The sequence below is a fragment of the Thauera phenolivorans genome (assembly GCF_001696715.1).
GTDB lineage: Bacteria > Pseudomonadota > Gammaproteobacteria > Burkholderiales > Rhodocyclaceae > Thauera > Thauera phenolivorans.
The window spans coordinates 397388-453290 of record NZ_MBFM01000003.1 but is presented as its reverse complement, the minus strand read 5'-3'; the positions used below and the strand labels follow the sequence as shown (position 1 = coordinate 453290).

Sequence of the window (55903 nt, the reverse complement as noted above, 5' to 3'; positions counted from 1 at the left end):
CTCGATCCGCCCGACGCTGATCGGCGGCGGCGGCGAGGCCTGCGCCGGCAGGTCGGCGCTGCGCTTGCCGGCCGCCTCGCGTGCGCCGCCTCCCGGGAGCTCGACCACGCCGCCGACGAAGGGATCCTGCTCGGTGGCGACCGCGGTCCGCGTGGTCGCGGGCTCGTCCCCGCCGCCCGCACCGCCCTGGATCTCGCGCAGGTTCAGCCGCCCCTCTTCATCGAGAATCAGGCGGGTGTAGAAATCGTCGAGCGCGATGCGGCCGATCGCGAGGCGGAAGGGCTCGAGCCTCGAATCGATCTTCTCGACGCGCAGCTTGCCCCAGCGCACGAATTCGGTCGAATTGTTGCGATCGATGGAGGCGAAGCGATTGACGCCGATGTCCCCGCGATAGGTGCCGAGCAGTCGGCCGTCAGGCGCGGTGCGCAGATTGACCAGGCCCCAGGCGTCCAGGCTGCCGCGCGAGATCGCGATGCGGGTCTTCTCCAGCACGTAGGGCTGCAGCGGCAGCAGGTTGATCACCCGCAGGTCGACCCTGAGGTCGGCCTTCAGCGGCGACAGCGTGAGGTCGCCGCTCGCCAGCGCGCGCCCGCTGCGGTTGATCCGCGAGTCGAGCTCGAGCTTGGTGGTGACGTCCTTCAGGGTGCTGACGTTGTCGAGGGTGAGGCCGATGCCGTCGATCGCGAGCACGACCGGCTTGGACACGCTGCGATCCTCGAGCCGCACCGCGGCGCCCTCGAGCGCGAGCCTGGCGACCGTGACCGCCCACTCCGGCTCGGCCGCCTTGCCGCGCGCCTGCTTCGACGCCGCCTTGGCGGCCGGCTTGCCGAACAGGCCCATGAGGTCGATATCGCCGTTCTTCAGCCGTACCGCGGACACATTCGCGCCCTTGAGCCCGAGTTCGGCCACCTTCACGCTGCGCGCATCGAGGTCGATCTCGGCCCGACGCAGGTCGAGCTGCGGCACGCTGAGCGCGGCATCCTTCCGGCCGCTCAGCGCGAGGGCGAAATCCTTCAGTGCGAGGGTTTCGACGATCGCGCCCGCTTCGGTCCTGCCCCCTTCGACCGCGGCCAGCCGGTAGCTCAGGTTCGCCCCGAGCTCGCCGCTGCGCAGATCGCCGCCGGGCAGTCCGAGCGCCGCGTAGGGGGCGTAGCGAGCAAGCTTGACACCTTCGAGCGCGACCGTGCCTTCGAGCTCGAAGGGCACGAGCCGCAGCCGCGCTTCGTGCACCGCCTTCTCGCCGCCGTCGGTAGCGTGCTCGAAGCGGATGTCCGCCGGCAGCTCGCCGGTGTTGGCGAGGTCGCGCATGTCGAGGTTGAGCGCCTCGATCCGGGTCGCGAAGGGTTGCGCCAGGCTACGATCCTCGAAGCTCACCACGCCGTCGCGGATGCGCGCATCGGACAGCAGGAAGTCGATCGGCGCCCGCGATTCCGCCATGGCGCCCGCCTTCTCCGCCGTAGGCCCCTTCTCCGCCTTCGCCGCCTTGGCATCGGCCTCGCCAGCCGGCGGCATCAGGCCCATGAGGTTGAGCTCGCCGTTCTTCAGCCGCACCAGATTGAGCTCGGGCGCCATCAGGCGCAGGCGGGTGAAATGCCACCGCCCCGCCATCGGCTCGACGTCGGCGAGCTCGAAGCCGAACTCGGACATCTTCAGCACCGGCTCGCCCGCCTTGTCCTGAATCTCGAGCTGATCGACCTGCACCGGCCCGCGCAGCGACAGCGTGGGCCGATCCCCGGGCTGCTGGGCGAAGCTGATCTCCACCTTTGTCGTCAGCAGACCCGACGGCAGCCTGAAGCCGGTGTCGGTCGGCAGGTAGGCCATCCAGGGCGCGAGATCGAAGGCCTTCAGCTCGACCTCGAGAATCGTGTCGCGGCTGTCGATGAAGGGCTTGGCCTTGGCGCTCAGCGCGAGCGGGTTGCCGTCGAGGGTCGCCGACAGCACGGGCTCGACGAAGACGTCGACCTCCACCGGCAGATTGGAGATGAACGGCAGGCCGAGCTCGATCGCATCGACGTCGTGGCGCAGGCCGCGCACGCGGTCGTCGACCACGACCTTGCCGCCGGTGATGCGGATGTTGCCCACCGAGAACAGCGTCTCGCCCGCCTCGTCCTCGCGCGTCCGTGCCGCCGCGAAGTGTTCGAACACGTCCGACCAGTTGTGCCGCCCCTCACCCTCGAGCACCACGTTCAGCCGCGGTCCGACGAGCGCGAGCTCGTGCAGCACGGCACCGCCGCGCACCAGCGATTCGAGTTCGAGGTTGACGCGCAGCACGTCGAAGGCGAGCGCCTCGCCGACGCCGTCGGCCTCCATCACCTTCACCCCATGCGCCTCGGCGGTGAGCGTCAGCGGATTGAAGCGCATGCGCTCGATCGAGACCTCACGGCCGAGCGTCTCGGCCAGGATCTGCGTGCCGTAGTGCCGGGCGAGCGGGGGCAGGCCGAAATGGAGCGCGCTAGCGAGTACCGCCAGCACGCCCAGGGTCCATAAGGCGGGGCGCAGCAGCCGGTGCCCGCGACCGCGACCGGCGGCTTCCCGCGCTTGCGCAGGCGCTTCGCTCATCCGGTTTGCATCCATTTCTGACATCTCGATCTTCTTGTGATTTGCCGCATTGCGGTACAGCGCGTATTCTGCCCCGCTTTTCAGCGATCAGGGGCGCGCGTGCCAGACGCCGATTCCAGCATCCGCAGTTTCGACCTCATCGTCATCGGCGCGGGTGCCGCCGGCATGATGTGTGCGGCGACGGCCGGCCAGCGCGGGCGCCGGGTGCTGTTGCTCGACCATGCGACGAAACTCGCCGAAAAGATCCGCATCTCCGGCGGTGGCCGGTGCAATTTCACCAACCGGCGCGTGGGCCCCGAGCACTACCTCGGCCGCAACCGGCATTTCGCCCGCTCGGCGCTGTCGCGCTATACGGCGCAGGATTTTATCGCTCTCGTCCAGCGTCATGGCATCCGCTTCCATGAAAGGGATTGGGGCCAGCTGTTCTGCGACGACTCCGCGCAGCAGATCATCGACATGCTGCGCGCCGAGTGCGAGGACGGCGCCGTGTCGTGGGCGATGCCGGCCGAGGTACGCGAGATCCAGCGTGGCGACGACGGCGCCGAGCGCTTCATCGTCGATACCAGCCGCGGCCGCTTCGCCGCGCACAGCCTGGTGATCGCCACCGGAGGCCTGTCGATTCCGAAGATCGGCGCGAGCCCGTTCGGCTACCGCATCGCCGAGCAGTTCGGTCTGCCCATGGTGGCGCCGCGTCCCGCCCTGGTGCCGCTCACGCTCGACCCCGACACGCTCGCCCGCCTCGCGCCGCTGGCCGGCGCCTCGATCGAGGTCGAGGCGCGCTGCAACGGCGGCAGTTTCCGCGAGGCGGTTCTGATCACCCACCGCGGCCTGTCCGGACCCGCGATCCTGCAGGTGTCGAGCTACTGGCAGGCCCAGGCCTACGAGAAGGCCGGCTGGTCGCCGGTCGCGCTCGACCTGCTGCCCGGCGTGGACGCCGAAGACTGGTTGCTCGGCCATGCCGGCGACCGCACCCTGCTCGCCAACCTGCTCGCCGAACGACTGCCGCGCCGCTTCGCCCACGCCTGGTGTGAGCTGCACGGCTGGGAGCGGCCACTGAACGAATTCCGCCATGTCCAGCTGCGCGAGATCGCGCGCACGCTGTCGGCGTGGCAGCTCACCCCCTCGGGGACCCAGGGCTATGCGAAGGCCGAGGTCACGCTCGGCGGCGTGGACACGCGCGCGCTGTCGTCGAAGACGATGGAGTCACGCCACTGCCCGGGCCTCTACTTCGTCGGCGAGGTGATGGACGTCACCGGCCACCTCGGCGGCTACAACTTCCAGTGGGCCTGGTCCTCGGGTTACGCCGCCGGGCTCGCAGCCTGAGGCCGACAGCGCCTCAGCACGGGCAGGATCGCCAGCACCTGCAGCAGCAACAGGCCGCCGAAGGCGAATCCGAGAGCACTCGGGAGCGTGTGTCCGCGCGCTTGCAGCAGGTCGAGCGCGACCCCCATGCCCCACTGCACCAGGAAGGCGCCAGCGAAGGCCATCAGGTTGACCGCCGTGCTCACCCGGCCGAAGAGCGCGCGCGGAAAGGCCTGCGCGGTGGCGAGATAGCTCTGCGAATTCACCGCGGACAGGAAGCCGAGCGCGAACCAGAGCATGGCCGGCGACCCGAACTGGAGCAGGATCGCCAGCTGCACGAACAGCAGCAGCCCGTAGCCCATACGCATCAGGTCGAGCGGTCGTAGCCCGCGACGCGCGAGACGCATGCCGAGGAAGCCGATCGACAGCTGGCCGCACAGCATCCCCAGGTTCAGGATCACCAACAGGCGGGCCGAGGCGGCGAGGTCGAAGCCATTGACGTTCATCAGCCAGGGCACCGCCCACAGGCTCTGCAGTGCCATGAAACCGCCGATGAAGAAGCTCGCCGATGCGGCGTAGCGCAAAAAAGCGGGCGAAGCGTAGATGCGTGCCACCGAGCGCAGCGCCTCGCCGAGGCTCTCCTGAGAGGCATGTCCCGCCTCGTCCGGCAGGGAGCGGAACACTGTCACCGAAATCGTCAGCGCCACCACGGCGATCAGCCAGAAGGCGCCGCGCCAGCCGACATGAGGGAGGGCGAGCTCGAGGGGAACGCTCGCGGTGAGCGCGCCGAGCGCGCCGGCGGCCATGATGAAGCCGGTCATCGAACTCTGGCGCTCGACCGGATACCACATGGCGAAGCCCTTCAGCGCCGCCATCAGGCAGGCCGACACGCCGAGCCCGATCATCGCCCGGCCGAGGCCGAGGGCGGGGAGCGAGTCGCCCACAGCGAAGACGACCGCGCCTGCCGCTGTGACGAGCAGCAGCGCGCCCTCCACCCGCCGCGGGCCGAAGCGGTCGAGCGCGATGCCGACCGGGATCTGCGCGAGGCCGAAGGCGAGGAAGTACGTGCTGGTAAGCAGGCCGAGGCTGCCCGCATCGAGCCCGAGCTCGGCACTCAGCGCGGGCGAGATCACCGCATTGACGGTGCGGAGCATGTAGGAGAGGTAGTAGCCGAGCGCGAAGGGCAGGAAGATCCTGCTCCAGCCGCCCGCGCCGAGCGCTTTGCTCATGCGTGTCCCGGGCCGAAAGTTGGCAAAACCGACATTCTGCCCGCGAAACCCGACACCGCCAAAGCCGCCGTCCGCGAGCACCCGGACCGAATTGACTCTCATCAATGCCGGGCCGACTCCGCTGCGGAGAATGGCGTGCACCCACCCCGGAGCACGACATGAGCACGATCGCCGAACTGATGACCCATGACCACCGCGAATGCGACCACCTCTTCGCCAGCGCCGAGACCCACGCCGCCAAGGGCGAATGGGAAGCGGCAGCGCAGGCGATGGACGCCTTCTCACGCGCCCTCCAGGCGCACTTCGACGCCGAGGAGCAGCAGCTCTTTCCCCGCTTCGAAGCGGTCACCGGCATGACCGGCGGCCCGACCCAGGTCATGCGCGGCGAGCACGCCGACATGCGCGAGACCCTCGCCGCGATGCAGGATGCGCTCGTGCGCCGCGACGCCGCGGACTTCGCCGGCGAGGCCGACACCCTGATGGTGATGCTGCAACAGCACAACATGAAGGAAGAGAACATCCTCTACCCGATGTGCGACGCCCGCCTCGCCGACGAGCGCACCGAACTGGCGGCCGGCCTCGCCCGTCGCCTCGGCGCGAGGGCGGAGGCATGAACACGATCGTCGTCGATACCCGCGGCCTCGAGCCGCCCGAGCCCTTCGAACGCGCGATGGAGGCGCTGGTGGATCTGAAGCCGGGCGAGAGCATGCGCCTGCTGCTCGACCGCATGCCGCATCCACTGCTGCGCATGCTCGATCGCGACGGCTACCGCCACGCGGCAGAGGTCCGGGAGGACGCGGTGGAAATCCTGATCACACGTCCATGAGCGCAAACCCGGGCCTGGCCTATCAGGACACGCCCCCCTTCTCCGCCCCCCTCCGCTTCTTCCTCACCGCCCCGCTGTTCGGCGTCGTCGCCGGCCTGGTACTGCTGTTCGCGCCCGGCGTGCTCGAGTCGCGCTGGACTCCGCCGGCACTCGCCCTGGTCCATCTGTTCGCCGCCGGCTTCATGCTGCAGGTGATGCTCGGCGCCCTGCTGCAGGTGCTGCCAGTGGTCGCCGGCGCCGCGATGCCGGCCCCGGCGCGGGTAGCGGGCGCCTCCCACCTCGTGCTCGCCGGCGGCACCCTGGCGCTCGCCTGGGGCCTCGGACGCATCGCGCCCGAGGCGATCCTGGCCGGGGCGGGCCTGCTCGCGGCCGGCCTGCTGATCTTCCTCGCCGCGGCGGTCCGGGCCCTGCTCGACGCGCCGGCCACGGCCGGCGCCAGCCGCACGCCACGCGATCTGCGCTACGCGCTCGCCGGCCTCGCGGTCACCGCCGCGCTCGGGGTGCTCCTCGCGCTCGTCCTCTCGCGCGGGCTCGCCCTGCCGGTGCCGCTGCCGATGCTGGTCGATCTCCATGCCGGCTGGGGCTGGCTCGGCTGGGGCGGACTGCTGCTGGCGGCGACGAGCTGGGTGGTGGTGCCGATGTTCCAGATCACCCCCGCCTACCCCGCGCGACTGACCCGACACTGGGCGCCGACGGTGCTCGTCGCGCTCCTGGCGTGGAGCGCCGCCACCCTCGGTGGCCACGCACTGCCCGCCACCGCCACCGGACTGGCGCTGCTCGCGCTCGCCGCCCTGTTCGCGATCGCCACCGTCCGGCTGCAGTCGCGTTCGCGCCGCAGCACACCCGATGCCTCCTTCCGCGCCTTCCGGCTGGCGATGTTCGCCGCGCTCGGGGGCCTCGTCGCGTTGCTCGGCACCATGCTGACCGACATCGAGCGTCTGCCGGTCGTAGCCGGCGTGCTCGTGATGCACGGTGCCTTCGGCGGCGCGATCAGCGCGATGCTCTACAAGATCGTGCCCTTCCTCACCTGGCTGCACCTGACCCAGGCCGGCATCAAGGCACCCAACATGAAGAAGCTGCTGCCCGACGCACCCATGCGCCGGCAGCTGCAGGCCCACGCGGCCACTCTGGCTGTCCTGCTCGCGGCCGCCGTGCTGCCCGTGCTGGCACCGCTGGCCGGGCTGCTGCTGATGGTGGAGTTCGGCTGGCTGTTCGGCAACCTGCTGCGCGCGGTGCGCGCCGGCCGACGGGCTCGCGGCTAGGCGCCTCGGAGAGCGGACCCGCACGAAAGACGGCGCAGGGAATCGCAGGCATGAAAAAAACCGCCCCCGGGCGGTTTTTTCATCATCCGGCGCCTCACGCATCCTATGCGCGGGCGACCTTCTGTTTAGTGGGGCGACATACCGGTTTCGAACCGGTGACCTTTGGAGCCACAATCCAACGCTCTACCAACTGAGCTAATGCCGCCACTATCAGGACCTCGGCAAGGCCGAAACCCTTGAAACCTGTCTTTCCTGGCCTGCCCGGCAGGAATCGAACCTGCAACCCCCGGCTTAGAAGGCCGGTGCTCTATCCGGTTGAGCTACGGGCAGAGTCCCGCGGGCAATCCGGGGTGAGCTGGTCGGGGTGGAGGGATTCGAACCCCCGACATCTTGCTCCCAAAGCAAGCGCGCTACCGGACTGCGCTACACCCCGAGAGCCGCGAACTATACAGATGCCTAACGTCGCCGTCAAATGTCTTTCGGCATTTTTCAACGATTGTCGAATCCGGCGCCGTTACCGGGCGGCGCGGCCCTGCTCGCTTGCCGCTGCATGACATTTCTGCTATTAAGTCCGCCTCGAGCAAACAACCTGTGGAAGTCGAAGTCATGCCTGAAGAAAACCTGCACAAGCAATTCGCGCCGTACGACCCCGCCGCAGGCGAGGAGTACATGAGCGAGAAGCAGACGGCTCACTTCCGCGAGATCCTCAGCTCGCTGAAAGCGGAACTGGTCGGCGACATCGAACGCACCGTGCATACGATGCAGGACGAGGCGACGGTGTTCGCCGACCCCAACGACCGTGCGAGCCAGGAATCCGACATCGCGCTCGAGCTGCGCAACCGCGACCGCGAACGTAAGCTCATCAAGAAGATAGACGAGGCCCTCCAGCGCCTCGAGGAGGGCGAATACGGCTACTGCGACAGCTGCGGTGTCGAGATCGGTCTCAAGCGCCTGGAGGCACGGCCCACGGCGACGCTGTGCATCGACTGCAAGACGCTGGAAGAGATGCGCGAGCGCCAGATGGCCAAGTGAGCTCCGAGCCGGAGTCGGGCAGTCGCCGACCCCGCGGCAAGGATCGGGATAGGGGCGGTCAGGTTACCTGACCGATCCCCTCCCACACCACCCGGCATGCGGGTCCGCACCGGGCGGTTCGAGCAGTTGAGGTCATGAGAGCCGAGGCACGCCAAGCCGGTCGAAGTAGGCGATGGGCATCGCTCGGTTCAGCGCCATGCGGCTGTTACGCCACCAGCACCGACTGTTCGCGGCCACCCTGCGGGCATCCGCTTGCGAGGCGCCCAGCGCCAACAATTCCCGATACATCGTCGTACCCCGACGCCAGTGCTTGAGCTGCACGGCACGCAGCCGGTGTCGGATCCACTCGTCGAGTTCGCGGAACACCTTGGGTGTCTGCGCAAGCTGGAAGTACGCCTTCCAGCCCGGCATGTAGGCCCGCAGTCGTTCGGCGACCTCCGGCAGGCTGCGCCCGCCCGAGCGACGCGTCATTTCCCGGATGCGTTGTTTGAAGGTCTCCAACGCCTTGTAGGCGACCGCGCATTTGATCCGGTCGCCCGCACTGCGCCACAGTTCGTAGCCCAGAAGCTTGCGACCGGTCGCCGACGCCACCGCCGTCTTGGCCTCGTTGATCTTCAGATGGAGTCGGTCGTAGAGCTTGCGCAACCCTTCCAGCACCCGTTCACCTGCGCGGCGACTGCACACATACACGTTGCAGTCGTCGGCGTAGCGCACGAAGCGGTGGCCACGTCGCTCCAGTTCCCGATCCACCTCGTCGAGCAGCACATTGGCCAACAGCGGCGAGAGCGGCCCGCCTTGCGGCGTGCCCTCGTACCGCTCGATGAGCACCCCGCCATCCAGAATCCCGGCCACGAGGTAACGACGAACCAGCCGCAGCACGGCTTTATCGTCGATTCGCCTCGCCAACCGTTCCATCAGGATGTCGTGATTGACCCGGTCGAAGAACTTCTCCAGATCCACATCGACCACTACCCGGTAGCCGTCCTGCACGTAGCGCTGTGCATCGAGCACCGCGTCGTGCGCACGGCGTCCCGGCCGGAAGCCATAGCTGTGTTCGGAGAACGTCGGATCAATGATGGGCTGCAAGACTTGCAGCAGGGCTTGCTGGATCAGCCGATCCGTCACCGTCGGAATCCCCAGTTCGCGCACCCCGCCATCGGCCTTCGGAATCTGGACGCAGCGCACCGGCACGGGCCGGTAGCTGCCATCGAGCAAGGATTCCCGAATCCGGGGCCAGTGCATTCTCAGGTACTCCGCCGTCTCGGCAATCGACAACCCATCCGCCCCAGCACTGCCGCGATTAGCTTTGACGCGTTTCCACGCCAGAACCATATTCGCGCTCGCGAGCGCCTGCGCAAGCAGGCCATCTCGCCCCGGGCTTCCAGTTGCGCGCCGCGCCGTTCGTGCTTCATCACGCACCGCTTCGAGCTCGGCTTCACCTCGCTCTCCCGCATTGCGCCCCGGCTCGCCGGGCTTCTGATGCACTGCACGTCCGAGCGACACGGCCTTCGGCCCTCCTACTCGTTCGGCCCTTCGCCCCAAACCAGCGGCTACTACGGCCTCGGCTGACTCCTCGCTCCGGTGTGGCACCGTCGCCCTTTCAGGCACAAGGCGAGATCTCCCCAGGTAAGAACGCACTCCTTCGCTGCACAACCGCCGGATCTACGCCACTTCGCCTTGATCACGAGAGCTTCGCGGTTTCTGGCCCGCTCGCCCTGCTCGGCAGCGCCTTCTATCCGATTCTTGTTCATCGGCTCGCAGCTTACGCTCCACGCTTCCTCCCCACGCTCGGTCACCCTCGCGCAGTTGCGCTTAGCTTCGTTCGCTGTGATCAACTTACGGCGGGACTTGCACCCGCAGGAGTGCGCCCATGCTGGGCGCACCAGAAAAAAGGGACGCCACGGCGTCCCTTTTTTGGTGCATCGGAAAGGCGCTTTCGCGCCTCCCCTCTCCCGTCGGCCTCAGCCGGCGTTCTCGCTGAGCAGCGCCTTCATGCTCAGGCGGATCTTGCCGCGCTCGTCCGTCTCGAGCACCTTGACGCGCACGGCCTGGCCTTCCTTGACGTAGTCCGACACGTTGTTGACCCGCTCGTTGGCGATCTGCGAGACGTGCAGCAGGCCGTCGCGACCCGGCATGATGTTCACGATCGCGCCGAAATCGAGCAGGCGGACCACGGTACCGTCATACACCTTGCCGACCTCGACCTCGGCGGTGATCGCCTCGATCCTGGCCTTCGCAGCCTGGGCACCCTCGGCGCTGACCGAGGAGATGGTCACCGCGCCGTCGTCCTGGATCTCGATCACGGTGCCGGTCTCTTCCTGCAGCGCGCGGATCACCGCACCGCCCTTGCCGATCACGTCGCGGATCTTCTCGGGGTTGATCTTGATGTTGATCATGCGCGGGGCGTAAGCCGAGACTTCGCCGCGCGACTCGCCGATCGACTGCTTCATCAGCTCGAGGATGTGCAGGCGGCCGGTCTTGGCCTGGTCGAGCGCGACCTGCATGATCTCCTTGGTGATGCCCTGGATCTTGATGTCCATCTGCAGGCCGGTGATGCCGTTCTCGGTACCCGCGACCTTGAAGTCCATGTCGCCGAGGTGATCCTCGTCGCCCAGGATGTCGGTCAGCACCGCGAAGCGGTTGCCGTCCTTGATCAGGCCCATCGCGATGCCCGCTACGTGGTCCTTGAGCGGCACGCCGGCGTCCATCATCGCCAGCGAGCCACCGCACACCGAAGCCATCGAGCTCGAGCCGTTCGACTCGGTGATCTCGGAGACGACGCGGATCGTGTAGGAGAAATCCGCGGCCTTGGGCAGCATCGCCACCAGCGAGCGCTTGGCCAGTCGGCCATGGCCGACTTCGCGGCGCTTGGTGATGCCGAAGCGGCCGGTCTCGCCGGTGCAGAACGGCGGGAAGTTGTAGTGGAGCAGGAAGCGCTCCTTGTACTCGCCGGCGATCGCGTCGATGATCTGCTCGTCACGGCCGGTGCCGAGGGTGGCGACGACCAGGGCCTGGGTCTCGCCGCGGGTGAACAGCGCCGAGCCGTGGGTGCGCGGCAGCACGCCGGTGCGGATCTCGATCGGGCGCACGGTGCGGGTGTCCCGACCGTCGATGCGCGGCTCGCCGTTTAGGATGCGGCTGCGCACCACGCCGGCTTCGAGCGTGAACAGGATGTCCTTGATCTCGTTGGCCGAGGGCGGGTTGTCGACGCCTTCGCTCAGCGTCGCGATGACGCCCTTGCGGATCTCGCCGAGACGCGCAGTGCGGGCCTGCTTGCTGGTGATGCGGAACGCTTCTTCGAGCTCCTTGCCGGCCAGTTCGGTGACGCGCGCGATCAGCGCCTCGTTCGCTGCGGGCGGCTGCCAGTCCCACTCGGGCTTGCCGGCCACCTCGACCAGCTCGTTGATCGCCTTGATCGCCACCTGCATCTGCTCGTGGCCGAACACCACCGCGCCGAGCATGACCTGCTCGGACAGTTCGCTCGCCTCGGATTCGACCATCAGCACCGCGGCCTGGGTGCCGGCGACGACCAGATTCATCGCGCTGTCCTGCAGCTGACCGGTGGTCGGGTTGAGGATGTATTCGCCGTCGGCGTAACCGACGCGGGCGGCGCCGATCGGGCCATCGAAGGGGATGCCGGAGATCGCGAGCGCGGCCGAGGCGCCGATCAGCGCGGGGATGTCGGGATCGACTTCCGGGTTCAGCGACAGCACGGTGACGATGACCTGGACTTCGTTCAGGAAGCCCTCGGGGAACAGCGGACGGATCGGGCGATCGATCAGGCGCGAGGTCAGGATTTCCTTCTCCGACGGACGGCCTTCGCGCTTGAAGAAGCCGCCAGGGATGCGGCCCGCGGCATAGAACTTCTCGACGTAGTCGACCGTGAGCGGGAAGAAGTCCTGCCCGGCACGGGCTTCCTTGGCGGCGACGACGGTGGCGAGCACCACGGTGTCGTCCATGTCCACGATCACGGCGCCGCCGGCCTGGCGGGCGACTTCGCCGGTCTTCAGGGTGACGGTGTGGGCGCCGTAGGCGAAGGATTTTTTGATGGCGTTAGGCAAGTTCGTTCCTCATTTCGGTAAGGGCAGCAAACTACAACTGCTGCGGGCCTCGGGCCCGCGGGGGCATCGTGCCGGGCGCCACTACACGGGGGACGGAAACGACAAAGCCGGCACGGCCCGCGAGGGCTCGCACCGGCTTTGCTGATTCAGGTTGCCCCGATCGGCGCTTTAAGGCTCGTCACGGGCTGCAAATTACTTGCGCAGGCCGAGACGCTCGATCAGGTTTCGATAGCTCTCGGCGTTGCGGCCCTTCAGGTAGTCGAGCAGCTTGCGGCGCTGGCTGACCATCTTGAGCAGGCCACGACGCGAGTGGTGGTCCTTGCCGTGCTCCTTGAAGTGGCCGGTAAGTCCGTTGATGCGAGTGGTGAGCAGCGCGACCTGAACTTCGGGGGAGCCGGTGTCGCCTTGGGCGCGCTGGAAATCGGCGACGACTTTCGCCTTGGTTGCGTTATCGAGAGCCATGTGTCTTTTACTCGTGAATTCTGCCAATCGGAAGCGGGGGATTATACTCACACCCCCGCCGGAAACTCAAACATTATCATGCGCCCGCGAGGGCGCTCCACCCTATCCGGTGGCGGTGGCGATCAGGCGCCGGGGCGCAAGCCCGCCATCCTCCTGCCATACGGCCAGTCCGAGGAAACCGTGCGGACCATAAACCCGCACCAGCGTTCCGCCCGCATCCGCCGCCCCGGGGCGGACCACCCGCCCCTGCAACAGCGCCGCTGCCACGCCCGCATCGAGCGTGATCGCGCCGAGATGGCGCACCAGCGCATCGGCCGGTGCCAGCAGCCGGTCGCGCCCCGTCTCGTCGGCCGATTCCAGCCGCTCCAGCGTCACCGCTTCGGCGACCTCGAAGGGTCCGATGCCGGTCCGGCGCAGCGCGCTCAGGTGAGCACCGCAGCCGAGCGCGGCACCGATGTCCATCGCGAGGCTCCGCACATAGGTACCCTTGCTGCAGCCGACGCGTATCCGGAAGCGCTCGCCGTCGAAGTCGAGCAGCTCGAGCACATGAATGGTCACGCGGCGCGAGGGCCGCTCGAGCTCGATGCCGGCGCGCGCGTATTCGTACAGCGGCTTGCCGTCGCGCTTGAGCGCCGAGTACATCGGCGGAATCTGCTCGATCTCGCCGCGAAAACGGCTCAGCACCGCCTCCAGCGCGGCCCGCTCCACCGCCACCGGTCGGGTGGCGAGGACCGTCCCTTCGGCATCGCCCGTGTCGGTGTCGACGCCGAGCCGCACCTCCGCCTCGTAGGTTTTGTCGGCGTCGAGCAGCATCTGCGAAAACTTGGTCGCCTCGCCGAAGGTCAGCGGCAGCAGGCCGGTCGCCATCGGGTCGAGGGTCCCGGTATGGCCCGCCTTGGCCGCGTTGAACAGTCGCCGCGCGGTCTGCAGCGCGGTATTCGAACTCAGGCCCTGAGGCTTGTCCAGCAGCAGCACCCCATCGACCTGCCGCCGCGGCGGCCGCCGGAACTGACCGCGCAGGCGCGCTGCCGGCGCGTCCTCAGCTACCGGACTTTTCGTCGTCATCGTCGTGATGGCGCGCCTCGTCCTCGCGCACGACATCGTCGATCAGCTTCGAAAGGCGGCTGCCCTCCTCCACCGAACGGTCGTACACGAAATGCAGCTCGGGCGTGGTGTGGATGCGCACCCTGCGGCCGAGTTCGCGGCGCAGGAAGCCGCTCGCCCGACGCAGTCCCTGCATGATCTCGGGCACGTCCGCCTCGCCCGTCATCGAGGTGAAGAACACCTTGGCGTGGGCATAATCGGGCGTGATCTCGACATCGGTCAGGGTGATGAAGCCGACGCGCGGATCCTTCACCTCGAGGCGGATGAGCTCGGCCAGTTCGCGGCGGATCTGCTCCACCACGCGCTGGCTGCGGGAATACTCCTTGGGCATGGCTTACAGGGTCCTCGCCACTTCCTTGATCTCGAAGATCTCGAGCTGGTCGCCGAGCTGGATGTCGTTGTAGTTGCGAAGCTGCAGGCCGCACTCGTAGCCGGCCTTGACTTCCTTGACGTCATCCTTGAAGCGCTTGAGCGACTCGAGCTCCCCGGTCCAGACCACCGTGTGGTTGCGCAGCAGGCGAACATGCGAGCCGCGCTTGACCTGCCCCTCGAGCACGTAGCAGCCGGCGATCGAGCCGACCCGCGAAACGGTGAACACCTGCCGGATCTCGACCAGGCCGATGACCTCCTCGCGCTTCTCCGGCGCGAGCATGCCCGACAGCGCCGCCTTCACCTCATCGACCGCATCGTAGATGATGTTGTAGTAGCGGATATCGACACCGAAGGACTCTGCGAGCTTGCGGGCGCCCGCATCGGCACGGGTGTTGAAGCCGATGATGACCGCACCCGAGGCCTGCGCGAGGTTGACGTCGGACTCGCTGATCGCGCCTACCGCACCATGGATGACGTTGACCCGGACTTCGTCGGTGGAGAGCTTCTGCAGCGACTGCGCCAGTGCTTCCTGCGAGCCCTGAACGTCGGCCTTGATGATCAGCGGCAGGGCCTTCACCTCGCCCTCGGTCATCTGCTCCATCATTGTTTCGAGCTTGGCCGCCTGCTGCTTGGCCAGCTTGACGTCGCGGAACTTGCCCTGGCGGAAGAGCGCGATCTCGCGCGCCTTCTTCTCGTCGGCCAGCGCAATCGCCTCGTCGCCGGCGGCCGGGACCTCGGACAGGCCGAGGATCTCGACCGGAATCGAGGGACCGGCCTGGTCGATCTGCTTGCCGTTCTCGTCCAGCATCGCGCGGATGCGACCGAAAGTGGCACCGGCGAGCAGCACGTCACCCTTGCGCAGGGTGCCGGACTGAACCAGCAGCGAGGCCACCGGACCGCGCCCCTTGTCGAGGCGGGCCTCGATGATCAGGCCCTTCGCCGGCGCATCCACCGGCGCCGTCAGTTCCAGCACCTCGGCCTGCAGCAGCACCGCCTCGAGCAGCTCGTCGACGCCCGTGCCCTTCTTCGCCGAAACCGGGACGAACATCACGTCGCCACCGTACTCTTCCGGGATCACGCCTTCGGCGACCAGCTCCTGCTTGACGCGGTCGGGCTGGGCTTCGGGCTTGTCGATCTTGTTGATCGCCACCACCAGCGGCACGCCGGCCGCCTTCGCGTGGTGGATCGCCTCACGCGTCTGCGGCATCACGCCGTCGTCGGCAGCGACCACCAGGATCACCAGGTCCGTGGCCTTGGCGCCGCGAGCGCGCATGGCGGTGAAGGCCTCGTGACCCGGGGTGTCGAGGAAGGTCACCATGCCGCGATCGGTCTTCACGTGATACGCGCCGATATGCTGCGTGATGCCGCCGAACTCGCCGGAGGCGACCTTGGCGCGACGGATGTAGTCGAGCAGCGAGGTCTTGCCGTGGTCGACGTGACCCATGACGGTGACCACCGGCGCGCGCGCCAGCACTTCGACGTCCTTCTGCGCCTCGGCCTCTTCGAGGAAGGCATCGGGGTCGTCGAGCTTCGCGGCGAAGGCCTTGTGGCCCATCTCCTCGACGAGGATCATCGCGGTTTCCTGATCGAGCACCTGGTTGATGGTGACCATCGTCCCCATCTTCATCAGGACCTTGATGAGCTCGCCCGCCTTCACCGCCATCTTGTGGGCGAGATCGCCCACGGTGATGGTCTCCGGCACGTGCACCTCGCGCACCACCGGCTCGATCGGCGCCTGGAAGGTCTGGCGATCGTCGTCGTGACGGCCACCCCGACGCGAGCCGCCCTTGGCGCCGCGCCAGCCGGTACCGCCACCGACGTCACCACGGGTCTTGAGCCCGCCACGGCGCTTGCTGGCGTCGGCTTCGCGCGCCGGCGCCCCACGCTTGGTGTCCTTGGCAGCCTTGTCCGCCGGCTTGGCCGGACGGTGCAGGGTGCCGCTGGCGGGCTTGGCCGCCTCGGTCTTCGCAGGTGCGGGCTTTGCGGCCTCGGCCTTCTTTTCCTCTTCGGCACGCAGGCGTGCCTCTTCTTCGGCGCGTCGCGCGTCGGCCGCGGCACGCGAGGCAGCCTGGCGCTCCTGGCGGGCACGCAGGTCGGCCGCCTGGCGCTCGAGCAGCGCGCGCTGGCGCGCTGCCTCGCGTTCGCGGGAGGCGAGTTCTTCCTCGCTCAGCAGCTCGGTGATCGACACCGGGCGCGGCGCGGCCTTGGGGATGGGCGCCGCCGCTGGCGCCTGATCGGGCTTCGTCTCGGGCTCGGGCTCGGGTGTCGTCTCGGGCTCGGGCGACGGCGCCGATTCGGGCTCAGGCTCAGGTTCGGGCACAGGTGCCGGTTCGGGCTCCGGGGCCGGCTCGGGTTCGACCACCGGCGCGGGCTCGGCGATCGCCTCGGGCGCCGATGCGACCTCGGGCGTGGCCGGCTCGAGCGCGGCCTGCGCCAGCACCTGTGCCTCGGCCGCTTCGGCCGCCTCGGCATCGATGTGGGCCTGCGCTTCCGCAGCCATCGAGCTGTCGCCCGCGGCAATGTCGGCGAGCAGATCGTCGCGCTTGACGAAGGTGCGCTTCTTGCGCACCTCGACCTGCACCGTGCGGGCGCGGCCGGTGGAGTCGGTGGCGCGGATCTCGCTCGTCTGCTTGCGCGTCAGGGTGATCTTGCCCTTCGGCTCGCTGTCGCCGTGCGCGCGGCGCAGGTATTCGAGCAGCCGCGCCTTGTCCTGTTCGGAGAGCAAGTCGTCCGCACCCGCCTTTTCCACGCCGGCACGCCTCAACTGCTCGAGCAGCGCCGCGGCCGGCATCTTCAGTTCGCCGGCAAACTGGGTCACGCTCATCTGGTCCATTGTTGACCTCCCGTCATTCTTCGAACCAGTGGGCGCGTGCGACCGAAATCAGCGCCTTGGCTCGTTCTTCGTCCATCCCGACCATCTCGACCAGCTCATCGACCGCAAGGTCGGCCAGTTCGTCCCGGGTGCGAATGCCCTTCTGCGCCAGCGCCGCGGCAAGGGACTTTTCCATGCCGTCGAGTTCGAGCAGGTCCTCGGACACGTTCTCGAGCTGCTCCTCGGTGACGATGGCCTCGGTGAGCAGCACGTTGCGCGCGCGGTTGCGCAGCTCATTCACCGTTTCCTCGTCGAAGGCCTCGATTTCCAGCATTTCGGCCAGCGGCACGTAGGCGATTTCCTCGAGCGAGGAGAAGCCCTCTTCGATCAGGATGTCCGCCACTTCTTCGTCGACGTCGAGCTTGGCCATGAACAGGCTGCGCAGCGCCTGCTGCTCATGCTCGGCGCGCTCGGCCGACTCCTGCTCGCTCATCAGGTTGATCGACCACCCGGTGAGTTCGGTGGCCAGCTTGACGTTCTGGCCGTTGCGCCCGATCGCGATCGCGAGGTTGTTCTCGTCGACGACCACGTCCATCGCGTGCGCCTCCTCGTCCACCACGATCGACACCACCTCGGCAGGCTGCAGGGCCGCGATCACGAACTGCGCGGGATCGGCCGCCCACACGATGATGTCGATCTGCTCGCCGCCGACCTCGTTGCGCACCGCGGTCACGCGCGAGCCGCGCAGACCGACGCAGGTCCCGATCGGGTCGATGCGCGGGTCGTTCGACTTGACCGCGATCTTCGCGCGCATGCCGGGGTCGCGGGCACAGGCCTTGATCTCGAGCAGACCGTCCTCGATCTCGGGGACTTCCAGCTCGAACAGCTTCATCAGGAACTCGGGTGCGGTGCGCGACAGGATCAGCTGCGGGCCGCGCGCGCCGCGATCGATCTTCAGCAGATAGGCCTTGACGCGGTCGCCCACACGCAGGTTCTCGCGCGGGATCTGATGATCGCGTGGCAGCACCGCCTCCATGCGGCCGACCTCGATGATCGCGCTGCCGCGCTCCATGCGCTTGATCGAGCCCGAGACGAGGAATTCCTTGCGCTCGAGGAAATCGTTGAGGATCTGCTCGCGCTCGGCGTCGCGGATCTTCTGCAGGATGACCTGCTTGGCGGCCTGGGCGCCGATGCGACCGAAGTCGATCGGCTCGAGCTCTTCCTCGATGTAGTCGCCGAGCTCGATCTTGGGGTCGAGCTCGCGCGCATCGATGATGCCCATCTCGGCCTCGTCGTTGCTCACTTCCTCGTCGGGCATCACCAGCCAGCGGCGACGGGAGTCGTAGTCGCCCGTCTCGCGATCGATATTGACCACCACGTCGGCATCGTCGTGGATACGCTTCTTGGTGGCGGAGGCCAGCGCGGATTCGAGCGCGGCAAACACGATGTCCTTGGCGACGTTCTTCTCACGCGCCAAAGCATCAACAAGCAGCAGGATCTCGCGGCTCATTTCAGGAAAACCTCCACTCCGGATTCTCAGAATTTGGGAACAAGACGTGCCTTTTCGATATCTTCGAAGGGGAAAGACAGCTCCCCTTTCTCGGTCGTCAGCGTCACCGCGCCGTCACGGACCCCTTGCAGCACGCCAAGGAAATTGCGCTGATTGTCCACCGGCAGGCTCAGCCGCAGCTGGATCTCGTGACCGGCGAAGCGCTCGAAGTCGGCGAGCTTCTTCAAAGGCCGGTCGAGGCCGGGCGAGGACACCTCGAGGCGGTCGTAATCGACGTTCTCGACCTCGAACACGCGCTGCAGCTGATTGCTGACGGTGGCGCAGTCGTCGACCGTGATCCCGCGTTCGATGTCGATGAACACGCGCAGCAGCCGAGCCCTCGGCGAGAGCTCGAAATCCACCAGCTCGTAGCCGAGTCCGGTCACTACCTGTTCGATCAGTTCAACGATGCCTGCGCGCATGCTCGCCACCCAAGGACACAAATAAAAAATGGGCGAAACGCCCATTCCAGATCATTCAAGATCAACTTCAAACGGATGCAGGACGATTCTCGCCGGGCGCATCTGCACCGCCCTGCCGAAACGTCTCTATCAAAGCCGCCGGAGTATAGCGCAAGAACCGACAGCCGGGCAAATCAGCAATTGCACTGATCCGGCCCGGCATCTGCGCAGACTTCGCGCCCGCGTCCGACTCAACCCGCCCTGGGCGTGGTCCGATGCAGCTTGGCCGGCTTCTTGTCGCGCGGCGTCTGCTGCCGCTGCGGCGCCGGCAGGCCGGCGAGCGCGCACACCTCGGCCTCGGGCAGCTCCATCCACATGCCACGCTTGAGGCGTGCCGGCAGCTCGACGGTGCCATACCGCACCCGCATCAGGCGGCTGACGGTGAGGCCGACCGCCTCGAACATGCGCCGCACCTCGCGGTTACGGCCTTCGGTGATGGTCACCCGGTACCAGTGGTTCGCGCCCTCACCCCCGGCGTCGAGCAGGTGATTGAAGCGCGCCACACCGTCCTCGAGCTGGATGCCGTCGACCAGCGACTTCGCCTGCGCCTCGTCGAGCTGGCCGAGCACGCGCACCGCATACTCGCGCTCGAGCTCGTAGCGCGGGTGCATCAGCCGGTTGGCGAGCCCGCCGTCGTTGGTGAACAGGAGCAGACCGGAGGTATTGAAGTCGAGCCGGCCCACCGCCAGCCAGCGCCCCTTGTTGATCAGCGGCAGGCGCTCGAACACGGTCGGACGGCCTTCGGGGTCCTCGCGCGAGACGATCTCGCCTTCCGGCTTGTGGTAGATCAGCACACGCGGCGTGCGCTGGGCGAAATGGAGCGTAATCAGCTTGCCGTTGAGCTTGACGCGGTCGCCCGGGCCGATCTTCTGTCCGAGCGAGGCCGGCTCGCCATTGACCGAGATCCGCCCGGCGAGGACCAGCTCCTCGACCTCCCGCCGCGACGCGATCCCCGCCTGGGCGAGCACCTTCTGCAGCCGCTCCGGCTCGGTAAGGGTCTGCGTCTGCGCCCGGCCGCGACCGCCGGCGCGCGGGCGTCGCCCCTGCTCGCCGGACGCCGGGCGGCCGAGCGCCGATTGATGTGCATCGGGCCGCCTCAGCGGTTCGTCCTCGCGGCGCTCGCGCGCACCCGATCCGCGCGGCGCGGCGCTGCGCTCGTCGCGCGCCCCGGACTCACTCCTGTTCTGGGGCGGACGGAGCGGACGCTTCGATTTGTGTGGTGTCGACAAGATCCATGATCCTTTCAATTTCGGTCAGCGCAGGCAGCTCGGTGAGGCTGCGCAAGCCCATGTCGTCGAGGAAGCGCCGGGTGGTCGCGAACAGCGCCGGCCGCCCCGGGGTGTCACGGTGGCCGACGACGTCGATCCAGCCGCGCGCTTCGAGTGTCTTCAGAATGTTCGGCGATACCGCCACGCCGCGGATGTCCTCGATGTCGCCGCGCGTCACCGGCTGGCGGTAGGCGATGATCGCCAGCGTCTCCATTACCGCGCGCGAATAGCGCGGCGACCTCTCCTCCTTGAGCCGGTCCAGATAGACCTGATACTCGGGCCGGGTCTGGAAGCGCCAGCCGCTCGCCAACTGCACGAGCTCGACGCCGCGCCCCGCCGTCTGCCACTCGGCGCGCAGCTCATCCAGCAGGCGGCGCACCAGGTCGGGCCCCGGATCCTCGTCGAACAGCCGGCGCAGTTGCGTCACCGGCAGCGGCACTGGCGCCGCCAGCAGCGCCGCCTCGAGGATGCGCTGGAAGTGCAGCGGGGTGCCGGCCTCAGCCATCGTCCCGCCCCCCATCGGCGAGCTTCACGTAGATCGGCGCAAAAGCCTCGTTCTGGGTCACATCGGCCAGCCGTTCCTTGACCAGTTCGAGCACCGCGAGAAAGCTCACCACCAGTCCGGGCGGGCCGAGCTCCACTTCGAACAGCGCGTCGAAGGCGACGAAGCCTCCGTCCGACAGCTTGCGCAGGATGGACGTCATGTGCTCGCGTACTGACAGCTGCTCGCGACCGACGCGGTGGCTCTGGTTGAGCCTCGCCTTCTTCATGATCCGCAGCCAGGCCAGCTGCAGGTCGTGCAGGCTCACCTCGGGCAGGCGCTCCACCAGCTTCTCGGCGACGAACACGCTCACCCATTCGAAGTCGCGCTCGGCGCGCGGCAGGCCATCGAGCTGGGCCGCGGCGAGTTTGGTCTGCTCGTACTCGAGCAAGCGTCGCACCAGCTCGGCGCGCGGGTCCTCCTCTTCGGCGGACTCCCGCGGAGGCCGCGGCAGCAGCATGCGCGACTTGATCTCGAGCAGCATCGCCGCCATCAGCAGATACTCGGCCGCCAGTTCGAGGTTGCTCGCCCGCATCGCTTCGACGTACTCGAGGTACTGCGCGGTGAGCGGCGCCATCGGGATGTCGAGGACGTTGAGGTTGGCCTTGCGGATCAGGTACAGCAGCAGGTCGAGTGGCCCCTCGAAGGCCTCGAGGATGACCTGCAGCGCGTCCGGCGGAATATACAGGTCTTTCGGCATCTCGAGCATCGGCTCGCCGTACAGGCGCGCGACGGCGTCGGCGAGGGCCGGCGGCTCGGCCGGCGCGAGTTCGATCTGTTCGCTCATCAGCGTGTCACCGCTCGACGCCGGGATCGCTGCACGTCCATGCCGGATCAGAAGCCGAACAGCGTCGACAGCAGGAAGCGAAAGCCTGCGATGAGCGGCCACAGGATCGCGCCGAGCAGGCCGGTGAACAGCAGCACCAACAGGATCGGGAAACCGTAGGGTTCGATCTGGGCGAAGCGCCACGCGAGCCGGTTCGGCAGCAGGCTCACCGCGATGCGGCCGCCATCGAGCGGCGGCAGTGGCAACAGGTTCAGGATCATCAGCACCGCGTTGATCTGCATGCCGGCGTCGGCCATCCTGAGCATCGGCACGGTGAAGTCGCCCGGTTGCAGCGCCACCGCCAACTTGAACACGATCGCCCAGCCGATTGCCATCACCAGGTTGGTGAACGGGCCGGCGGCAGCCACCCACAGCATGTCGGCCTTCGGATTGCGCAGCCGGGAAAAGTTCACCGGCACCGGCTTGGCCCACCCGAACAGGATGCCGCCGCCGCCGAACAGCGAACTCAGCGCGAGGATGCCCGCCGGCACCAGCACGGTGCCGACCGGATCGATGTGGCGCAGCGGATTGAGCGTGATGCGGCCGGCGAGGTGGGCGGTGGGATCGCCGAAATGCCTCGCCACGTAGCCGTGCGCCGCTTCGTGCAGGGTGATGGCGAGCAGTACCGGCAGGGCCCAGATGGCCAGGGTGGGGATCAGCGAGTCCATGTCAGCGTCTGAGGATAACGCGCCATTCTAGCAGACCGCGACGTGCTCACTCCGCCTCCAGACCGAAGGGCGACAGGTCGCCGCGCCCGGCGCGCACCAGCACGGGCGATCCGCCGGTGAGGTCGATCACGGTCGTCGCCTCCGGCCCGCAGAAACCGGCCTCGATCACCAGATCCACCTGCTTCTCGAGCCGCTCGCGGATCTCCTCCGGATCGGTGAGCGGCAGGTCCTCGCCCGGCAGCAGCAGGGTCGAGGTCAGCATCGGCTCGTCCAGCTCGGCAAGCAGCGCCGACACCACCGCGTGCTGCGGCACGCGCAGGCCGATCGTCTTGCGCTTCGGATGCAGCAGCCGGCGCGGCAACTCCTTGGTGCCCTCCAGGATGAAGGTGTAGGGGCCGGGAGTGGTCGCCTTGAGCAGGCGGTACTGGGTATTGTCGACCCGCGCATAGGTGGCGATCTCCGACAGGTCGCGACACACCAGGGTGAAATGGTGGCGCGCATCGACCTGGCGGATGCGCCGTATGCGCTCGAGCACGTCGGCGTCGCCCATGGTGCACGCGAGCGCGTAGGCGGAGTCGGTCGGCAGCGCGACGAGGCCGCCGTTGCGCATGATCTGCGCAGCCTGTGCGATCAGTCGCGGTTGCGGCTGCTCGGGATGAACGGAAAAGAACTGGGCCATTTTCGGGTTCTTGATGGATGAGGATTGGCGTTAAGGACCTTGGCGACCGACATTGGTGAAGGCGGACGGTCTCAGACGAAGCGCGACCACACCGGAACGAGGTCGGGCGGCAGCGGGTTGCAACGCCCGATGTCGACCGGACTCTCCTGCTCGCCATGAAAATCCGAGGCCTGCGAGGCGAGCAGGCCGCGCTGGCGTGCGACCGTGGCGAAGCGGCGCATTTCCGCTTCGGAATGCGCGCCCGACACCACCTCCACCGCCTCCCCGCCCGCGGCGACGAAGCGCTCGAACAGCCTCGACATGTCGGCACCCGACAGGCGGTAACGCGCCGGGTGGGCGACCACTGCCACGCCGCCGGCGCCGCGGATCCAACCCACCGCATCTTCAAGGCTCGCCCACTCGTGCGGCACGAAACCCGGCTTGCCGCGCGCGAGATAGCGATCGAACACGGTGCGTACATCGGGCATCAGCCCGCTCGCCACCAGGAAGCGGGCGAAGTGGGCACGCCCGACCATCGCGGGATTGCCGGCCAACGCGCGCGCGCCCTCGAAGGCGCCGACGATGCCCACCTTCTCCAGCGCCTCGCTCATCCGCTGCGCACGCGCCTCGCGTCCGGCGCGCACCGACTGCAGGCCCGCCACCAGACCGGGCTCGGTTCGATCCACGCCGAGGCCGACGATATGGATCGTCTCGCCGACGAAGCTCACCGAGACCTCGACCCCGGGCACGAAGCCGATGCCGCAGACCGCCGCCTCGGCCGCGGCGGCATCGATACCGCCGAGCTCGTCGTGATCGGTCAGCGCCATCAGATCGACGCCGTTCGCGTGCGCGCGACGCACCAGCGCTTCGGGCGTGAGCCAGCCGTCGGAGACGGTGGAGTGGCTGTGCAGGTCGACATTCATGCTTGGATACTCGCGAGAGCCCCGCTTTCATTCGACAGCAGGAAGCGCTCGATGATCCCGGCGATCACCGCGGGCTGGTCATGGTGCAGATTGTGCCCGGCGTCGGCGACCTCCTCCACCTCCAACCGGGCAAAGCACGCCCTCGCCGCATCGTGGGCCGCGTCCGACACGCCGAGGCGGCGGCGCAGCGCGCCCTGCTCGGGCTCGATCCACAGCACCGGCGCCAGGATCCGCCGCCAGCAGGCCTCCGCCTCGGCGCGCCGGTAAAGCACCGGGTTGACCCGCCGATGGGCCGGATCACCTGCAATACGGAAGCCCTCCGCCGTCTGCACGCCGAGGTTCTCCGCCAACCAGGCAGCACGCCCCGCATCCAGTCGCGGGTTGTCGCGCTGCAATCGAGCGGCCAGCGCGGCGGGGTCGGCATGAGCGCGGAACACCGCCGGCGCAGCCAGTTCGTCGAGCCACTGGGCATAGCGTGCAGGCGCCTGCTCGGCCGCGCGGTCGGCCAGGCCGAAGGCGTCGAGCGAGACCGCTGCAGCCACCCGCGTCGGACGGACGCCGGCGTAAAGCAGAGCGACGTTTCCCCCCATGCTGTGGCCGATAAGGCGCGCCGGCACCGCGGGCGATTCGGCGGTGAGGATCGCATCGAGGTCGGCCAGGTAGTCCGGAAACCAGTAGCAGTCGCCACGCCACTCGCTGCGGCCGAAGCCGCGCCAGTCGGGCGCGATCACATGCCAGTCGCGGGCGAACGCATCGACCATGAACTGAAAGGACGGCGAGGCGTCCATCCAGCCGTGGAGCAGGAAGAGCCGGTCGGCCCCCGGCTCGCCCCACTCGCGCAGGTGATATCGCAGGCCGCGCACGTCGAGGAAGCGTGATCGCGAATTCTTCATGCCGATGATGATAGCAAAGGGTCCTCCTGCGGCAGCGGGATCCGGGCCTCGCGCGCGGCTGGCGGTGTCGCTATGATCGGCCTGATCACACCGCCTTCGATCAGTGCGCCCGGTCCGATCCGGCATTCGCGGCGCGCCTTCGCCCACTCCCTCACGTGTCGCCGATGAGCAGTCCATCCACCTTCGAGCTCGCCGAACTGCGCCGCTGCCCGAGCTGCGAGCGCTGGGGCGGAGCGCGTCGGCTGGGCGCCGACGGCGTCGCGATCGAGCTCGATCCGGCGAACGACCGCGGCCGCTGCAACGAAGGCCCCTGGCACGGCTCGCTGCGCGGGCCGCGCAACGCGTGCGGGCAGTGGAAGCCCTGGATCGAGATCGCACCTGCGGTCGAGGGCCGCTGAGACCATCGAAACCGCTGAACGCGGGCGGTCGACAGCGGACTCGAGCCTCGACGCGCCGAGGCTCACGCCTCCTCGTCGTCGATCGCCTGATCGGATTCGGGCTCGCCGGCGGCACTGGCCGCCCGTGCGGCGGCGATCATCGCGGCCCGCGTCTCCGGCGTCTCGAGGCTGATCCGGCCGAGCGCGCCGCTCCGGTAGTCCACCAGCAGGATCAACGCCGCCTTCTCCAGGTCGAGACCGCCGCCCTTGAGAAGGCAACCGCGCCGCCGTGCGACCGCGTCGAGCAGCGCCGGGCCGTCGAGCCCCGCGGGGTCGAGCCGGTAGCGTGCGGCGAGCAGGGCCGGGTAGCGTTCGAGCAGGATGGCGCCGAGAAAGGCCGCGACCTCTTCGTCGATCACCGCGTTGCGGCCGATCGCATGGCTGGCGGCGAGCATGTAGCCGTCGGCGTCGTAGGCGATCTTGGGCCACATCATGCCCGGAGTGTCGGTCAGCGTCATGCCCGGCCCGAGATCCAGCGTCTGCTGGTGCTTGGTCACGGCCGGCTCGTCGCCCACCTTCGCCACCTTGCGCTTGAGCAGCGCATTCATCAGCGTCGATTTTCCGACGTTGGGGATGCCCATGATCATCATCCGCAGCGGCTTGACACCGTCGTCCCGATGCGGCGCGAGCTGGCGGCACAGGACCGGGACGCGGGCGACCTCCGCCGCGTTCTTGGCGGTGATCGCGACCGCCCTGACCCCGGGCTGTCGGTTGTAGTGATCCATCCAGGCGCGGGTCACCGCCGGGTCGGCGAGGTCGGCCTTGTTCAACAGCTTGAGACAGGGGCGGTTACGGAAGCGGCGCAGCTCGTCGATCATCGGGTTGCTGCTCGCCTCCGGCAGACGCGCGTCGGTCACTTCGATGACGACGTCGATCGCTGCGAGCGCCTCGGCGGCCTTCTTGCGCGCGGAGGCCATGTGGCCGGGAAACCACTGAATGGGCATATGCGTTCCAGTACTCGATGAGGGCTCGCATTATCCCATCAAATAAATTTCCACTATGTAGCAGAACCGTGTATCGTGCGCCTGCAGTCGATTCAAGCAGTGGTTGTCCTGGTGGTTTGCCAGAGCGCTTCCGTACCACGGTGGCGTGCCGGTGTTATTCCCCTGATTACGTTTCTTGATCGTTCCTGCACCCCGGGCCCAGGCCCAATTTTCTTATACACGGAACGCACAAATGAGCACTCAAACCGGTACTGTCAAGTGGTTCAACGACGCCAAGGGCTTCGGCTTCATCACCCCGGAAAACGGCGGTGACGACCTGTTCGCCCACTTCTCGGAAATCCAGGGCAAGGGCTTCCGCAGCCTGGCCGAAAACCAGCGCGTGGAATTCGAAGTCAAGAACGGCCCGAAGGGCCTGCAGGCGGCCAACATCCGCCCGCTCTGATTCTCAGCCCAAGCTGAATCGAACAACGCGGCCTTCGGGCCGCGTTTTTTCATTTCGCGGCCCCTGTGCCGCGTTTTCTTTTTCCGGCGCCGTATCATTGGCGCATTCGCCCATCTGCCGGACCCCGAAATGACCGAACCCACTGCCAGCTTCGCCGATCTCGGCCTGCCCGACACCCTGCTCTCCGCGCTCGCCGCCGTCGGCTACGAAACCCCTTCGCCGATCCAGGCCGCCTGCATCCCGCACCTGCTCGCCGGCCGCGACCTGCTCGGCGAAGCCCAGACCGGCACCGGCAAGACGGCGGCCTTCGCCCTGCCGATGCTCGCGCGGCTCGACCTCGCCGACCGCAACCCGCAAGTGCTGGTCTTGACTCCGACGCGCGAACTGGCGATCCAGGTCGCCGAGGCGTTCACCAAGTACGCTCACAACCTGCAGGGCTTCAACGTCCTGCCGGTGTACGGTGGCCAGAGCATGGTGGTGCAGTTGCGCCAGCTGTCGCGCGGGGCGCAGGTCGTGGTCGGCACGCCGGGGCGGATCATGGATCACCTCGAGCGCGGCAGCCTCAAGCTCGACGGCCTGCGCAGTCTGGTGCTGGACGAGGCCGACGAGATGCTGCGCATGGGCTTCATCGACGACGTCGAGTGGATCCTCGAGCACACGCCGGAGAACCGCCAGACCGCGCTTTTCTCGGCGACGTTGCCGGGCGTGATTCGCGAGGTCGCCCGTCGCCACCTGCGCGAACCCGAGGAGATCAAGATCCGCGCCGCGACCGCGACCGTCGCCAAGATCAGCCAGCGCTACTGGCTGGTGCGCGGGGTGGACAAGCTCGACGCGCTCACCCGCATCCTCGACGCCGAGGAGAACTTCGACGCCGCGCTCGTCTTCGTGCGCACCAAGCTCGCCACCGACGAGATCGCCGACAAGCTCAGCGCACGCGGCTATGCCGCCGCCGCGCTCAACGGCGACATGACGCAGGGCCTGCGCGAGCGCGTCATCGAGCAATTGAAAAACGGCGCGCTCGACATCGTCGTCGCCACCGACGTCGCGGCACGCGGGATCGACGTGCCGCGCGTGTCGCACGTCATCAACTACGACATCCCCTACGACACCGAGGCCTATGTGCACCGCATCGGCCGCACCGGCCGGGCCGGCCGCGAGGGAGCGGCGATCCTGTTCGTCGCGCCGCGCGAGACGCGCATGCTGAAGATGATCGAGCGCGCGACCCGCCAGCCGATCACGCCGATCGCGCTGCCGAGCACCGAGGAAGTCACCAACCTGCGTGTGGCCCAGTTCAAGCGCCTCGTGGTGGAAACCGCCGCCAGCGAGGAGCTCGGCTTCTACATGGGCGTGGTCAACAACCTGCTCGAGGAGAACGAGCTCGATGTGCACGAAGTCGCCGCCGCGCTGGCCTATCTGGCGCAGCGCGAGCGTCCGCTGCAGATCGAGGAATCCGGCCGTGGCTGGGACATCGCCACCGCGCCGACGATCAGCGGCGGCCGCCCGCCGCGACCCGAGCACTTCACCAGCGGCGCCGCGCCACGCGAGCGCGCCCCCCGCCCCAATCGCGACGAGATCCTGCAGCGCCGCCGCGCCTTCGCCGATGGCGCGCTAGTTCGCTACCGGATCGAGGTCGGCCGCGACCAAGGCGCGAGCCCGAAGGAGATCGTCGGCGCGATCGCCAACGAGGGTGGCATCGAGGGCAAGTTCATCGGCCAGATCCATCTTTTCAACGATTTCAGCACCGTCGAACTGCCCGCCGACCTGCCCGATGACCTGCTGGCGACGCTGCGCCGCACCCGCGTGCGCCAGTGCCAGCTCAACATCCGTCCGCTGAGCGAGGCCGAGGCGGCGACCATGCCCGAGCGCCGCCCGCGCCGCGAAGGCGGAGAGCCGACTGGCGACTCCCGTCGCGAGCAGGACCGGGAACGGCGCGGTCCGCGCAGTCATGGCGAGCGGCCGGCCTGGAGTGACAAGCCTGCCGGCGGCCAGGGCAAGTGGGGCAGCGGCGCCGACAAGCCGCGCGGCTTCGGCAAACCGGCCGGCGGCTACGGCAGGCCTGCAGCCGGCCCGGACAGGGCGGGCGGCGATCAACGCCGTAGCGAGCGAGCGCCCTACTCGGCCGACAAGCCGAAGAAGCGCTGGGAAGGCTGAGCCGGGTGAGCGCCTCCAGGCCGTCCGAGACGCCTTTCGCCGGCCTGACCCCCGACCGCATCCTCGATGCGCTCGAGCACGCGGGCCAGCGGCCCGACGGACGCCTGCTCGCGCTCAACAGTTACGAGAACCGGGTCTACCAGTTCGGCGTCGAGGACGGCCCGATGCGGGTGGTGAAGTTCTACCGCCCCGTGCGCTGGAGCGACCGCCAGATCCGCGAGGAGCATGCCTTCGTCGCCGAACTGGCGGACGAGGAGATCCCGGTCGCCGCGCCGCTCGTGATCGGAGGCGCCCCCCTGCTGAAGTTCGACGGGCTGCGCTACGCGATCACGCCCCGACTGGGTGGTCGAGCCCCGGAGCTCGAGTCACCCGGCACCCTGGAGCGGCTCGGTCGCTTCATCGGCCGCATCCACGCGGTCGGCAGGCGTCGCCGCTTCGAAACGCGACCGACGCTCGGCGTCGCCGAGTTCGGCGAGGCCTCGCGCGACTGGCTGCTCGCGCACGACTTCATCCCCGCCGAGCTCCTGCCCGCCTGGCGCAGCGTGGCCGACCTCGCGCTCACCGGCGTGCGCCATGCCTTCGAGCGCGCGGGCGACTTCACCATGCTGCGTCTGCACGGCGACTGCCACCTCGGCAACGTCCTCTGGCTGCCGGACGACGACGGCGGCGGCGGGCCCCAGTTCGTGGACTTCGACGACGCCCGCAGCGGCCCGGCGGTCCAGGACCTGTGGATGCTGCTCTCGGGTGAGCGCCACGAGCAGGCGGCGCAGCTGGCCGAGGTGCTCGCCGGCTACGAGGATTTCATGGACTTCCCGGCGCGCGAGCTGCATCTGGTCGAGGCCTTGCGCACGCTGCGCCTGATCCACTACAGCGCCTGGATCGCCCGTCGCTGGCACGACCCCGCTTTCCCCGCCGCCTTCCCCTGGTTCGGCACTATGCACTACTGGCAGGATCGGGTGCTCGAGCTGCGCGAACAGATTGCTGCGATGGAGGAGCCGCCGCTGTGGCCGCTCTGAATCCCCCCCCCTGAGGACCTCGCCCGGATCGGTCGCGGGGCTCAGCCTCCCCGGCTGCCGTCGCGCGACGCCCGCACCGAGGCCGCGAAATGCTCGGCCTCGGGCAGGAAGACGAGGAAGTCGGCCTCGAAGCCGGCATAGTCACGTTCGAGCTCCTCGCCGGCGCCCGCGAGCGGATTGGGCCGGCGCAGGCGATGGACCGCCATGCGGTCGAGCGCGTCGGCGACCCGCGCGGCGTCGCGATAGCCGGCCAGCCAGTCATCGGCCGCCATGCGCTCGAATACCGGCAGGAAGGAGGGTGGCAGGGCGTGCGCGCCGGCGAGGATCTCGCGGTAGAGCGCGGTGGTGAAGTCTGCGAGCGGCTCGGCGCTGAAACGATCCCAGTGGCGGGCAAGAAAATGGTCGTAGAACATGTCGACCATGATGCCGCCCACCCGTCGCCGCACACTGCTCACCCGCGTCCGGCTGCGCAGGAAGGCGGGATGACGGTCGGCGAAGCTGTCGATCAGGCGGTGCAGCATCACGCCGTCGGCGAGTTCAGGCGTCAGGCCCGCCGGCAGCGGCGCGAGCCTGCCCTTGACGAAGTCGCCGACCATGCCGCCGACGCGGTCGGCGGCATGCGGCCCGGCGAGCCAGGCGTGAGCGAGGAAGTTCATTGCCCCGCCTCGCCCGCCGGCTCAGCGCCCGGCCGGCGCCATCAGCCGCTGCGGCTCGATGGCGACGCTGTGGCTACCGTCGGTGACGAAGACGTGACCATCCTGGATGGTGAACTGCAGCCGCATGTTGCGTCCGGTCAGGCGCGCGAGCTCGGGCGCCGCCTCGGGCGCGATGTTGAGCACGACGAGGTTGTTCTGGCGCGCGAGCTTGTCGCGCACCCCGCTCCACCACACCCCGGCGGCGCGACCGTAGCTCAGCACCACCACCTCGTCGGCGCGACCGCAGGCCTTGCGCACCCATTTCTCGTCGGGCTGGCCGACGTCGATCCAGCGCTCGATCGCGCCAGTGAGATCGCGCTGCCACAGATCGGGCTCGTCGTCGACGCACAGCCCCTTGGCCGAGGCGAGCGCGGGATCGGCGTAGAGCGCGAACGCGAGCAGACGCACCATCATGCGCTCGTCGGTCTCCGACGGATGGCGGGCGATGGTCAGCGAATAGTCGCCGTAGTGGCTGCGATCCATGTCCGCGACCTGGATCGACGCCTTGTAGATGGTGGCCTTGAGCGCCATTTCGACCCCTCAGTGCACCGTCGGCTGCGGCCGGCTGGCCTGCTGCCAGGCGAGCACGGCGCGCGTCGCGTGCGCCATCACCTGGTCGCGCGTCTCGGCCGGCAGCTCGCGCGCGAGGCTGGCGAAAAGTGCCTGGGTGGCCTCGCGGCCGACGCCGTCCGCGGCGAGTCCGTCGGCGAGGCAGCGGATCTGGATGAAGGCGAGCGCATCGGCAACCAGGCGCCAGCCGGCGACCGGCATCTCGCGCACCAGCGCGAGCAGCAGGCTGCCGAGTTCGCCGGCCAGCCGTAGGGCCTCGTCACCCGACTCGCTGACGATCGACGAGTGCCACAGGGCGAGGTGGATCGCACGGCGCAGCTCGACCTTGAAGTCGATCGCGTTCTGCTCGGCCGCGGACAGAGCTTCGAACTGCGCCAGGAAGCGCGCCTCGGCCCGCGGATCGAGGCCGGTGCGCAGCGCGCCGATCAGCTCGCTCAGGCCGGGGATCGCGACCAGGCCGAAAGCGCGGCTCCACGCGAGCCCCCACTGGTCCATGCCCGCCAGCAGCAGTGCGAGGCGCAACGCCCGCGCCTGTTCGTCTGCGCCGGCCTGCGCCCAGTTAGCGAGCACTGCGCGCAGTTCCTCGACACCGGCCAGCCGCCCGCCCTCCTCGTCACCGACGCTGAGCCTGAATACGCGCGCAAAAGCGTCCTGCGCCATGCGGGCGGCCTGGCGCTGGACGTCGGCGGACGCGAGCGCAAGCATCGGGTCGGCGGGCAGGACGGAATCGGAACTCGGGGTCATCGGCAGGGGCCATGCAGGAATCGGGCGCTCATTGTGCCGACCGGCACGACGCGGAGCAAATCGACGACGCGGCCGAGCGCGCTCAGCCCCATAGCGAGACAAGGTGCGAGCTCGGGCTCAGCGGGGCGCTGCCGCGCAGGACGCTCAGCATCCGGCGCAGGGCCTCGGCATCCTCATCGGTGAAACCGCGCTTGAAATCGGTCAGCACCAGGCGCGACCGGGTCGGCCAGTTGCCGGGCGCATCATCGAGCGCGCACCAGGCGGGCTGCTGGGCGCTTTGAGCATTGTGCGCCAGCCAGGCCATCGCCTCACGCTCGCGCAGGCCCTGGAGTTCGCCGTCACGGCCGGGCATCAGGTGCGGCGTGACACCCGCGATCCGCAGGCGGATGTCTTCCGAGAAGCGCCGCTTGAGCCGGGGCAGCGAGAACAGCATGCGCCAGTCGGAAGCGATGACCACGCGCACCTCCTCGTAGTCCCGCAGCACCGACTCGATCAGCGGCAGCGAACGGAAGTCCTCGACCCCGCCCCAGGGGTGGGTCACGCCGTCGAAATCCATGAACAGATAGGTGTGAGCGGTCATCGTCGAAGCATTCCGAAAGGCGCCCGCGAAATGCGGCGCGAAGTTTTGTTGCATTGCGCAATATAATCCAGAAAGGTCGGCATCGGCATCCCGCGAGCGGCCAATTCGCAACACATGGCGGGCAAGGCACGACCATGCTCGCTCTTCCGCATTGCAGCATCACAATCCACGAGAACGGAGCACGCATGAACCCCATCTTCAGCCTGGAAGGCAAGGTCGGACTGATCACCGGCATCGCCAACGAAAAATCGATTTCGACCGGCGTCGCCGAAGCCTGTATCGACGCCGGCGCCAAACTGGTCGTCACCTACCAGAACGAGAAGACCCTCGCCTTCATCGAGCCGGTGGTGCGCCGCCTCGGCGTCGAGGACGTGCTGTTGATGGACGTAACCCGCCCCGAGACGATGGATGCGGTGTTCGCCGCGATCGAGGCCCGCCATGGCAAGCTCGATTTCGCGGTGCACAGTATGGCCTTCGCCAAGCGCGACGACCTCCACGGGCGCGTGGTCGACAGCTCGCCCGACGGCTTCGCGATGGCGATGGACATCTCCACCCACTCCTTCGTGCGCCTGGCGAAGAAGGCCGAGCCCCTGCTCGAGAAGGCCGGTGGCGGCACGCTGCTGACGATGACCTATCTCGGCTCGGAGAAGGTGATCCCGCACTACGGCGTGATGGGTCTGTGCAAGGCCGCGCTCGAGGCGGCGACCCGCTACCTCGCCGCCGAGCTGGGCGAGAAGAACATTCGCGTCAACGCCGTGTCGCCCGGCCCGCTGATGACGCGCGCCGCGTCCGGCATCGCCGGCTTCGATCACCTGATGGCCGCCGCGGTGGAACGTTCGCCGATGCACAGCCTGGTGACGCCGGAGGACGTCGGCGCGCTCGCCGCCTTCCTCGTTTCCGACGCCGGCCGCCTGATCAGCGGCGGGGTGCATTTCGTCGATGCGGGCTACAATATCATGGCCTGATTTTTCGCCGGAGGCCTCGCCATGATCGGCATCGCCCAGATGCGTACACGATTCGGTCGCGAGGCCGCGGTATTGCCCGATCCGGTCCCCGCCCATCCGCTGCTCGACGGCAGGCGCGAGATCGGTCGCGGCGAGTATTCTGTCGTCATCGACAAGGGCGACGGCGAGCGCGTTTACAAGATCGCCAGCTCGCCCGCCGACTACTTCCTCTACACCGCCGACGACCGTCCGCGCGGCAGGCATTTTCCGCGCATCTACCGCGATCACGGCATCATCGGCCGCGCCCGCTCGGGCTACCCCCTGCACCTGATCGAGATGGAGCGGCTCTACCCGCTGGCCGAGGGCTCGTCGGCGGCCGAGATCGCGGCGCGACTGGCGGCCTTCTACTGGTCAGCGTGCGAGCAATGGACCCAGCTCGGCGCGGACATGGGGCGCATCGCGCTCTTCCACCTGACCCTCAACCCGCTCGGCGTGGGCGAGAGTATCGAGCACGCGCTGCGGGCGCTGGCGGACTTCGTCGAGGCCTATCAGGTCATGCCCGACATCCTCAACCCCGACAACCTGATGATGCGCAAGGACGGCACCCTGGTGTTCTCGGACCCGGTCTTCCTCGGCTGAGGGCGAAACGGCCCCGCCCCGCTGGGACGCGCCGGACGGCGTATCATCGAGCGTTTTCCTGCCCGAGCAAGCGCATGAATTCCGATCACCCGCAGGACCACGACCATCCGCCGCCCACCTCTTCCGACGCCATCGGCATCCCCCGCAGCGGCAGTTTCGACGCGCCGGCCTTCGAGCGCGCGGTGGGCGATCTCCTGCGTGCCTGCGGCATCGCCCCCGACAACGCCCACACCGCGCGCACTGCGTTGCGGGTACGCGAGCTCTGGCAGAAGCGCCTGCTCGGCGGCTACGAGCGGGACCCCGCCGAAGCCCTCGGCGAGGGCTTCGAGGATCCGCGCCGTGACATGGTGGTGGTGCGCGGAATCGCGGTGCACGGTGTGTGTCCCCACCACCTGGTGCCCTTCCGCGGCGTCGCCCACGTCGGCTACCTCCCCGGCGGCCGGCTGCATGGATTCGGACGCATCGGCCGCCTGGTCGACGCGGTCGGCCACCGTTTCACCTACCAGGAGTGGATGACGCGCGACATCGTCGATGTGCTCGTGCGCAATGGTCAGGCGGCGGGTGCGGCCTGCGTGATCGAGGCCGAGCAGCTGTGCCTGCTTCTCGGCGAGGACAGGCGCGGCGACGAGCGCGTCATCACCCAGGCCTTCGCGGGGAGCTTCGAGTCCTCGCCGCAGCTGCGCAGCGAATTCCTGCGCGCGATCGACAGCCGCGGCGTCTGAAGACAAGGCCTGCGTCGCCCCGGCGCGGATCCTGCGCACGAGCGAGCGGTGCCGTGCATCAGGACGAAGCCACGGCCGGCGCCGCTGCGGCCGGAAAAAATGCCGCTCAGCCGGCGCGATGCGCGGCGAGATCGACCAGCACGACCTCGCGTCCGCGCAGCACCACCGAGCCCCGATAGCGATCGTACCCGCTGCGCGAATAATCGAAGTCGTAAGCGCGCTCGAGGGTGACGCGCCCGTCGTCGTCGCGAGCGGGGCGGACCGAGCGCCCTGCCACCGTTTCGTCGAGCAGTTGCAGCCCTTCGCGCTCGCACGCCGATCGCGCCGCGCGCACGCCGGCCTCGCGTGCCTTGAGGCTGTCGAGCCAGAACCACAGCGCGAGGCCGAGGGCGAGCAGCAGCGCGAGTTCGCCGAAGCGCATCGGGTCGCCGGCTTCAGGGCAGCATCATGCCGCGGATGGTGAAGAACAGCAGCGCCGCCATCAGCGCCGACGCGGGCACGGTGATCACCCAGGCGGCGGCGATGCGCAGCAGCTGCGAGCGCTTGACCAGTTCCTTGCGATAGACCTTGCGCAGCTTCTTGCGCTCATCCTTGGAAAAGCGCGCAGGGTCTTCCGCCTTCTTCGCACGCTCCTTCAGGTCGCGGAGCAGCTCGCCCTTCTGCTCCACCGAGGCCTTCTCGAAACGCGCGATGAAGGCCTCGATTGCGGCCAGGTCGTCGGAGGGATGGTGGGCCTTGATCTGCTCGATCATGCGCGCATAGTTGCTCTTGAGGTACTCGCGCAGGAAGCCGACGCCGAACACACCGCCGACGGCGATATGGGTCGAGCTGACCGGCAGGCCGAGCTGGCTGGCGACGATCACCGTCAGGGTCGCCGCCATCGCGATGCAGTAGGCGCGCATCTGGTCGAGCTCGGTGATCTCGGAGCCGACCGTGCGGATCACCTTGGGGCCGAACAGCGCCAGCCCGAACACGATGCCGAGTGCGCCCACCATCATCACCCAGATCGGAATCGCCGCCTTGCCGCCGATCTCGCCACCGTGCGCGAGGACGTCGACGATCGCCGACAGCGGGCCGACCGCGTTGGCGACGTCGTTCGAGCCGTGGGCGAAGCTCAGCAGCGCGGCGGCGAAGATCAGCGGCACGGTGAACAGCTGGTTCACACCCTGCTTCGTGTTGGCGAGCAGCGCCATCTTCGCCAGCCGCGCCCGCACGAGCAGGTAGATGAGCATGGCGGCGACCGCGCCGACGAGCGCCGCGCCGCCGAAGCCTATCGACACCATACGGCTCAGGCCCTTCAGGATCAGGTAGGTGGTGAAGGTCCACGCCATCGCCGCCACCAGCAAGGGCACCACCCGCCGCGCAGCCGCCGCCATGTCGGCCTTGTAGGTGATGCTGCGCTTGACGACGTAAAGGAAGGCCGCCGCGAAGACGCCACCGAGTACTGGCGAGATCACCCAGCTCGCAGCGATGCGGCCCATCGTGCCCCAATTGACGATGTCGGCGCCGGCTGCGGCCATTCCGGCGCCGAGCACCGCGCCGACGATCGAATGGGTGGTCGACACCGGCGCACCGACCGCGGTGGCGATGTTCAGCCACAGCGCGCCCGCGAGCAGCGCCGCCATCATCAGCCAGACGAAGGTGGCCGTGTCGCCGATGAGCCCGGGATCGATGATGCCGTTGCTGATCGTGCTGACCACCTCGCCGCCTGCGATCAGCGCCCCGGCGGCCTCGAAGATCGCCGCGATGACCAGCGCGCCGCCGAGCGTCAAGGCCTTCGATCCGACCGCGGGGCCGACGTTGTTGGCCACGTCGTTGGCACCGATGTTCAGCGCCATGTAGCCCCCGAGCATCGCCGCCATGACGAACAAGATGCCGCCCTGGCCGCCGCTACTGAGGACGGAGTAGAACATCACGCCGACGATGAAGAGGAGCGCGAGGCCGAATCGGAAGAGCTCGCTGCGACCGGGCTCGGTGGCCTTCTCGATTCCGCTGATGTGTTTCAGTTCCACGGGGGAAATCCTGGAAAGCGAACGCGGTATTGTTTCAGAAAAATTACCGGCCCCCAATGAGCCGGATCAAGACCGATGCGCGCGCCCCATTGCGCCCCGCGCCTGCGCGAGGCGGTGAGGCGCTCCCCCTGTGCGGATCACAGACGATCGTACTTTTCGGCGCGGCCACGCGCACGCTCCGCCGGATAGCGTACGGCATTGATCGCCATCTTGCGTACCGCCGCCGCGCCGAGATCGATCTCCAGCACATCCGCCAGCCGGACCAGATAGAGCAGCACGTCGGCGAGCTCGAGCGCGACCTCCTCGCGCCGCGCGGGGTCGAGCGCGGCCGACTGCTCGGCAGTGAGCCACTGGAAGTGCTCGATCACCTCACCGGCCTCGCCCGCGAGCGCCATCGCAAGGTTCTTCGGGGTGTGGAAGGGCTCCCATTCGCGTTCGGCGGCGAAGCCGCGCAGGGCCATCCGGAGTGCCTCGAGGCGGTCCGCGCTCATTCGATGCGGTGCTCCAGGTCGAAGCCGGCGTCCTCGTCCTCGCCGAGCAGGCGCACCAGCTGCGGCAGGCAGGCTTCGAGCCGCTCGGGCAGCACCCAAGGCGGGTTGATCACGAACATCCCGCTGCCGAACATGCCGAAACCGTCCCGCGCCGGCTTTTTCACCACGAGGCGCACGTCGAGCCAGCTGTCGGCACCGAGTTCGGCCAGCCGCGCCGGCAACTGCCTCGCCTCGGGCCGGTTCAGCAGCGGATACCACACCGCATAGGTACCGCCGGGGAAGCGCTTCATCGCGTCGCGCAGGGTATCGACGACCCGGCGGTAGTCCTGCTTCACCTCGTAGGGCGGGTCGATCAGCACCACCGCGCGACGCGAGGGCGGCGGCAGCAGGCCGCGAAGGGCATCGAAGCCGTCGGCCTTGCGCACCTGAACCCGCTCCGCCTCGCCGGAGAAGGTCTCCTGCAGGGCATCGAAGTCGGCCGGATGCAGTTCGAACAAGCGCAGTCGGTCCTGGGCACGCGCGCAGGTCATCGCCAGCGCCGGCGAGCCGGGGTAGAACAACAGCCCGCCATGCGGGTTGAACTGGCGCACCGCCCCGACATAGCTGGCGAGCGGCGCGGCGAGATCGCTCCGCTCCCACAGGCGTCCGATCCCACCCACGAACTCCGCAGTCGTGCTCGCCTGGCCGCCCTCGAGCGCGTAGCAGCCAGCCCCTGCATGGGTGTCGATGAACCACCACGGCTTGTCCTTGCGGCCGTAGTAGTCGAGCAGTTCGAGCAACAGGGTGTGCTTGAGGACATCGGCATGATTGCCGGCATGGAAGGCGTGACGATAGCTCAGCATTTGAGGACGCGGGAAGGGTGGGAGCGGCGATGCTACCATCAGCGCCCGCGCGTGCCGTACCCACGAGCGCCCCCGCGCTTGTTATCATGCGCGCCCGGACGGCGCCCTCACAAGCGTCCGCCTGAACACCACGAGAGAGAAAATGAGTATTTACGCCCTGGGCGACAAGGTCCCCCGCTTCGGCGAGGGAAGCTGGATCGCCCACAACGCGACCGTGATCGGCGCGGTGGAGGCCGGCCGCAACGTCAGCATCTGGTTCAATGCGGTGCTGCGCGGCGACAACGACCCGATCTCGATCGGGGACGGCACCAACATCCAGGATGGCGCGATCCTGCACAACGACGACGGCGTGCCGCTGACGATCGGCGCCAACGTCACCATCGGCCACATGGTGATGCTGCACGGCTGCACCATCGGCGACGGCAGCCTGATCGGCATCAACGCCGTCGTGCTGAACAAGGCCGTGATCGGCAAGAACTGCATCATCGGGGCCAATGCGCTGATTCCGGAAGGCAAGGTGATTCCCGACCGCTCACTGGTGGTCGGCTCGCCGGGGCGCGTCATCCGCGAGCTCAGCGAGAAGGATGTCGAGCACCTGAAATGGAACGCCTCGCATTACGTCGATAACGCCCGGCTGTATGAAGCGGAGTTGCGCGCGATCGACCCCGCCGGCGTGATCGCCCCGCAAGATTGAGCGACCGCGGGGTGCCGTCGAGGGACATTCCTGTTACAAACCGACCGGGCGACCCTTGTTGCGATGCGGTATAAATCCGCCATCCGGACCGAGAACGGACGCCTCCCCGCCTTGCGGCCCGCGATCATCCCCGACAGGAACCGCACGATGAAGCTGCCCGCCCGACTCTTCGCCTCCACCCTGCTCGCTTCCGCTGTGGTCGCGCTCCCTGCCGTCGCAGGCGATGGCTTCCGCTCCGCGCTGCCGGTGGTCGACCTCTCCGCCGAAGCCAGTCTGCCGGCGGCCAACGATCTTTTCGTCGCTTCGCTTTATCTGGAACGCGATGGACGTGATCCGGCCGCGCTCGCCGACGAGGTGAACCGCGAGATCGCCGCCGCCCTTGCGACCGCGCGCGAGCGAAAGTCGGTCAAGGTCCAGTCCGACGGCACCCAGACCTGGCCGATCCACGGCAAGGAAGACCGCCGGATCGAGGGCTGGCGCATGCGCTCGACGATACGCCTCGAGAGCCGTGACGCCGGCGCGATGTCGGAGCTTGTCGGCGTACTGCAGAGCCGCCTCGCGGTGGGTCAGATCGGCATGCAGCCTGCCCCTGAGACCCGACGCGCAGTCGCCGACGAAGCCATGGTGGCCGCGATCCGCAACTTCGAAGCCCGCGCCGGGGTGATCGCCGGCGCCCTCGGCAAGCGTTACCGTCTGCGCCAGCTGTCAATGTCCGAAGCCGGCGGCGTGCCCGTCTACGCGCGCATGCGCAGCGCCCCGGCGATGATGGCCGAAGCCTCGCCCGCGCCGATCGAAGCGGGCGAAACCCTCGTCAACGTCAGTGTCAGCGGCAGTATCGAGCTGATCGACTGAGTCCTTCCACCTGCACACACCGCCATGATTGCCAAGCACATTCGCCTCCCCGCCCTGATCCTTCTTCTCGCCGCGACGACGGTCGCGAACGTGACCCGCGCCGGCGACGCGGGGGAGACGACCGACTACGCCTGCGCCCACGGCGAACGCTTCACGGTCGAGACCCGCACCGGCCACCTCCGCCTGCGCGACGGCTCGGGCGTGTTCGCGCTGTCGAGCGCGCCCGCCGAGCGCGGCGAGCGCTACACGGACGGCAACACGGTGTTCTGGGACCTCGGCGAGGAGGCGATCCTGGAGCGCCGCGGCCGATCTGCGATCACCGGCTGCAAGCCGCGCCTCGTCAACCTCTGATCCTTCGCCCGGCCGGGTGGACAAGACGGTCCGACCGGGCCTATCCTGCGGCGGCATGAGTCCGCTCGCCGCCCTCCTCGCCCCCTGCGGCCGCCGTCGTCTCGGCGCCTGCCTGCTGCTCGGCTTAGGCATGCTCGTCGCCGGCTGCGGCAGCACCCCGCCCGCTCCCCGCAAACCCGCCCCATCCGCGAGCGCACCGCCGACGCAAACCTATTTCGCCCTGCCCGACGATGTGCCGACGCAGGAATTGGTGTTCTACGCCCTCGGCCTGCTCGACACCGGCTATCGTTTCGGCGGCCGCAATCCCGAGGCGGGTCTCGACTGCAGCGGCATGATCGCCTACATCGTCGAGCAGGTCAGCGGCCAGCGCCTGCCGCACAACGCGGCGCAGATCGCCGCGCGCACCCGGCCGATCCGGGTCGGCGAACTGAAGCCGGGCGACCTGGTGTTCTTCAATACGCTCAAGCGCCGGCATTCACACATGGGGATCTACATCGGCGACGGCAGATTCGTGCATGCCCCCTCGAGCCGCGGCCGGGTCCGGATCGAGCGGCTCGACAACCGCTACTTCGCGCCGCGCATCGACGGCGCGCGCACCCTGCTCGCGGCAAACTGATCCCGCCCCGCGCCGAAAAAGGCAAAAGCCCCTCGCGGGGCTTTCGTGTGCCTGGAAACGACGCTCAAGGCCGCTGTGGCACCTGCACGTAGACCTCGCCCGGACGAGTGAGGCCGAGCTCGAAACGCGCCCGCTCCTCAATCGCCTCGTTGCCGGACTTGAGGTCGCGGACCTCGGCGTCGAGGCTGGCGTTGCGTTGTTCGAGGCGAAGATTCTCGGCCCGCTGCGAATGCAGCTGCCGGTCCACCTCCCACACTCTCAGCCATCCGCCCTTGCCCAGCCACAGCGGATACTGCAGGAGGACCAGGAGGGCGGCCAGGATGAGCACTGGCCAGCGCATGGCGCGAGCGGGTCCGCTCAGCGCTTGCGCAGGTTGTAGAAGGCGCGGGTGCCGGGGTAGGTGGCGGTGTCGCCGAGATCTTCCTCGATGCGCAGCAGCTGGTTGTACTTCGAGATGCGGTCGGAACGGCTGAGCGAGCCGGTCTTGATCTGCATCGCGTTCAGGCCCACCGCGATGTCGGCGATGGTCGAATCGTCGGTCTCGCCCGAACGGTGCGAGATCACCGCGGTGTAACCCGCGCGCTTGGCCATCTCGACCGCGGCGAAGGTCTCGGTGAGGGTGCCGATCTGGTTGATCTTGATCAGGATCGAGTTCGCCACGCCCTGCTCGATACCCTGCTCGAGGATCCGGGTGTTGGTGACGAAGAGGTCGTCGCCCACCAGCTGGACCTTCTTGCCGAGGCGGTCGGTGAGCAGCTTCCAGCCTTCCCAGTCGCCCTCGGCCATGCCGTCCTCGATCGAGACGATCGGGTGCTTGTCGGCCAGGGTGGCGAGATAGTCGACGAACTCGGCGGCGCTCAGGCTCAGGCCCTCGCCCTTGAGCTCGTACCTGCCCTCCTTGTAGAACTCGGAGGCGGCGCAGTCGAGCGCGAGCAGCACGTCGCGGCCCGGCTCGTAGCCTGCGGCGATGATCGCCTCCTGGATCAGCGCCAGCGCCTCGTCGGTGCCCGAGACGTTGGGGGCGAAGCCGCCCTCGTCGCCGACCGTGGTCGGGAAGCCCTTGCTGTCGGTGATCTTCTTCAGGTGGTGGAAGATCTCGGCGCCGCAGCGCAGCGCCTCGCGGAAGCTCTTCATGCTCACCGGCATGATCATGCATTCCTGGATGTCGAGGCTGTTGTTGGCGTGCTCGCCGCCGTTGATGACGTTCATCATCGGCACCGGCATGCTCATGCCGGCCGAGCCGCCAAAATAGCGGTAGAGCGGCAGGCCGGCCTCTTCCGACGCCGCCTTGGCGACTGCCATCGACACCGCCAGCAGCGCGTTGGCGCCGAGGCGACCCTTGTTCTCGGTGCCGTCGAGCTCGATCAGGGTGTGGTCGATGAAGGCCTGCTCCTCGGCGTCGAGGCCGATGATCGCTTCGGCGATCTCGGTGTTCACATTCTCGACCGCGCGCAGCACGCCCTTGCCGAGATAGCGGGCGGCGTCGCCGTCGCGCAGCTCGATCGCCTCGCGCGAGCCGGTGGAAGCGCCCGAGGGCACGGCCGCACGGCCCATCACGCCGGACTCGAGCAGCACGTCGACTTCGACGGTGGGATTGCCGCGGGAGTCGAGGATCTCGCGGGCGATCACATCAACGATTGCACTCATGGGTTTTCCTGTCTTGGATAGTGGGTAATCGGTGGGCCGGCGCGATTCAGTCGGCCCGCTCGAGGAAGCCGTGGCGCTTGACCAGGGCGTCGATGTCCTTGAGTGTTGCGAGCAGCGCCTTCATCTTCTGCAGCGGCCAGGCGTTGGGGCCGTCGGACAGCGCCTTCGCCGGATCGGGATGAGTTTCCATGAACAGCCCGGCGATGCCCACCGCGGTGGCGGCGCGGGCCAGTACCGGCACGAACTCGCGCTGGCCGCCCGAGGCCGTGCCCTGACCGCCCGGCAGCTGCACCGAATGGGTGGCGTCGAACACCACCGGGCAGCCGGTGTCGCGCATGATCGCGAGCGAGCGCATGTCGGACACCAGGTTGTTGTAGCCGAAGGAGGCGCCGCGTTCGCAGACCATGATGGTGTCTGCGCCGCCATTGGCCTCCTTCGCCTTGTCGACCACGTTCTTCATGTCGGCCGGAGCGAGGAACTGGCCCTTCTTGATGTTGACCGGCTTGCCGCTCGCCGCCACTGCGTGGATGAAATCGGTCTGGCGACACAGGAAGGCCGGCGTCTGCAGCACGTCGACCACTGCGGCCACGGTCGGGATCTCCTCGACGGTATGCACGTCGGTCAGCACCGGCAGGCCGAGCTGCTTCTTGACCGCCTCCAGCATCTTGAGGCCGCCGTCGAGGCCGAAGCCGCGGAAGCTCTTTCCCGAGCTGCGGTTCGCCTTGTCGTAGGAGGCCTTGAAGATGTAGGGGATGCCCAGCTCGCCGCAGATCTCCTTCATCTGGCCGGCGATGTCGAGGCACATCTGCTCGGACTCGGCGACGCAGGGTCCGGCGATGAGAAAGAAGGGCTGGTCGAGGCCGACCTCGAAATCACACAGTTTCATTACGCACTCCTTCGGCCTGGGCCGCCTTGCGCGCCAGCGCCGCCTTCACGTAGGCGGTGAACAGGGGATGACCCTTGCGCGGATTGGAGGTGAATTCGGGATGGAACTGGCAGCCGACGAACCAGGGATGGACCTCGGCCGGCAGCTCGACCATTTCGCACAGGTCGGTGACCGGGGCGCGCCCGGAGACCACCAGGCCCTTGCCCTCGAGCTTGGAGAGCAGGGAATTGTTCACTTCGTAGCGATGCCGATGACGCTCGGTGATCTCGGCCGCGCCGTAGACCTCGCGAGCGAGCGAGCCCTCCTTGAGCAGGCAGAGCTGACCGCCGAGCCGCATCGTGCCCCCGAGGTCGGATTCGGCGCTGCGCTTCTCGAGCCTGCCGCTGCGGTCCTTCCATTCGGTGATCAGGCCGATCACCGGGTAGGCGGTGTCGCGCTCGAACTCGGTCGAGTGCGCACCGTCCATGCCGGCGACGTCGCGGGCGAACTCGACCACCGCCAGCTGCATGCCGAGGCAGATGCCGAGGTAGGGCACCTTGTTCTCGCGCGCGAAGCGGATCGCGGCGATCTTGCCCTCGGTGCCGCGCTTGCCGAAGCCGCCCGGCACCAGGATCGCGTCCATCTTCGCGAGCACGCCGCAACCGTCGCGCTCGATGTCCTCGGAGTCGATGTAGTGGATGTTCACCTTCGACTCGGTGTGCATCCCGGCATGGTTGAGCGCTTCGATCAGCGACTTGTACGACTCGGTGAGGTCAACATACTTGCCGACAAAGGCGACGTCGACCGCTGCCTTCGGGTTCTCGAGGGCGCGGATCAGCTTCTCCCACACCGACAGGTCGGCCGCTCGCGCGAGGATGTCGAGCTTGTGGCAGACGATCTGGTCGAGCATCTGGTCGTGCAGCATGCCGGGGATCTTGTAGATCGAGTCGGCGTCGAGTACCTCGATGACCGCCTCCGGCATCACGTTGCAGAACAGCGCGATCTTGCGCCGCTCGTCCACCGGGATCGAGCGGTCGGCACGGCACAGCAGGATGTCGGGCTGGATGCCGATCTCGCGCAGCTCCTTCACCGAATGCTGGGTAGGCTTGGTCTTGAGCTCGCCCGCGGTGGGGATGTAGGGCAGCAGCGTGAGGTGGATGAAGCAGGTGCTCGAGCGGCCCTCCTCGATGCCCATCTGGCGGATCGCCTCGAGGAAGGGCAGCGATTCGATGTCGCCCACCGTGCCGCCGACCTCGACGATCGCCACGTCGGCGCCTTCGGCCCCGCGCTTGACGTAGGTCTTGATCTCGTCAGTGATGTGCGGGATCACCTGCACCGTCTTGCCGAGGTACTCGCCGCGCCGCTCCTTCTTGATCACCGACTCGTAGATCTGGCCGGTGGTGAAGTTGTTGCGCTTGCTCATCTTGGCGCTGGTGAAGCGCTCGTAATGGCCGAGGTCGAGGTCGGTTTCCGCACCGTCTTCGGTGACGAAGACCTCGCCGTGCTGGAACGGGCTCATCGTGCCCGGATCGACGTTGATGTACGGATCGAGCTTGAGGTGCGTGACCTTGATGCCGCGCGACTCGAGGATGGCGCCCAGAGAGGCCGCCGAGATGCCCTTGCCCAGGGAGGACACGACACCGCCGGTAACGAAGACGTATTTGGTCATGGGAATCATGCTGCGGGAAAGCGCGATGATAACCGATCGACCCCGCGGCCGGAAGCATGGGCACGGCCGCCGCCGCCCTGCCTCCGGCCGCGTCCGGACTCAGCGGATGAAGTCGCGGTTCACCGCACGGAAGAGCTCGGTGCCGCCGCGCTCGAGCCACTCGAAGGCAACCATCTCGCCCGACACGATCTCGATGCCGTGGCTTCGCATGCGGGCGAAGGCCAGCTCGCGGTTGGCCGGATCGCGCGAGCCGGCGGCGTCGGCGACGACGAACACCTCCTTGCCCGCCCATCGAAGGTCGAGCGCGGTCTGCTGCACGCAGACGTGCGCCTCGGTGCCGCACACGATCACCTGCCGGCGCGCGTCGACCTCGGTATCGACGAGGCAACCGTCGGCCTGCGCCGAGAAGCACTGCTTGGTCACGTAGCGCGCGTCCGCGGTAGCGGATTTGACCACTTCCACCGTGCCACCGATCTTCTCCGGAAAATGCTCGGTGACCACCACCGGCACGCCGACCCGGTGGGCCACCCCGGCGAGCCAGGCGCAATTGGCGGCAACCCGTTCGCCCTCGTGGATCGACGGCGCGAGCCGCTCCTGCACGTCCACGATCAGCAGCACCGATCTGTCTCGATTCATCAGCATCGTCATTTCTCCTCAGCCGGCCAGCTCGGGGCGGTCGCGGTAGAGCTCGAGTGCCTCCGGATTGGCGAGCGCCTCCTGATTCTTCACCGGGCGGCCGTGCACCACGTTACGCACCGCCAGTTCGACAATCTTGCCGCTCTTCGTACGCGGGATGTCCATCACCTGTACCACCTTGGCCGGCACGTGCCGCGGCGTGGTGTTGTCGCGAATGGTCTTGCGGATGCGTGCGACCAGCTCGTCGTCGAGCCTGAGGCCCTCGCGCAGCTTCACGAACAGCACCACGCGCACGTCGGTCGGATTCTGCGGCGGCCAGTCCTGGCCGATCACCAGCGACTCCACGACCTCAGGCAGGCGCTCGACCTGGCGGTAGATCTCGGCGGTGCCGATGCGCACCCCGCCCGGATTCAGCGTGGCGTCCGAGCGGCCATAGATCACCAGGCCACCGTGCGCGGTGATCTCGCAGAAATCGCCGTGGCACCAGACGTCGGGGAAGCGATCGAAGTAGGCGGCGTGGTACCTGCTGCCGTCGGTGTCGTTCCAGAAGCCGAGCGGCATCACCGGGAAGGGCCTGGCACACACCAGCTCACCCTTTTCGCCGCGCAGAGGCCGGCCCTCGTCGTCCCAGACGTCGACCGCCATGCCGAGCCCGCGGCACTGGATCTCGCCGCGCCACACCGGCAGCACCGGGCTGCCGAGCACGAAGCAGGAGATGATGTCGGTACCGCCCGAGATCGAGGACAGCTGCAGGTCGGCCTTGATGTCGCGATAGACATATTCGAAGCCTTCGGCCACCAGCGGGCTGCCGGTGCTGAACATCGCGCGCACGGTGTCGAGGCGGTGCGTCTCGCGCGGCTTGAGGCCGAACTTGGCGGCGGCGTCGAGGAACTTCGCCGAGGTGCCGAAGTGAGTCATGCGCTCGGCATCGGCGTAATCGAACAGGATGCGGTTGTCGCCGGCGAAGGGCGACCCGTCGTAGAGCAGCAGGGTCGCTCCCGCGGCAAGGCCGGACACCAGCCAGTTCCACATCATCCAGCCGCAGGTGGTGAAGTAGAACACGCGGTCGCCCGGCTTCACGTCGCCGTGCAGGCGATGCTCCTTCAGGTGCTGCAGCAGCGCGCCGCCGGCGCAGTGCACGATGCACTTGGGAACGCCGGTGGTGCCCGAGGAATACATGATGTAGAGCGGATGATCGAAGGGCAGCTGGGCGAACTCGATCTCGCTCTCGAAGTGGAAGGGTTCGACGAAATCCTCGTACATGCGGGCATGCGGGATGCCGCTCAGGTCGTGCTCCGCATGCACGTAGCGCACCACCACCACTCGCTTCAGCGAGGGCAGCGCGCGCACGATCTCGCCCAGTTTGCCCAGGCAGTCGACCACCTTGCCGCCGTAGTAGTAGCCGTCGCAGGCGATCAGCACCTTGGGCTCGGTCTGACCGAAGCGGTCGAGCACGCCCTGCACGCCGAAGTCGGGCGAGGCCGAGGTGAAGATGGCGCCGATGCTCGTCGCCGCCAGCATCGCCACGAGGGTCTCGGGCAGGTTCGGCATGTAGGCGGCGACACGGTCGCCGGCGACCACGCCCTGCTCGCGCAACGCCGCCGCCAGATGCGCCACTGCACGGTAGAGCTCGCCATGGCTCATGCGGTTCTGCACCTTGTCCTCGCCCCAGAACACCACCGCATCGTGGTCGTCGCGCGAGCGCAGCAGGTTCTCCGCGAAATTGAGCCGCGCCTGCGGGAACCACTTCGCGCCCGGCATGCGCTCGCCATCGACCAGCACCGCCTCGCCACGCTCGCCGATGACGCCACCGTCCTCCCACACGCTGACCCAGAACGACTCAGGCTGCGTCACCGACCACTCGTACAGCGCGTCGTAGTCGGGCAAGGACACGCCCCAGCGTTTTTCGGCGGTGAGGCGGAAGGCAGTCACGTTGGCGCCGGCAATGCGCTCCGCCGAGGGTTCCCACAAGGGGCGATCGTTGAGTTGCGTCATCTTCTTTCTCTCCTCTCCTCTTCTTTTATCCCATCTTCCGGTGTGCGCCGCTTCTTCGGTCGGCGCGCCTTCAGTCGAACAGCGCGCGCACCGAGTCGGGCAGCGGGACCGACTTGTTGGTCACCATGTCGATCCACACCGTCTTCGCGCCACCCTCGGCGAAGAGCCCTTCCTCGCCCTCGACGAAGAGTTCGTACCAGGTCATCACGCTGCTGCGACCCGGCTCGCCGCCGTACATCTTGATGACCACGGTCGACGGGTAATTGACCGAGCGCAGGAAGGTGCAGCTGGCGTTGACGATCACCGGCCCCACCGGCTCCTCGGGGCGTACCTTGCCGCCGAACGCCTCGATCCATTCGACCCGGGTCTGCTCGAAGTAGCGGAAATAGACGGTATTGTTGACGTGGCCATAGGCATCCATGTCTCCCCAGCGCACCGGCATGCGGCTCACATGAAGTAGCTTGCGTATCGAGTTTTCCATCTCGTTTTCCCTGTTATGGATCGGCGCGCTACTGTAGCATACGCGTCCGTATGTTTTAGGTGCCTCGAAACGGACGGGATGGCACGTGCCGCGCTACACTGACGACGACGAAGCACACACGACCACGGCCAGATATTGAAGGAGTACAGCATGGAACGCGAATCCATGGAGTTTGACGTCCTGATCGTTGGCGGCGGCCCTGCCGGCCTCGCCGCTGCGATCCGGCTGAAGCAGCTTGCGGAAAAGAAGGGTGAAGAAATCTCGGTATGCCTGATCGAGAAAGGCGCGGAGATCGGCGCCCACATCCTGTCGGGCGCAGTCCTCGACCCCAAGGCGCTCAACGAACTCCTCCCCGACTGGAAGGAACGCGGCGCGCCGGTGACCACCGCCGTCACCGAAGATCGTATCGTCCTGCTGACCGAAAAGAAGGCATTTTCCGCGCCGGTCGCGATGGTGCCGGACTGCTTTCACAATGAAGGCAACTACGTCGTGCGCCTCGGCCACTTCGTGAAGTGGCTGGGCGAACAGGCCGAGGCGATGGGCGTCGAGGTCTATCCGGGCTTCGCCGGCGCCGAGATCCTTTACGACGAGAAGGGCGCGGTGAAGGGCGTCGCCACCGGCGACATGGGCGTCACCAAGAGCGGCGAACATGGCCCGCACTACCAGCCCGGCATGGAACTGCACGCCAAGTACACCTTCTTTGCCGAAGGTGTGCGCGGCCATCTCGGCAAGCAGCTCGAGGCGAAGTTCAGCCTGCGCGAAGGCGCCGATCCCCAAACCTACGGCATCGGCATCAAGGAGCTGTGGGAAGTGCCGGCGGCCAATTACCGTCCCGGGCTGGTGATGCACACCACCGGCTGGCCGCTGAAGCCCGACACCTATGGTGGCAGCTTCATGTATCACCTCGACGACAATCTGGTGCAGATCGGCTTCGTCGTCGGCCTCAACTACAGCAATCCGCACCTGTCGCCGTTCGAGGAGATGCAGCGCTTCAAGACGCACCCCGAGATCCGCAAATATCTCGAGGGCGGCAAGCGACTCCAGTACGGCGCGCGAGCGATCGGCACGGGCGGCCTGCAGAGCCTGCCGCGCCTGGTCTTCCCCGGCGGTGCGCTGATCGGCTGCGACGCCGGCTTCCTCGTCACCGCCCGCATCAAGGGCGCGCACACCGCGATGAAGTCGGGCATGCTCGCCGCCGAGGCCGCCTTCGAGGCGATCGGCGCCGGCCGCGCCGCCGACGCGCTGACCGCCTACCCCGCCGCGTTCCGCGAATCCTGGATGTATCCGGAGCTCCACAAGACCCGCAACTTCAAGCCCTACATGAAGCGCGGTCTGTGGCTCGGCTCGCTGATGTTCGGCGCCGAGCAGAAGCTGTTCGGCGGCAAGGTGCCCTGGACGCTGCACAACAGCGCCGACCACACCCAGCTCAAGCCGGCGGCTGAATGCGAAAAGATCGACTATCCGAAGCCGGACGGCGTGCTGACCTTCGACCGCCTGTCCTCGGTGTTCCTGTCGAACGTCAACCACGAGGAAGACCAGCCCTGCCACCTGCAGCTGAAGGACCCGTCGGTGGCGATCAACGTGAACCTGGCGAAATACGACGCCCCCGAGCAGCGCTACTGTCCGGCCGGCGTGTACGAGATCGTGCGCGAGGGTAGCGAAGCCCCCCGGCTGCAGATCAACGCCGCCAACTGCGTGCACTGCAAGACTTGCGACATCAAGGACCCGACCCAGAATATCAACTGGGTCGTGCCGCAGGGCGGGGAAGGCCCGCTGTACCAGGGCATGTAAGTCCACGCGGGCGCGTCGGCCGGTGAGGCCTCAAAACGAAAGCCCCGCATCGCGGGGCTTTCGTCTTTCCGGGCGGCGCCGGCCGGAACGCGCCGGCACCGTCCGGCAAGGCCGCTCAGTCGAGCGCGAGCTGCGCCTTGACCCAGAAGGTGCGGCCGGGTTCGTTGATGCGCTCGTCGGTGACGGCGGCGCCCGCGAAGTCCCACCCGCCCTTGCCGAGATGCTCGCTGTAGGTGCGGTCGAAAACGTTATCGACGCCAACGGTCAGCAGGGTGGCCTTGTTCGGGCGCCATCCGGCATTGAGCGCGAGCGTCGCGAAACCGCCAGTGGGACCGAGATCCTGCCCGTTGGCGACGATGCTGCCCGAGCCGATGTCGTAGCGGTCCTGTTTGGCGACCATGCGCAGCAGCGCCCCGTAAGAGAACACGCGGTTGTCGTACTCGACACCGAGCTTCCCCTCGAGCGGCGGCTGCTGGGCGAGCGCCTTGTCGCCGGTGTCGTTCGTACCGCGCACCCAGGCCACGGTACCGTAGGCCTGCCAGTTCGGTGCGAAACGCCAGCTCAAATCGCCTTCGAGGCCGTACACCGTTGCATCGATGTTGCGCACATTAGCGGCCTTGTCGGACACCCAGCGCAGCAGGATGTAGTCATCCACCTTGCTGTAGAAACCCGACACCGAGGCCGACCACGGGCCCTGCGTCCAGTTCGCGCCAATGTCGAGCTGCGTGGTCTTTTCCGGATCGAGGGTGGCGAAGCTACGCGCGTCCTGCACCTTGATCATGTTGCCGGTGCGCATGTACTCCCAGTAATCGGGGAAACGCTCGACATGCCCGAGGCCCGCATACCAGGTCCCCGCGCCGCTGCCATAGTCGTTCTCGAAACGCAGGAAGCCACTCGGGAGCGTCTCGCCCTCGGTGATGCCGCCCATCTTGTCGTTGGTCACCTCGTAATCGTCGACGCGCAGGCCCCCGATGACCCGGCGGACGTCGTCGAGCGCGTAGGTCGCTTCGCCGAACACGCCGTAACGATCGAAACTCAGATCGGCCTCCCTGGGCTGGTTGCGGTAGTCCGTCCCGTTGCGCAAGGTGTGCTCGTCCGTCTTCATGTCGGCGCCGAGCACCAGCTGAAGCGGATCGTTCGGCGTGAGCGTCACCGCCACGCGCGCGCCCTTCGTCTCGCGGTCGGGGTTGTTCAGTGCATATTTGGTCGGGTCCTTCGGCGGCTTTCGCAGGCTGTAGTTGTCCATCACGTGGTCGACATAGCTGTAGTAGGCGAGGGCCTCGACCTTGGCCACCAGAGGCGAGATGTTCCGCTTCTCGAACTTCAGGGCGGCGTTCTCGCGCTCGAACTTCGTGCCGTCCATCGCGCGATCGGCATAGGCCGCCTCGCCGTCGGACCGACCGAGGCTCAGTTCCAGCAGCGTGTTGTCGTCCGGCGTCCACCCCAGGGCGGCGCTGGTGCTCCAGCGGGTGTAGAAGGAATGCACCTCCTCGCCGTCGCCGTCCTCGTAGTTGTCGCTGTCCGAGCGCGTTGCGTTGATGCGGGCGTAGAAGTCGGGGTTGCCGCCACGCGCCTCGAGATACTGGTCGTTGCGGCCCCAGCTGCCGAAGGTGAGGCTGCCGTCCGCGCTCCAGCCGGGCTCGGTCATCCGCTTGAAGTCACGCTCGAAGAGCACGACGCCAGCCGAGCTGCCGGGCACGTAGAGCACCGTCTGCGGCCCCTTCAGCACGGTGACCCGATCGTAGGACTCGGGGTAGATATAGGCGGTGGGCGGATCCATACGGCCACCGCAGCCGCCGTGGATTTCCTGGCCATCGAGCAGGATGCCGAGGCGCGAGCCCGACATGCCGCGGAACACCGGATCGCCGTCGGTGCCGCCCTTGCGGATCACCGAAAAGCCCGGAATGCTCTTCAGCAGGTCGGCGCCGTCATGCGCGGGCAGCGGCTGGCGCGGAGCCTTGGGGTCGGTGGTGACGGTCAGCGGCGCCTCGGTGGCGGGGGCGGTCACCACCACCGTGCCGAGGGTCGTTTCGTTCTCGGCGGCGATCGCCGGCAGGGCGAGCGAGATCGCGATCGCGAGAGGCAGCTTGCGGAGGTTCTTGTTCATCGATTTCATCATCCATCAAACGGGGGACGGGCCGGTCGGCGTGAATCGCTTGCGTCAACGGCCCGGGCTCAAGCCATCATTGGCCGTGCTTCATCTGCATGCCGCCGGCGGGTGCGTTGAGCGGTCGCGCGGGCGCGACGATGCTCACCGTCTCCTGCTCGCCGTCCTTGCCCTCGATCACGAGCGTGATCGGTACCTCGTCGCCCTCCTTCACCTGGGCCTTGAGGTCCATCAGCATGATGTGGAAGCTGCCCGGCTTGAGCTCGACGGTGTCGCCGGCGGGCAGCTCGACTGCCTCGACCTGACGCATCTTCATCACGTTGTCGACGACCGCCATCTCATGCACCTCGACGACGTTGGCAACCGGCGAACTGGCCGACACGAGGCGGGCGTCGGCGTCCGAACTCAGCCGCATGAAGGCGCCGGTCGCTTTTTGCGCGGGAACGGTGGCGCGCACCCAGGGCTCGGCGACGGTGGTTTCCGCCAATGCCGGCAGGGCGACGGCGGCGAGCAGCGAGGCGATGAACAGTTTCTTCACGATGTAACTCCTTCGGAAATCGGTGAACGCGAACGCTTCGGTCCGCTTCGGCGGGTTGCACGAACGGAGCGATGGCGAAGGTCACGTACCTGCCGAGCGCCTGCGAGCGGCGGATCGGCAGCGGGATTCGGTGATGCTTGGGGGGGATGCGAGCGGGTACGGGTCCGGGAGCCGATTTCAGCGGTCCGGCCGCACCGGTTCAGGAAGCCGACGGCGGTGCGCGCGGGCTGGCCGCGGTCCACGCGAACAGCGGCTGAGGGGCGCGATAGAACAGCAGGGGAAAATGTTCGGCGGGACGGGGCAGCGCCAGCGTGATGGCAGACGGCGGCAATCCGACCAAGCCGGCATGGGCCAGGCAGTAGGGACAGGCCTCGAGGCCGCTTTCGTTCCGGCCGGAATCGTCCTGCGAACCGGGCTCGGCATACGCAGCATAAGTTGCCGCGTCGAGCAGGACACGATGAGTGCCGGCCGCGGAACAGAGTTCGACCCAGCCGCCGCCATCGCTCGTCATCGCCTGGCTGACGGCAGGCGCCAGCGCACCCAGCATCATCGCGAATGCGGCGAGCCAGGCGAACAGGCGTTGGCGAAGGCGAAAGGGATGCATCGTGGTTCCGGCGCCGGGTTTCTTCTAAAAGGACCTGCTGATGAGGCGCATTTTAGCCGATGTCGCGCGACGCGAATTGATCGAGCTCAGTTCGCCGAAGATCGGCTGCAGGGAGCCGGCGACCATGGCCGCCGGCATCCCTCTCAGCCCAGCCAGACGCGCGCGTTGCGGAACATGCGCAGCCAGGGCGAGGCGTCCGGGCTCTTGTCGACCAGCCATTGGGGCGCCCACGACATCTGCAGCGTACGGGCGGTGCGCTCCGGATGCGGCATCATGATCGTGAAGCGGCCGTCGGCGGTGGTGAAGCCGGTGACGCCGTCGGGCGATCCGTTCGGGTTCTTCGGATACGCCTCCGCGGGCCGGCCGTAGTTGTCGACATAGCGCACCGCCAGCAAGGCCTTGGCCTGGTCGGCGGGATCGCGGAACACCGCCCTGCCCTCGCCGTGGCTGACCACGATCGGCATCCGGCTGCCGGCCATGCCGGCGAACAGGATCGACGGGCTCTCGGCGACCTCGACCATCGCGAAGCGCGCCTCGAACTGCTCGCTGCGGTTGCGCTGGAAGGTCGGCCAGGCCTCGGCGCCGGGGATGATCGGGGCGAGATGAGCCATCATCTGGCAGCCATTGCATACGCCGAGCGCGAAGGTGTCGTCGCGGCGGAAGAAGGCCTCGAACTCGCCGCGCAGTCGGCTGTTGAACAGGATGGACTTCGCCCAGCCCTGGCCGGCGCCGAGCACGTCACCGTAGGAGAAGCCGCCGCAGGCCGCCAGGCCGTGGAAGTCGGCGAGGTCGATGCGGCCGGCCTGAAGATCGGACATATGCACGTCGACCGGGGTGAAGCCGGCGCGCTCGAAAGCCGCCGCCATCTCGAACTGGGAGTTGACGCCCTGCTCGCGCAGCACGACGACCTTGGGCCGGACGCCGCTGGCGATGAAGGGGGCGGCGACGTTTTCGGTCACGTCGAAGGACAGGCTCACCGACAGCCCGGGATCCTGGGCGTCGGCGAGGCCGGCGAACTCCTGCTCCACCGAAGCGGCGTCGTCGCGCAGCCTGGCGATCCGGTAACTGGTCTCTGACCAGGCCTGCAGCAGCTCGGCCCGGCTGGCCGAGAACACCAGCTTGGCGTTGCGGCGCACCCGGATCTCGTCCTTGTCGTTCGGTTCGCCGATGAAGTGGTAGGCCAGCCCGGCAGCACGCAACTGTTCGGTGACGCGCGCGCGCTGCTCGCGCCGGATCTGGATGACCGCGCCCAGCTCCTCGGCGAACAGGCCGGCGAACAGGCGGTCGGCGAAACGGCCCTTGAGGGTATCGGGCTTCTTCTCCAGGCCATCGACATCCACCATGTAGGGGTCGTAGCAGACGGTGTCGAGGATCAGCGACAGGCCGCACTTCGCGGCGAAGGCCATCTCGCAAACGGTTGCGAACAGGCCGCCGTCCGAGCGATCGTGGTAGGCCAGCAGCAGCCCGTCGCGGCGCAGCTGCTGCACGGCATCGAAGAAGGCCCTGAGTTGGCGCGGATCGACATCGGGCGCGTGCTCGCCGACCGAACCGTAGGCCTGGGCGAGCACCGAGCCACCGAGGCGATTGCTGCCGTTGCCGAGGTCGATCAGCAGCAGCTCGGTCTCCACGCCTTCGGGCAGCCGGAGCTGCGGCGTGAGGGTGTTGCGGATGTCCTGCACCGGCGCGAAGGCGGTGGCGACCAGCGACAGCGGCGAGACGACCTGTTTGTCCACCCCCTCATCCTGCCAGGCGGTGCGCATCGACAGCGAATCCTTGCCGACCGGAATCGACAGACCGGCCGTCACGCAAAAGTCGGACACAGCCTGCACCGTGTCGTAGAGCCGGGCGTCCTCGCCGCGGTGGCCGGCGGCGGCCATCCAGTTGGCCGACAGCTTGACGTCGCCGAGCGAGGCGATGTCGGCGGCAGCGATGTTGGTGATCGCCTCGCCGATCGCCATGCGGCCGGAGGCCGGGGCATCGACGCAGGCAAGGGGCGTGCGCTCGCCGAGCGCGAAGGCCTCGCCGCGGTAGCCCTGGAAACTCATCGCCGTGACCGCGACGTCGGCCACCGGCACCTGCCACGGGCCGACGAACTGGTCGCGCGCGGTGAGGCCACCCACCGAGCGGTCGCCGATCGTGATCAGGAAGCTCTTGCTCGCCACCGCCGGCATGCGGAGCACGCGCATCCCGGCTTCCTGGAGGTCGAAATCGGTGGTATCGAAAGGCGGCAAGTGCACTGCGCGGCGCGACACGTTGCGCGTCATCTTCGGCGGCTTGCCGAGCAGCACCTTCATGTCCATATCCACCGGCTTGTTGCCGAAGTGGCGGTCGGACACGGTGAGGTGGCCATCGGCGGTGGCGGTGCCGAGCACCGCGAACGGGCAGCGCTCGCGCTCGCAGAAGGCTTGGAACGTCGGCAGGCTCTCGGGCGCGATCGCCAGCACGTAGCGCTCCTGCGATTCGTTCGACCAGATCTCGCGCGGGCTCATGCCCGGCTCCTCGATGTGCACCTCGCGCAGCTCGAAGTGCGCGCCCAGGCCGGCGTGGTCGGCGAGCTCCGGCATCGCGTTCGACAGGCCACCGGCGCCGACGTCGTGGATGGCGATGATCGGGTTCCTGTCGCCCTGCTGCCAGCAGGCGTCGATGACCTCCTGGCAGCGGCGCTGGATCTCGGGGTTGCCGCGCTGCACCGAGGCGAAGTCGAGATCGGCAGTATTGCTGCCGGTGGCCATCGACGAGGCCGCGCCGCCGCCGAGACCGATCAGCATGCCCGGGCCGCCGAGCTGGATCAGCAGCGTGCCCGGCGGGAAGGTCGGCTTCTCGGACTGCTGGGCCTGAATGCTGCCGAGGCCGCCGGCGATCATGATCGGCTTGTGGTAGCCGCGCACCTCGCCCTGCACCGCCTGCTCGAAGGTGCGGAAGTAGCCGGCGAGGTTGGGACGGCCGAACTCGTTGTTGAAGGCGGCGGCGCCGATCGGGCCCTCGATCATGATGTCGAGCGCCGAGGCGATGCGCTCGGG

At 67.9% G+C, this 55903-nt stretch carries 54 protein-coding genes and 3 tRNA genes (1 of these 57 only partly in view); 17 read left to right on the top strand and 40 right to left on the bottom strand.

The window, feature by feature from the left end; all coding sequences use genetic code 11:
* Positions 1-2559: the 5' portion of a DUF748 domain-containing protein gene (locus BB334_RS09085; protein WP_068807990.1), read on the bottom strand. Its footprint begins 1152 nt before the window's first position; only the first 2559 of its 3711 coding nucleotides appear in the window; it begins with the start codon at positions 2557-2559; the stop codon falls past the left edge of the window.
* 99 nt (positions 2560-2658) lie between these two features.
* Here BB334_RS09085 and BB334_RS09080 point away from each other — a divergent pair, with 99 nt between their 5' ends.
* Positions 2659-3882: a BaiN/RdsA family NAD(P)/FAD-dependent oxidoreductase gene (locus BB334_RS09080; protein ID WP_068807436.1), complete on the top strand. Its 1224-nt coding sequence runs from the start codon at positions 2659-2661 to the stop codon at positions 3880-3882.
* Here BB334_RS09080 and BB334_RS09075 read toward each other — a convergent pair.
* Positions 3858-5090, bottom strand: coding sequence for an MFS transporter (locus tag BB334_RS09075; protein ID WP_068807432.1), 1233 nt, complete (start codon positions 5088-5090; stop codon positions 3858-3860). The two genes, BB334_RS09080 and BB334_RS09075, sit on opposite strands and share 25 nt — an antisense overlap.
* Positions 5091-5248: 158 nt before the next feature.
* On the opposite strand from BB334_RS09075, the gene BB334_RS09070 reads away from it, so the two are divergent.
* The 3 genes from BB334_RS09070 to BB334_RS09060 are packed head-to-tail and all read left to right on the top strand — an operon-like array spanning position 5249 to position 7178.
* Positions 5249-5704 carry a hemerythrin domain-containing protein gene (locus tag BB334_RS09070; RefSeq protein ID WP_068807429.1) on the top strand — a complete coding sequence of 152 codons (456 nt, stop codon included), beginning with the start codon at positions 5249-5251 and terminating at the stop codon, positions 5702-5704.
* Entirely contained in the window at positions 5701-5916 is a 216-nt protein-coding gene (locus BB334_RS09065; RefSeq protein ID WP_068807426.1) for a DUF2249 domain-containing protein, read from the top strand. Before BB334_RS09070 ends, BB334_RS09065 begins: the two co-directional genes overlap by 4 nt.
* Positions 5913-7178: a hypothetical protein gene (locus tag BB334_RS09060; protein ID WP_068807423.1), complete on the top strand. Its 1266-nt coding sequence runs from the start codon at positions 5913-5915 to the stop codon at positions 7176-7178. Before BB334_RS09065 ends, BB334_RS09060 begins: the two co-directional genes overlap by 4 nt.
* Before the next feature lie 129 nt (positions 7179-7307).
* Here BB334_RS09060 and BB334_RS09055 read toward each other — a convergent pair.
* The 3 genes from BB334_RS09055 to BB334_RS09045 all read right to left on the bottom strand — a co-directional run bounded on the left by BB334_RS09055 (position 7308) and on the right by BB334_RS09045 (position 7611).
* Positions 7308-7383: transfer RNA gene (locus BB334_RS09055), tRNA-His, on the bottom strand.
* A gap of 48 nt (positions 7384-7431) precedes the next feature.
* Positions 7432-7508 (bottom strand) — tRNA-Arg (locus BB334_RS09050).
* Between the two features lie 26 nt (positions 7509-7534).
* Positions 7535-7611: transfer RNA gene (locus BB334_RS09045), tRNA-Pro, on the bottom strand.
* Between the two features lie 173 nt (positions 7612-7784).
* Between BB334_RS09045 and dksA the strand changes: the two genes are divergently transcribed.
* A complete protein-coding gene (gene dksA / locus BB334_RS09040) occupies positions 7785-8210 on the top strand; it encodes an RNA polymerase-binding protein DksA (RefSeq protein WP_068807420.1) in 426 nt (141 codons plus the stop codon).
* Between the two features lie 132 nt (positions 8211-8342).
* Here dksA and ltrA read toward each other — a convergent pair whose 3' ends face one another.
* The 15 genes from ltrA to BB334_RS08965 form a co-directional block, all read right to left on the bottom strand.
* Complete coding sequence (gene ltrA / locus BB334_RS09035; protein ID WP_232756612.1) at positions 8343-9695, bottom strand: group II intron reverse transcriptase/maturase; 1353 nt, start codon at positions 9693-9695, stop codon at positions 8343-8345.
* Positions 9696-10171: 476 nt separating this feature from the next.
* Positions 10172-12271, bottom strand: a complete 2100-nt coding sequence (gene pnp, locus BB334_RS09030) for a polyribonucleotide nucleotidyltransferase (protein ID WP_068807417.1) — start codon at positions 12269-12271, stop codon at positions 10172-10174.
* A gap of 192 nt (positions 12272-12463) precedes the next feature.
* Positions 12464-12733 (bottom strand): 30S ribosomal protein S15, encoded by a 270-nt coding sequence (rpsO, locus tag BB334_RS09025; RefSeq protein ID WP_068807414.1) that lies wholly within the window; start codon positions 12731-12733, stop codon positions 12464-12466.
* Positions 12734-12835: 102 nt separating this feature from the next.
* On the bottom strand, positions 12836-13798 hold the full coding sequence (gene truB / locus BB334_RS09020) for a tRNA pseudouridine(55) synthase TruB (protein WP_068807412.1): 963 nt from the start codon (positions 13796-13798) through the stop codon (positions 12836-12838).
* Positions 13773-14168 (bottom strand): 30S ribosome-binding factor RbfA, encoded by a 396-nt coding sequence (rbfA, locus tag BB334_RS09015; RefSeq protein WP_068807408.1) that lies wholly within the window; start codon positions 14166-14168, stop codon positions 13773-13775. Before rbfA ends, truB begins: the two co-directional genes overlap by 26 nt.
* Before the next feature lie 3 nt (positions 14169-14171).
* Positions 14172-17042 (bottom strand): translation initiation factor IF-2, encoded by a 2871-nt coding sequence (gene infB / locus BB334_RS09010; RefSeq protein ID WP_068807405.1) that lies wholly within the window; start codon positions 17040-17042, stop codon positions 14172-14174.
* Positions 17043-17055: 13 nt separating this feature from the next.
* Positions 17056-18531, bottom strand: coding sequence for a transcription termination factor NusA (gene nusA, locus BB334_RS09005; RefSeq protein WP_068807402.1), 1476 nt, complete (start codon positions 18529-18531; stop codon positions 17056-17058).
* Between the two features lie 26 nt (positions 18532-18557).
* Entirely contained in the window at positions 18558-18992 is a 435-nt protein-coding gene (gene rimP / locus BB334_RS09000; protein WP_068807399.1) for a ribosome maturation factor RimP, read from the bottom strand.
* A 230-nt stretch (positions 18993-19222) separates the two neighbouring features.
* Positions 19223-20260 (bottom strand): 23S rRNA pseudouridine(2605) synthase RluB, encoded by a 1038-nt coding sequence (gene rluB, locus BB334_RS08995; protein ID WP_068807396.1) that lies wholly within the window; start codon positions 20258-20260, stop codon positions 19223-19225.
* Positions 20205-20804 carry an SMC-Scp complex subunit ScpB gene (scpB, locus tag BB334_RS08990; RefSeq protein WP_068807393.1) on the bottom strand — a complete coding sequence of 200 codons (600 nt, stop codon included), beginning with the start codon at positions 20802-20804 and terminating at the stop codon, positions 20205-20207. Before scpB ends, rluB begins: the two co-directional genes overlap by 56 nt.
* Positions 20797-21627 (bottom strand): segregation and condensation protein A, encoded by an 831-nt coding sequence (locus BB334_RS08985; protein ID WP_068807389.1) that lies wholly within the window; start codon positions 21625-21627, stop codon positions 20797-20799. Before BB334_RS08985 ends, scpB begins: the two co-directional genes overlap by 8 nt.
* A gap of 47 nt (positions 21628-21674) precedes the next feature.
* Complete coding sequence (locus BB334_RS08980; RefSeq protein ID WP_068807387.1) at positions 21675-22334, bottom strand: site-2 protease family protein; 660 nt, start codon at positions 22332-22334, stop codon at positions 21675-21677.
* Between the two features lie 46 nt (positions 22335-22380).
* The gene (locus BB334_RS08975; RefSeq protein ID WP_068807384.1) at positions 22381-23013 is read right to left on the bottom strand and encodes an L-threonylcarbamoyladenylate synthase; all 633 of its coding nucleotides are present in this window, start codon (positions 23011-23013) and stop codon (positions 22381-22383) included.
* A 71-nt stretch (positions 23014-23084) separates the two neighbouring features.
* A complete protein-coding gene (locus BB334_RS08970; protein WP_068807381.1) occupies positions 23085-23915 on the bottom strand; it encodes a 3',5'-nucleoside bisphosphate phosphatase in 831 nt (276 codons plus the stop codon).
* Positions 23912-24808, bottom strand: coding sequence for an alpha/beta fold hydrolase (locus tag BB334_RS08965; protein WP_068807378.1), 897 nt, complete (start codon positions 24806-24808; stop codon positions 23912-23914). The genes BB334_RS08970 and BB334_RS08965 overlap by 4 nt, the downstream gene beginning before the upstream one ends.
* A gap of 164 nt (positions 24809-24972) precedes the next feature.
* Between BB334_RS08965 and BB334_RS08960 the strand changes: the two genes are divergently transcribed.
* Positions 24973-25206, top strand: a complete 234-nt coding sequence (locus tag BB334_RS08960) for a hypothetical protein (protein WP_068807375.1) — start codon at positions 24973-24975, stop codon at positions 25204-25206.
* A 62-nt stretch (positions 25207-25268) separates the two neighbouring features.
* On the opposite strand, the gene ylqF is transcribed toward BB334_RS08960, so the two are convergent.
* The gene (gene ylqF, locus BB334_RS08955; RefSeq protein ID WP_068807372.1) at positions 25269-26189 is read right to left on the bottom strand and encodes a ribosome biogenesis GTPase YlqF; all 921 of its coding nucleotides are present in this window, start codon (positions 26187-26189) and stop codon (positions 25269-25271) included.
* A 232-nt stretch (positions 26190-26421) separates the two neighbouring features.
* Between ylqF and cspE the strand changes: the two genes are divergently transcribed.
* The 3 genes from cspE (at position 26422) to BB334_RS08940 (ending at position 29798) form a co-directional block, all read left to right on the top strand.
* Positions 26422-26631 carry a transcription antiterminator/RNA stability regulator CspE gene (cspE, locus tag BB334_RS08950; protein WP_068807369.1) on the top strand — a complete coding sequence of 70 codons (210 nt, stop codon included), beginning with the start codon at positions 26422-26424 and terminating at the stop codon, positions 26629-26631.
* Between the two features lie 129 nt (positions 26632-26760).
* Positions 26761-28782: a DEAD/DEAH box helicase gene (locus tag BB334_RS08945; protein ID WP_068807366.1), complete on the top strand. Its 2022-nt coding sequence runs from the start codon at positions 26761-26763 to the stop codon at positions 28780-28782.
* Positions 28783-28787: 5 nt separating this feature from the next.
* The gene (locus tag BB334_RS08940) at positions 28788-29798 is read left to right on the top strand and encodes a serine/threonine protein kinase (RefSeq protein ID WP_198531212.1); all 1011 of its coding nucleotides are present in this window, start codon (positions 28788-28790) and stop codon (positions 29796-29798) included.
* A gap of 41 nt (positions 29799-29839) precedes the next feature.
* On the opposite strand, the gene BB334_RS08935 is transcribed toward BB334_RS08940, so the two are convergent.
* The 4 genes from BB334_RS08935 to BB334_RS08920 all read right to left on the bottom strand — a co-directional run bounded on the left by BB334_RS08935 (position 29840) and on the right by BB334_RS08920 (position 32387).
* The gene (locus BB334_RS08935) at positions 29840-30454 is read right to left on the bottom strand and encodes an acyl carrier protein phosphodiesterase (RefSeq protein ID WP_068807360.1); all 615 of its coding nucleotides are present in this window, start codon (positions 30452-30454) and stop codon (positions 29840-29842) included.
* Between the two features lie 21 nt (positions 30455-30475).
* The gene (locus tag BB334_RS08930) at positions 30476-31024 is read right to left on the bottom strand and encodes a YaeQ family protein (RefSeq protein WP_068807357.1); all 549 of its coding nucleotides are present in this window, start codon (positions 31022-31024) and stop codon (positions 30476-30478) included.
* Positions 31025-31033: 9 nt separating this feature from the next.
* Positions 31034-31807: a hypothetical protein gene (locus tag BB334_RS08925; RefSeq protein ID WP_068807354.1), complete on the bottom strand. Its 774-nt coding sequence runs from the start codon at positions 31805-31807 to the stop codon at positions 31034-31036.
* Positions 31808-31889: 82 nt separating this feature from the next.
* The gene (locus BB334_RS08920; protein ID WP_068807987.1) at positions 31890-32387 is read right to left on the bottom strand and encodes an HAD domain-containing protein; all 498 of its coding nucleotides are present in this window, start codon (positions 32385-32387) and stop codon (positions 31890-31892) included.
* Positions 32388-32572: 185 nt separating this feature from the next.
* Between BB334_RS08920 and fabI the strand changes: the two genes are divergently transcribed.
* From fabI to folE, 3 genes are all read left to right on the top strand, one after another.
* A complete protein-coding gene (fabI, locus tag BB334_RS08915) occupies positions 32573-33352 on the top strand; it encodes an enoyl-ACP reductase FabI (protein WP_068807351.1) in 780 nt (259 codons plus the stop codon).
* A gap of 21 nt (positions 33353-33373) precedes the next feature.
* Positions 33374-33970, top strand: a complete 597-nt coding sequence (locus tag BB334_RS08910) for a hypothetical protein (RefSeq protein ID WP_068807348.1) — start codon at positions 33374-33376, stop codon at positions 33968-33970.
* A 74-nt stretch (positions 33971-34044) separates the two neighbouring features.
* A complete protein-coding gene (gene folE, locus BB334_RS08905) occupies positions 34045-34692 on the top strand; it encodes a GTP cyclohydrolase I FolE (RefSeq protein ID WP_068807345.1) in 648 nt (215 codons plus the stop codon).
* Positions 34693-34798: 106 nt separating this feature from the next.
* On the opposite strand, the gene BB334_RS08900 is transcribed toward folE, so the two are convergent.
* The 4 genes from BB334_RS08900 to BB334_RS08885 form a co-directional block, all read right to left on the bottom strand.
* The gene (locus BB334_RS08900; protein ID WP_068807342.1) at positions 34799-35113 is read right to left on the bottom strand and encodes a DUF3301 domain-containing protein; all 315 of its coding nucleotides are present in this window, start codon (positions 35111-35113) and stop codon (positions 34799-34801) included.
* Positions 35114-35126: 13 nt separating this feature from the next.
* A complete protein-coding gene (locus BB334_RS08895) occupies positions 35127-36704 on the bottom strand; it encodes an inorganic phosphate transporter (RefSeq protein ID WP_068807339.1) in 1578 nt (525 codons plus the stop codon).
* 137 nt (positions 36705-36841) lie between these two features.
* A complete protein-coding gene (locus BB334_RS08890) occupies positions 36842-37195 on the bottom strand; it encodes a nucleotide pyrophosphohydrolase (protein WP_068807336.1) in 354 nt (117 codons plus the stop codon).
* Positions 37192-38037: a 23S rRNA (adenine(2030)-N(6))-methyltransferase RlmJ gene (locus BB334_RS08885; protein ID WP_068807333.1), complete on the bottom strand. Its 846-nt coding sequence runs from the start codon at positions 38035-38037 to the stop codon at positions 37192-37194. Before BB334_RS08885 ends, BB334_RS08890 begins: the two co-directional genes overlap by 4 nt.
* A gap of 142 nt (positions 38038-38179) precedes the next feature.
* Between BB334_RS08885 and BB334_RS08880 the strand changes: the two genes are divergently transcribed.
* The 4 genes from BB334_RS08880 to BB334_RS08865 all read left to right on the top strand — a co-directional run bounded on the left by BB334_RS08880 (position 38180) and on the right by BB334_RS08865 (position 40550).
* Positions 38180-38731: a gamma carbonic anhydrase family protein gene (locus BB334_RS08880; RefSeq protein WP_068807330.1), complete on the top strand. Its 552-nt coding sequence runs from the start codon at positions 38180-38182 to the stop codon at positions 38729-38731.
* A 147-nt stretch (positions 38732-38878) separates the two neighbouring features.
* Positions 38879-39583, top strand: a complete 705-nt coding sequence (locus BB334_RS08875) for an SIMPL domain-containing protein (RefSeq protein WP_068807327.1) — start codon at positions 38879-38881, stop codon at positions 39581-39583.
* Between the two features lie 24 nt (positions 39584-39607).
* Entirely contained in the window at positions 39608-39934 is a 327-nt protein-coding gene (locus BB334_RS08870; protein WP_068807325.1) for an MliC family protein, read from the top strand.
* Between the two features lie 55 nt (positions 39935-39989).
* Positions 39990-40550 (top strand): C40 family peptidase, encoded by a 561-nt coding sequence (locus BB334_RS08865; RefSeq protein WP_068807322.1) that lies wholly within the window; start codon positions 39990-39992, stop codon positions 40548-40550.
* Positions 40551-40614: 64 nt separating this feature from the next.
* Here BB334_RS08865 and ftsB read toward each other — a convergent pair whose 3' ends face one another.
* From ftsB to BB334_RS08830, 7 genes are all read right to left on the bottom strand, one after another.
* Positions 40615-40890, bottom strand: coding sequence for a cell division protein FtsB (gene ftsB, locus BB334_RS08860; RefSeq protein WP_068807319.1), 276 nt, complete (start codon positions 40888-40890; stop codon positions 40615-40617).
* A 17-nt stretch (positions 40891-40907) separates the two neighbouring features.
* Positions 40908-42197, bottom strand: a complete 1290-nt coding sequence (eno, locus tag BB334_RS08855) for a phosphopyruvate hydratase (RefSeq protein ID WP_068807315.1) — start codon at positions 42195-42197, stop codon at positions 40908-40910.
* 46 nt (positions 42198-42243) lie between these two features.
* Positions 42244-43083 (bottom strand): 3-deoxy-8-phosphooctulonate synthase, encoded by an 840-nt coding sequence (gene kdsA, locus BB334_RS08850; RefSeq protein WP_068807313.1) that lies wholly within the window; start codon positions 43081-43083, stop codon positions 42244-42246.
* Entirely contained in the window at positions 43070-44731 is a 1662-nt protein-coding gene (locus tag BB334_RS08845) for a CTP synthase (RefSeq protein ID WP_068807310.1), read from the bottom strand. Before BB334_RS08845 ends, kdsA begins: the two co-directional genes overlap by 14 nt.
* A 99-nt stretch (positions 44732-44830) precedes the next feature.
* A complete protein-coding gene (locus tag BB334_RS08840) occupies positions 44831-45373 on the bottom strand; it encodes an isochorismatase family protein (protein WP_068807984.1) in 543 nt (180 codons plus the stop codon).
* A gap of 12 nt (positions 45374-45385) precedes the next feature.
* Entirely contained in the window at positions 45386-47362 is a 1977-nt protein-coding gene (locus BB334_RS08835; RefSeq protein ID WP_068807307.1) for an acetoacetate--CoA ligase, read from the bottom strand.
* 70 nt (positions 47363-47432) lie between these two features.
* Positions 47433-47843, bottom strand: a complete 411-nt coding sequence (locus BB334_RS08830) for an acyl-CoA thioesterase (RefSeq protein WP_068807304.1) — start codon at positions 47841-47843, stop codon at positions 47433-47435.
* A gap of 150 nt (positions 47844-47993) precedes the next feature.
* Here BB334_RS08830 and BB334_RS08825 point away from each other — a divergent pair, with 150 nt between their 5' ends.
* Positions 47994-49634, top strand: a complete 1641-nt coding sequence (locus tag BB334_RS08825) for an electron transfer flavoprotein-ubiquinone oxidoreductase (protein ID WP_068807301.1) — start codon at positions 47994-47996, stop codon at positions 49632-49634.
* 115 nt (positions 49635-49749) lie between these two features.
* Here the strand turns inward: BB334_RS08825 and BB334_RS08820 are convergent, their stop codons facing one another.
* The 4 genes from BB334_RS08820 to purL all read right to left on the bottom strand — a co-directional run.
* A complete protein-coding gene (locus BB334_RS08820) occupies positions 49750-51741 on the bottom strand; it encodes a TonB-dependent copper receptor (RefSeq protein WP_068807298.1) in 1992 nt (663 codons plus the stop codon).
* Between the two features lie 76 nt (positions 51742-51817).
* A complete protein-coding gene (locus BB334_RS08815; protein WP_068807295.1) occupies positions 51818-52279 on the bottom strand; it encodes a copper chaperone PCu(A)C in 462 nt (153 codons plus the stop codon).
* Between the two features lie 199 nt (positions 52280-52478).
* Complete coding sequence (locus tag BB334_RS08810; RefSeq protein WP_068807292.1) at positions 52479-52883, bottom strand: DUF2946 domain-containing protein; 405 nt, start codon at positions 52881-52883, stop codon at positions 52479-52481.
* Between the two features lie 143 nt (positions 52884-53026).
* A partial coding sequence (purL, locus tag BB334_RS08805; RefSeq protein WP_068807981.1) for a phosphoribosylformylglycinamidine synthase occupies positions 53027-55903 on the bottom strand: 2877 nt, incomplete at its 5' end.

Bases quoted from the DNA above. Each gene is read 5' to 3' on its own strand.
- fabI (WP_068807351.1), top strand. From the start codon at position 32,573: ATGAACCCCATCTTCAGCCTGGAAGGCAAGGTCGGACTGATCACCGGC.
- rpsO (WP_068807414.1), bottom strand. From the start codon at position 12,733: ATGGCTCTCGATAACGCAACCAAGGCGAAAGTCGTCGCCGATTTCCAG.
- BB334_RS08935 (WP_068807360.1), bottom strand. From the start codon at position 30,454: ATGAACTTCCTCGCTCACGCCTGGCTCGCCGGGCCGCATGCCGCCGAC.
- BB334_RS08920 (WP_068807987.1), bottom strand. From the start codon at position 32,387: ATGACCGCTCACACCTATCTGTTCATGGATTTCGACGGCGTGACCCAC.
- eno (WP_068807315.1), bottom strand. From the start codon at position 42,197: ATGAGTGCAATCGTTGATGTGATCGCCCGCGAGATCCTCGACTCCCGC.
- BB334_RS08880 (WP_068807330.1), top strand. From the start codon at position 38,180: ATGAGTATTTACGCCCTGGGCGACAAGGTCCCCCGCTTCGGCGAGGGA.
- BB334_RS08910 (WP_068807348.1), top strand. From the start codon at position 33,374: ATGATCGGCATCGCCCAGATGCGTACACGATTCGGTCGCGAGGCCGCG.
- BB334_RS08840 (WP_068807984.1), bottom strand. From the start codon at position 45,373: ATGCTGATGAATCGAGACAGATCGGTGCTGCTGATCGTGGACGTGCAG.
- rimP (WP_068807399.1), bottom strand. From the start codon at position 18,992: ATGCGCGCAGGCATCGTTGAACTGATCGAACAGGTAGTGACCGGACTC.
- BB334_RS08875 (WP_068807327.1), top strand. From the start codon at position 38,879: ATGAAGCTGCCCGCCCGACTCTTCGCCTCCACCCTGCTCGCTTCCGCT.
- BB334_RS08925 (WP_068807354.1), bottom strand. From the start codon at position 31,807: ATGACCCCGAGTTCCGATTCCGTCCTGCCCGCCGACCCGATGCTTGCG.
- scpB (WP_068807393.1), bottom strand. From the start codon at position 20,804: ATGGCTGAGGCCGGCACCCCGCTGCACTTCCAGCGCATCCTCGAGGCG.
- BB334_RS08945 (WP_068807366.1), top strand. From the start codon at position 26,761: ATGACCGAACCCACTGCCAGCTTCGCCGATCTCGGCCTGCCCGACACC.
- BB334_RS08810 (WP_068807292.1), bottom strand. From the start codon at position 52,883: ATGCATCCCTTTCGCCTTCGCCAACGCCTGTTCGCCTGGCTCGCCGCA.
- infB (WP_068807405.1), bottom strand. From the start codon at position 17,042: ATGGACCAGATGAGCGTGACCCAGTTTGCCGGCGAACTGAAGATGCCG.
- BB334_RS08970 (WP_068807381.1), bottom strand. From the start codon at position 23,915: ATGAATGTCGACCTGCACAGCCACTCCACCGTCTCCGACGGCTGGCTC.
- BB334_RS08865 (WP_068807322.1), top strand. From the start codon at position 39,990: ATGAGTCCGCTCGCCGCCCTCCTCGCCCCCTGCGGCCGCCGTCGTCTC.
- dksA (WP_068807420.1), top strand. From the start codon at position 7,785: ATGCCTGAAGAAAACCTGCACAAGCAATTCGCGCCGTACGACCCCGCC.
- nusA (WP_068807402.1), bottom strand. From the start codon at position 18,531: ATGAGCCGCGAGATCCTGCTGCTTGTTGATGCTTTGGCGCGTGAGAAG.
- BB334_RS08890 (WP_068807336.1), bottom strand. From the start codon at position 37,195: ATGAGCGCGGACCGCCTCGAGGCACTCCGGATGGCCCTGCGCGGCTTC.
- BB334_RS08825 (WP_068807301.1), top strand. From the start codon at position 47,994: ATGGAACGCGAATCCATGGAGTTTGACGTCCTGATCGTTGGCGGCGGC.
- ylqF (WP_068807372.1), bottom strand. From the start codon at position 26,189: ATGCCCATTCAGTGGTTTCCCGGCCACATGGCCTCCGCGCGCAAGAAG.
- BB334_RS08820 (WP_068807298.1), bottom strand. From the start codon at position 51,741: ATGAACAAGAACCTCCGCAAGCTGCCTCTCGCGATCGCGATCTCGCTC.
- BB334_RS08830 (WP_068807304.1), bottom strand. From the start codon at position 47,843: ATGGAAAACTCGATACGCAAGCTACTTCATGTGAGCCGCATGCCGGTG.
- BB334_RS08975 (WP_068807384.1), bottom strand. From the start codon at position 23,013: ATGGCCCAGTTCTTTTCCGTTCATCCCGAGCAGCCGCAACCGCGACTG.
- BB334_RS08845 (WP_068807310.1), bottom strand. From the start codon at position 44,731: ATGACCAAATACGTCTTCGTTACCGGCGGTGTCGTGTCCTCCCTGGGC.
- kdsA (WP_068807313.1), bottom strand. From the start codon at position 43,083: ATGAAACTGTGTGATTTCGAGGTCGGCCTCGACCAGCCCTTCTTTCTC.
- rbfA (WP_068807408.1), bottom strand. From the start codon at position 14,168: ATGCCCAAGGAGTATTCCCGCAGCCAGCGCGTGGTGGAGCAGATCCGC.
- BB334_RS08835 (WP_068807307.1), bottom strand. From the start codon at position 47,362: ATGACGCAACTCAACGATCGCCCCTTGTGGGAACCCTCGGCGGAGCGC.
- ftsB (WP_068807319.1), bottom strand. From the start codon at position 40,890: ATGCGCTGGCCAGTGCTCATCCTGGCCGCCCTCCTGGTCCTCCTGCAG.
- BB334_RS08870 (WP_068807325.1), top strand. From the start codon at position 39,608: ATGATTGCCAAGCACATTCGCCTCCCCGCCCTGATCCTTCTTCTCGCC.
- cspE (WP_068807369.1), top strand. From the start codon at position 26,422: ATGAGCACTCAAACCGGTACTGTCAAGTGGTTCAACGACGCCAAGGGC.
- BB334_RS09060 (WP_068807423.1), top strand. From the start codon at position 5,913: ATGAGCGCAAACCCGGGCCTGGCCTATCAGGACACGCCCCCCTTCTCC.
- BB334_RS09070 (WP_068807429.1), top strand. From the start codon at position 5,249: ATGAGCACGATCGCCGAACTGATGACCCATGACCACCGCGAATGCGAC.
- BB334_RS08965 (WP_068807378.1), bottom strand. From the start codon at position 24,808: ATGAAGAATTCGCGATCACGCTTCCTCGACGTGCGCGGCCTGCGATAT.
- BB334_RS08985 (WP_068807389.1), bottom strand. From the start codon at position 21,627: ATGAGCGAACAGATCGAACTCGCGCCGGCCGAGCCGCCGGCCCTCGCC.
- truB (WP_068807412.1), bottom strand. From the start codon at position 13,798: ATGACGACGAAAAGTCCGGTAGCTGAGGACGCGCCGGCAGCGCGCCTG.
- BB334_RS08885 (WP_068807333.1), bottom strand. From the start codon at position 38,037: ATGCTGAGCTATCGTCACGCCTTCCATGCCGGCAATCATGCCGATGTC.
- BB334_RS09075 (WP_068807432.1), bottom strand. From the start codon at position 5,090: ATGAGCAAAGCGCTCGGCGCGGGCGGCTGGAGCAGGATCTTCCTGCCC.
- BB334_RS08900 (WP_068807342.1), bottom strand. From the start codon at position 35,113: ATGCGCTTCGGCGAACTCGCGCTGCTGCTCGCCCTCGGCCTCGCGCTG.
- folE (WP_068807345.1), top strand. From the start codon at position 34,045: ATGAATTCCGATCACCCGCAGGACCACGACCATCCGCCGCCCACCTCT.
- BB334_RS08930 (WP_068807357.1), bottom strand. From the start codon at position 31,024: ATGGCGCTCAAGGCCACCATCTACAAGGCGTCGATCCAGGTCGCGGAC.
- BB334_RS09065 (WP_068807426.1), top strand. From the start codon at position 5,701: ATGAACACGATCGTCGTCGATACCCGCGGCCTCGAGCCGCCCGAGCCC.
- BB334_RS08960 (WP_068807375.1), top strand. From the start codon at position 24,973: ATGAGCAGTCCATCCACCTTCGAGCTCGCCGAACTGCGCCGCTGCCCG.
- BB334_RS08980 (WP_068807387.1), bottom strand. From the start codon at position 22,334: ATGGACTCGCTGATCCCCACCCTGGCCATCTGGGCCCTGCCGGTACTG.